Raw genomic sequence first — 49,247 nt, 5'->3', positions numbered from 1 at the left:
ATCTTGCCTGGCGCCGGCACCGCCAAGGGCGACGAACCGCCCTCCCGGATGGACGACCTGGGCGCGCTGATCGCCACCTTGCCCTCCACCCGGCAGCCCGCCCCGGCGGCACCGGCGCCCGCCGCCGCGCCTGGCACCGCGCCGACGCCCATCTCGAAAGCGGCCCCCGCGACCGCACCAGCCCCGGCCGCCAAGCCGGCTCCCGCCGCCCCCGCGGCCACCGGAACGTATTACCTGCAAGCAGGGGCCTTCCGCGGCGAGAACGACGCGGAATCCCTGAAGGCCCGGATCATCCTGCTGGGCTTGCCCGTCGCCGTGCAAAAGGCCGAAGTGAACGGCAAACCCATCAACCGGGTCAGGGTGGGGCCGTTTGCCCGCCTGGACGACATGAACCGCGCCCGCGGCAGGCTGGGCGAGAACAAGATCGAAACCGCGGTGGTGCGCCAATGATGCGCGCCCGCGCGGGCACAGGCATTGAACTTATCCGGCCCCGGCCCTGTCTGTAACTTTTTACTCAGGAACCTCTCATCCATGCTGTCCCCCAAGATTATCCGCATCCTGGCCGCGGCCGCATTGACCGCCACGGCGTTCTTCAGCCCGGCGAGCCATGCCCAAGGCGCGCAGCAATACGTGCCCATCAATCCGCCGCTGCCGTCGGACACCCCGGGCAAAGTGGAAGTGCTGGAATTCTTCGCCTATACCTGCCCGCACTGCGCGGCGATCGAACCGCTGGTCGAAGACTGGGTCAAGACCGCGCCTCCCGACGTGGTGCTCAAGCAGATTCCCATCGCGTTCAACGCCGGCATGAAGCCGCTGCAGCAGCTCTACTACACGCTGCTGGCGCTGGACCGCCCGGACCTGCACGCCAAGGTCTTCACGGCCATCCACGGCGAGCACAAGCGCCTGTTCGACAAGAAGGCCATGGGCGAATGGATCGCCACGCAAGGCGTGGACCGCGCCAAGTTCGACTCGGTGTTCGATTCGTTCAGCGTGCAGACGCAAGTGCAGCGCGCCACCCAACTGGCCGACGCTTACCGCATCGAAGGCACGCCGTCGTTCGCCGTCGGCGGCAAGTTCATGACCTCGCCGGTCATGGCGGGCAACAGCTACGAAGGCGCGCTGAAGGAAGTGGACCGCCTGATCCCGATGGCGCGCAACTGATACGCCCCCGGCAGGATCCGCAACGCCCCGAGCCCTGCCGGCCGGGGCGTTTTTGTTTTTGTTTTTTGCCGCCGGACCGCTTCCCCCCACGCTACACTTTCCACACAATAAATCGCCGCCACGGCGGCATCCAACGGGTGGAAGACAAATGAGACAGCAACTACTGCGCGGCCGCGCTGCAGCGGCGGCGGGCCTGTGCCTGGCGCTGGCCGCAACCCTGGCCCATGCCAATGACGCCGACGGCGTGAAGATCGGCGTCCTCACCGACATGGCGGGCGTTACCGCCGACGCCACCGGCAAGGGCTCCGTCGAAGCCGCCCGGCTGGCCATCGAGGAAATGGGCGGCACCGTGCTGGGCAAACCCATCTCCCTCGTGTCGGGCGACCACCAGCACCGGCCCGACATCGGCAGCAGCATGGTGCGCAAGTGGTACGACACCGACGGCGTGGACGTGGTCGTGGACGTGCCCAATTCGTCGGTGGCGCTGGCGGTGCAGGGCATCGCGCGCGAGAAGAAAAAGCTGGTGCTGTTCTCCAGCCCCGGCACCACCGCGCTGTCGCAGGCGCAGTGCTCGCCCTATGGCGTGCAATGGACCTACACCACCTACGCGCTGTCGCGCGGCACGGCGACCGCGGTGGTGAACGAAGGCAACAAGCGCTGGTTCATCCTGGCCTCGGACTACGCCTTCGGCAAGCAGTTGGCGGCGGACACCGAAGCGGTGGTAAAGGCCAACGGCGGCGAGGTGGTGGGCACCGTCTTCCACCCGCTGAACGCCTCGGACTTCGCGTCCTTCCTGCTGCAGGCGCAGGGCTCCAAGGCCCAGATCATCGCGATCGCCAACGCGGGCGGCGACACCATCTCGGCCATCAAGCAGGCGGCGGAATTCGGCATCGGCGGCGCGCAGCGGCTGGCGGCCATGCTGCTGCTGATCACCGACGTGCACAGCCTGGGCCTGCAGGCGGCGCAGAAAACCTACCTGACCGTGCCTTCCTACTGGGACATGAACGACGGCACCCGCGCCTTCGCCAAGAAGTTCGAGGCCCGCGTCGGCCGTCCGCCCACTTTCCTGCAGGCGGGCGTGTACGGCTCGGTGCGGCACTATCTCCGTTCGGTGCAGGCGGCCGGCACCGCGGACGCCGACGCCGTCATGGCGAAGATGAAGGCGCTGCCCATCGACGATCCCTTCAGCCTGAACGCCCGCATCCGCCAGGACGGCCTGGTGGTGCGCGACATGATGCTGGCGCAGGTCAAGACGCCGGAACAATCCAAGGGCCCCTGGGACTACTACAACATCGTGCGCCGCATTCCCGGCGACACGCTGGCGTGGCCGCTGTCGGAAAGCCAATGCCCGCTGGCCAGGCAATGAACCCGCCGCTGGCGCTGGCGGATTTCGGCAGCTTCTACGCGGGCGGCCGGCAGGTGCGCATCGCCGGCCTGCCGGCCCGCGACATCGCGTTCACGCAGACCGCCTCGCTGGCCTACGATCCCAACGGCCTGTACCACTTCGAACAGGCCTACGTGCAGTATTTCGTTCCGGCGGCGCTGGCGCATCCCCTGCCCATCGTGCTGCTGCACGGCGGCGGCATGACGGGCGCGATGTGGGAACAGACGCCCGACGGCCGGCCGGGCTGGCTGCAGCATTTCCTGCGGCAGGGCTTTGCGGTGTACGTGGTGGACAACGTCGAGCGCGGCCGCGCGGGCTGGGCGCCTTTCCGGGAGGTGTGGCCGGAAGCGCCCATCATCCGCAATGCCGAGGAAAGCTGGTCGCTGTTCCGGTTCGGGCGCGCCGAGGACTTTGCGGCGCGGCGGGCCTTCGACGGCCAGCGCTTTCCGGTCTCCGCGTTCGATGCCTTCATCCGCCACGCGGTGCCGCGTTGGCTGGGCAACAACGATGCGGCCCTGGAGGGATTCTGCGCGGTGCTCGACCGGGTCGGCCCTTGCCTGGTGATGGCGCACAGCCACGGCGGCGAGGTCGCCTACCGCGCCTTGCACGCCCGGCCGGAACTGGTGCGCGGCGTGATCGGCGTGGAGCCCTCGGGCTTTTCGCCGGAGGTGGCCGCCGCCAGCGTGGCCGGCAAGCCCTTCCTGTTCGTCTACGGCGACTATCTGGACGCCACGCCGCTATGGGAACGGCTGTGCGACGCCGGCCGGGCCTACGCCGGCGAACTGGAGCGCCAGGGCGCGCGCGTCACGACGTGGCGCCTGGCCGACATGGGCGTGGCCGGCAATTCCCACATGCCCATGATGGACGACAACAGCGACGACGTCGCGGCGCGCATCGGCGCCTGGATACGCGGCGCGGCGGCCTGACGGCGCCGCGCGCCGGCCGCTCAATCCTTGACGGCCGCGGCCTTCTCCAGGGCCTGCGTCAGGTCGGCGATGATGTCCTCGGGCGATTCCAGGCCGATGTGCAGGCGGATCAGCGCGTTGTCGCCTTCGCCCCAGTAGCGGTGCTTGGCCAGGTCCTTGCCCGACACCAATTGCACCAGGCTTTCGTAGCCGCCCCAAGAGAAACCGATGCCGAACAGCGTCAGCGAATCGACGAACTCGCGCGCCGCGGCGGGCGACAGGCGCAGCTCGACCGACAGCATGCCGTTGGAGCCCGTGCAGTCGCGCTGCCACAACGCGTGGCCCGGATCCTGGGGCCAGGCCGGATGGAACAGGCGCACGGTTTCGGGACGGCTCCTGAAGAACTCGCACACCTGCATGGCGTGGCGCGCGTGCTGCGCCATGCGGATCGGCATGGTGCGCACGCCGCGCAACGCCAGCCAGGCGTCGTCCGCGCTGATGGAATAGCCCATGGCGTACTGAGCGCGGTTCAGCTTGCGGGCGATCTGTTCGTCGTTGGTGACGACCGCCCCCAGCATCAGGTCGGAATGCCCGCCCACGTACTTGGTGCCGGCAATGACGGACACCTGCGCGCCCAGGGTCAGCGGCCGATAGATATAGCCCGACCCCCAGGTGTTGTCGGTGGCCAGCACCAGCCCGTGGCGCTGCGCGACCGCGGCCATGGCGCCCATGTCCAGCATCTCGAACAGCAGCGAGCCCGGCGATTCCACGTACAGCAGCTTGGTGTTGGGGCGCACCAGTTCTTCCAGGTCCTCGCCGGCCGCGAAATAGGTGATGTCGATGTTCATGCGCTTGAGGACGGCGTCGTCCAGCTCGCGCATCGGCCCGTACACGCAGTCCGAGATCAGGGCGTGGTCGCCGGCCGAGCACAGGGCCAGCATGACCATGGTCATCGCCGACAGGCCCGAGGACGCCAGATAGCAGTGCGTGCCGCCTTCGAGCTGGGTGAAGACCTGCTCCAGGGCGGCGTGCGTGTCCATGCCCATGCGCCCGTAGGTCGTGGCGCGCCCGCCGGCGGCCTTGCTGCGCTGCGCCTGTTCCAGCGCGGCGATATTCGCGAAGCGCACCGTGCTGGCCCGCATCGGGGGCAGCGGCACCGGCGCCGTGCCGGTCTCGGGGTTGAACGGAGCGGTACCGGCGTGCTGCAGAAGCGTATCGATGTGTTTGGTAGGCATCTTCGGGGGAACGGCTGGCAAGTGGAAAGGCGGGAAAGAGAAACGAATAGGATGAACCTTAGAGCATTTTTGCCTGGATTGTTGACGTTTGGCTTTGTGAGGCCGGGGTTCGTTCTTAAGCCGCCGGCGTCCGGACTGCGGGATTCCGATGCTCGCCCCAATGGGGCTGCGCTTCGGATCCCTCCGCCCGGCCCCCGGCTCACGGCATCTGCCCATCGCAGAAAAAAAGGCCCCCCCACGCCGCGCATTCGGCGGCTAAAGAACCCTCACATCCGCAAGCTCGAAGCCCTGTCTCTAGTCCGTGACCCAGCTAACGGTCTCGGCTTGCTCCGCGCGACGGGTTCTGTAGCTGTTGGCGGGATGCGAGGTATCGGCGTAGCCGAAGGAAATGCCGCAGACCACGCGGCGGCCGGCGGGGATGCCGAGCACCTCGCGCAGCACTTCCGGGTACATGGCCAGCGAGGCCTGCGCCACGGTCGCCACGCCATTGGCCTGGGCCGCCAGCATGAAATTGGCGACATAGCCGCCGCAATCGATCGCGCCGTACTCGCCCAGCGCCTCGTCGGTGGTAATGATGGCCACGTGAGGGGCGTCGAACAACTGGAAGTTGCGCATTTCCTGGCGGCGATAGGCCTCGCGGTCGCCGCGCGCCACGCCTACGGCGCCATAGAGCTGGAATCCGGACTCGCGCCGCCGGGCCAGGTATTCGCCCTGGTATTCGCGCGGAAACGGGAAATCGGGCGTGAAACCGGCCTGCTCCGCGCGGCGCAGCAACGCGCCGCGCAGGCGGTCCGTGGCCGCCCCCTCGGCGATCGCCACCTGCCAGGGCTGGCAGTTGCACCAGGAGGCCGTGCGCTGCGCCAGTTCCAGGATGCGTTCGACGGTGGCGCGGGGCACCGGATCGGGCAGGAACGCGCGGCAGCTATGCCGCGCAAGCAGCCAGGTTTCCAGCGCCGCATCGGGGCGCGTATCGGCTTGCGGCGGATCTTGCGGGCGGGGCTGGGCGGCGGTGTGGGGCATGGCCTGGTCTCTCCTGGTCGAGGCCCGCAGCGTCCCGAAGGGACGCATGAGGCGCTCATGATGTCGGTCTGCTTTGCCTTTATGATGCCATCTCCAGCTTTCCCGTGGCCGGCCGGCCCGTTCCAGGCGTACCCCATGCTGCCCTTCGACACCCTGATCGCATTCTTCGGCATTGCCGTCCTGCTGGCGCTGACGCCGGGGCCGGACAACCTGTTCGTGCTGATGCAATCGGCCATCTGGGGCCGCAAGGCGGGCATGTTCGTGGTGCTGGGGCTGTGCACGGGCCTGCTGGGGCATACCGCCGCCGTGGCCGTGGGGCTGGCCGCCGTGTTCGCGGCCTCGCCCATGGCCTTCACCGCGCTCAAGCTGGCGGGCGCCGCCTACCTGGCGTACCTGGCCTGGCAGATCCTGCGCGCGCCGGTCGGCGGCGATGCCGGCTCGCGTCCGGAGCCGATGAAGCCCGGCGCGCTGTACCGGCGCGGCATCGTGATGAACCTGACCAATCCGAAGGTGCTGCTGTTCTTCTTCGCCTTCCTGCCGCAGTTCACCTCGCCGGCGCGGGGGTCCGTGGGCGTGCAGACCATGCAATTGGGCGCGGTCTTCATGGTGTCCACGCTGCTGGTGTTCGGCGCCATCGCGTTCTTCTCGGGCGCGTTCGGCGAATTGCTGCAGCGTTCGGCGACCGCCAAGCGCTGGCTGAACCGGATCGCCGCGCTGGTGTTTGTGGGCCTGGCCCTGCGGCTGGCGACGGCGACGCGATGACGGGCGCGCGCCGCCTTGCCTGCCGCGGTCAGGCCGCCGAAAACCGCACGATGCCGTCCGCGCCTTGCGCGCGCTTGAGCTTGCCTTCGAAGTAGAGCGCGTGCAGGTGCGCAAGCGCTTCGCCCATGGCGAAGGTCAACTGGTGCAGGTCCAGCTTGCGCTTGAACAGCACCGGCACGATGTCCGAGGTGGATTGCGGCTGGACGGCACAGGCTTCCAGCACTTCCGCCAGGCGGTCGCGGTGGTGGTCGTGCTGCTGGGCGATGCGTTCGTGCAGGCCCTTGAAGGGCCGGCCGTGCGCGGGCAGCACCAGCGCGTCTTCCGGCAGGTCCGCGTAGCGGTCCAGCGAACGCAGATACAGGGGCAGGGGATTCGCGTCGGGCTCGTAGTCGAACACGCTGACGTTGGTGGAAATGCGCGGCAGCACCATGTCCCCGGAGATCAGCACGCCCAGGTCCGGCGAGAACAGCGAAGCGTGTTCGGGCGCATGCCCGTAGCCCACGATCACGCGCCAGTCGCGCCCGCCGATGCGGACCTGGTCACCGTGCAGGATGCGCGTGTAGCGCGACGGCATCGACGGCACCAGATTGGGGTAGTAGTTGGCCCGCTGGCGGATCTGTTCCTGCGCGTCCGGATCGGTCAGGCCGTGGCGGGCGAAATGATCGACCGCCGATTGGCCGCCCGGGCCCGCGCCCGCGTCGCCGCGGCGCGACGACCACAGCGAGGCCACCATGAAGTCGGTCATCGTCATCCACAGATCGGCGTTCCAGCGTTCGCACAGCCAGTGGGCCAGGCCGACGTGGTCGGGGTGCATGTGGGTGACCAGCACGCGCAGCACGGGCAGGCCTTCCAGCTCGTTCTCGAAGACCTGTTCCCACAGGGCCTTGACCTCGTCGCGCGAGATGCCGCAATCGACGATGGTCCAGCCGTCCCTGCCGTCGATGTTGTCGCGCAATAGCCAGAGATTGATATGATCCAGCGCGAACGGCAAGGGCATCCGTATCCATTTGACCCCTTCCGCCACCACGTGCGCGCGGCCGGCCTCGGGCTGGAAGTCGGCCCAGGGGTATTGCAGTTTCTGCTCGTTGGGATTCATTGCCTCTCGCTCCACGCTTGACGTTCCGGTCAAGTCATCATAATTTACGTTTACGTAAACTGCCACATCTCGCATGTCCCCGTCAACCTGGACCATCTCCGAACTCGCGCGCGAGTTCGACGTCACGCCCCGCACGATCCGCTTCTACGAAGACCAGGGGATCGTCAGCCCGGCGCGCGAGGGGCGCAACCGCATCTTCGGGCCGCGCGACCGCACGCGCCTGAAGCTGGCCCTGCGCGGCAAGCGCCTGGGCCTGCAACTGTCCGAAATCCTCACCCTGATCGACATGTACGACGGGCCGGGCGACACGGAAGTCCAACTGCGCCAGTACCTGAGCGTACTGCAACAGCATCGCTCCACCCTGGAACAGCAGCGCCGCGACATCGAGGACACCTTGCAGGAAATCTCGCTGCAGGAACGGCAATGCCGCGAACTGCTTGCCCAGAAGCCCTGAAAGCGCGGCCACGGCCTTCACAAGCGCGGCGCTCAGGCCGCCAGGTAGCGCTGCGCCAGTCGGACCCAGTACGAGGCGCCCGCCGGAATCAGGGAATCGTTGAAGTCGTAGCTGGCGTTGTGCAGCATGCAGGGGCCCAGGCCGTGGCCCGCCTTGCGGTGTTCGCCATCGCCATTGCCCAGGAACACGTAGCAGCCGGGCTTTTCCTGCAGCAGGAACGCGAAGTCCTCCGAGGCCATGGCCGGCTCGATCGTCAGCGCGCGGTCCTCGCCCGCCACCTCGCGCATCACCTCCATACAGAATTCCGTCTCGGCCACGGTGTTGACCAGCGCCGGATAGCGGCGCTCGAAGAGCACCTCGGCCTCGCAGCCGTGCGCCGCCGCGATGCTGCCGGCGATCTCGTTCATGCGGCGCTCGATCAGGTCCACCACCGCGGTGCTGTAGGCGCGCACCGAGCCGCCCATCCAGGCGGTGTTCGGAATGACGTTGATCACGCTGCCGCCGGCCTGCACCTGGGTGATGGACAGCACGGCGGCGTCCAGCGGGCGCTTGCTGCGCGTCAGGATGGTCTGCAGCGACTGGCCGATGGCGAACAGCGCCGGCACCGGGTCGTTGCAGTCCTGCGGCGCCGCGGCGTGGCCGCCCTTGCCCTTGACCGTGATCTTGAAACCGTTGGCAGCCGCCATCATCGGGCCGGCGCACACGCCGAACGAACCCGCGGGCAAGCCCGGCCAGTTGTGCATGCCGAACACGGCTTCGCACGGGAAGCGCGTGAACAGGCCGTCCTGGATCATCGCGCGGCCGCCCGCGCCGCCTTCCTCGGCCGGCTGGAAGCACAGATAGACGGTGCCGTCGAAGCCGCCCGCCGTCTGCAGGTGCCGGGCGGCGGCCAACAGCATGGCGGTGTGGCCGTCATGGCCGCAGCCGTGCATCTTGCCGTCGTGGCGCGAACGGTGTTCGAACTGGTTCTCTTCCTGCATGGGCAGCGCGTCCATGTCGGCGCGCAGCATGATGGCGCGGTCCGACGCGCCCCGCTTGATCACGCCGACCACCCCGGTCTTGGCGATGCCGGTGTGCGCTTCGATACCCCAGCCGCGCAGCGTGTCCGCCACCACCTTGGCCGTCCGGTGCTCTTCGTAGCAAAGCTCCGGATGCATGTGGATGTCGCGCCGCAGCGCCACAATTTCGTCGAGATTGGATAGTTCGAGCACGGCAACTCCGTCGCGATAACGCAGAATTTCAGGGACAGGGGTCGAATATTACTCACCGGCCCTCCCTGCGAAACCGGGTTTCCCCTAGGGATAACCCGACTCCACTTTACGTTTACGTAAACGTAATATTTGCAGTGCATCATTGCGCAGCAATGGCCGATCGGCGCATCATGGGCCCACGGGCGACGCATGGCGCCGAGCACGCACGCCGATAAGAATGTAAGTACCTACTATCACGGAGACATCGATGAATCTTCCCGGCCTGAACTTCGACCTGGGCGAAGACCTGGACATGCTGCGCGACGCGGTGCGCAATTTCGCGCAGGCCGAGATCGCGCCGCGCGCGGCCGAAGTCGACCGCAGCGACCAGTTCCCCATGGACCTCTGGCGCAAATTCGGCGAACTCGGCGTGCTGGGCATGACGGCCGACGAAGAATACGGCGGCGCCAACCTGGGCTATCTGGCCCATATGGTCGTGATGGAGGAAATCTCCCGCGCCAGCGCATCGGTCGGCCTGTCCTACGGCGCCCACTCCAACCTGTGCGTGAACCAGATCAACCGTAACGGCACGGCGGCCCAGAAGGCCAAATACCTGCCCAAGCTGATTTCCGGCGAGCACGTGGGCGCGCTGGCCATGAGCGAACCCGGCGCGGGCTCGGACGTGGTCAGCATGAAGCTGCGCGCCGACAAGAAGGGCGACCGCTACGTGCTCAATGGCACCAAGATGTGGATCACCAACGGCCCCGACGCCGACACCCTGGTGGTCTACGCCAAGACCGATCCCGAGGCGCACCAGCGCGGCATCACCGCCTTCCTGGTGGAAAAGGGCTTCAAGGGCTTCTCGGTGGCGCAGAAGCTGGACAAGCTGGGCATGCGCGGCAGCCACACCGGCGAACTGGTGTTCCAGGACTGCGAAATCCCCGAGGAAAACGTGCTGGGCCAGGTCAACGGCGGCGTCAAGGTGCTGATGAGCGGCCTGGACTATGAACGCGCCGTGCTGTCTGGCGGCCCGCTGGGCATCATGCAGGCCGTGATGGACGTGGTGGTGCCCTATATCCACGACCGCAAGCAGTTCGGCCAGGCCATTGGCGAATTCCAGTTGATCCAGGGCAAGGTCGCCGACCTGTACACCACGCTGCAGGCCAGCCGCGCCTTCTGCTACCAGGTAGGCAAGAACCTGGACAAGCTGGGCGCGGAACACGTGCGCCAGGTCCGCAAGGACTGCGCCGCGCTGATTCTGTACACGGCCGAGAAGGCCACCTGGATGGCGGGCGAAGGCGTGCAGATCCTGGGCGGCAACGGCTACATCAACGAGTACCCGGTGGGCCGCCTGTGGCGCGACGCCAAGCTGTACGAGATCGGCGCGGGCACCAGCGAGATCCGCCGCATGCTGATCGGCCGCGAACTGTTCAACGAAACCGCCTGACCCCGCCGCCATGATCCGCATGTCCGACGTCCAGCGCATCGAGCAGGCCCCCGCCCCGGGGCCCTCGCCGCTGGACGTCGCGCAGTTGGTCCTGGCGGGCTTCGACCGCCACTACGCGCTGTTCCGCTACAGCGCCCAGCGCGCCAAGGCGCTGTTCGAATCCGGCGACTGGCACGGCATCCAGCGCCTGTCGCGCGAGCGCATCGAGTACTACGACATGCGGGTGCGCGAATGCGCCTCGCAACTGGAAGGCGCGCTGCGCGGCCGGCCGGGCGGCGCCCCGGGCGCGAATGGCGCCAGCGGCGCCGACGCCCCCGCGCCGCTGGACGACGCGCAGACCGCGTTCTGGCAGTTGGTGAAGCAGGAATACGTGGGCCTGCTGGGCGACCATCGCCAGCCCGAGTGCGCCGAGACCTTCTTCAATTCGGTGTCGTGCCGCATCCTGCACCGCGACTACTTCCACAACGATTTCCTGTTCGTGCGCCCGGCCGTGGCCACCGACTACCTGGACAGCCACAAGCCGTCGTACCGGGTGTACTACCCGGTGGCCGAGGGCCTGCGGAAAAGCCTGATCCGCATGGTGGCCGACTTCGGGCTGGCGCTGCCCTTCGAAGACCTGCCGCGCGACACCCGGCTGCTCGCGCGCGCCGCGATCAAGCAACTGCGCGCGCAGCTTCCGCGCGATGTGGGCCGGCGCATCGCCAGCGATTGCCAGATCCACGCGCTGGGCTCGCTGTTCTTCCGCAACAAGGGCGCCTACATCGTCGGCCGCCTGATCAACCAGTCCACGGTGTATCCGTTCGCCGTGGCGCTCACGCGCAATCCGGCCGGCCAGGTCCGGCTGGACGCGCTGCTCCTGGGCGCGGACGACCTCAGCACCCTGTTCAGCTTCACCCGCGCCTACTTCCTGGTGGACATGGAAACGCCGGCGGCGGTGGTGAACTTCCTGTCCAGCCTGCTGCCGCGCAAGCCCAAGGCCGAGCTTTACACCATGATCGGCCTGCAAAAGCAAGGCAAGACGCTGTTCTACCGCGACTTCCTGCACCACCTGGCCCATTCGCGCGACGCCTTCGACATCGCGCCCGGCATCAAGGGCATGGTGATGTGCGTGTTCACGCTGCCGTCGTATCCCTACGTCTTCAAGCTGATCAAGGACCGCATCGACAAGGACGGCATGGACCACGCGACCGTGCGGCGCAAGTACCAGATGGTGAAACTGCACGACCGCGTGGGCCGCATGGCCGACACCTGGGAATACTCGCAGGTGGCGCTGCCGCGCAGCCGGTTCGCCCCCGCGCTGCTGGACGAATTGCGCCGGCTGGTTCCCAGCCTGATCGAGGAAACCGGGGACACGGTGGTCATCCGCCACGTCTACATCGAACGGCGGATGACGCCGCTGAACCTGTACCTGCAACAGGCTTCCGACGCGCTGCTGGATCCGGCCGTGCGCGAATACGGCGACGCCATCCGGCAACTGGCCGCGGCCAATATCTTCCCCGGGGACATGCTGTACAAGAACTTCGGCGTGACGCGTCTGGGCCGCGTCGTCTTCTATGACTACGACGAAATCCAGCGCATGACCGAAATGAACTTCCGGCGCATTCCGGCCGCCCCCAACGAAGAAGCGGAAATGGCGTCGGAACCCTGGTACGCCATCGGCCCGAACGACGTGTTCCCGGAAGAATTCGGCCGCTTCCTGCTGGGCGACCCGCGGGTGCGCGGCGCCTTCATGCGTCACCATGCGGACCTGCTGGAGCCGGAATGGTGGCAAGCCTGCCGGACGCACGTGGCGCAAGGCCGGATTGAAGAATTTTTCCCTTACGATACAGACAGACGCTTGCGTCCAGAACGCCCGCCGGGCGCCGACGCGGCCTCGTAACCCGTGCTGTCCCGACCTTCACAGGAGCTAGTCATGTCAGATCCCATCGTCATCGTTTCCGTCGCCCGCACGCCCATGGGCGGCATGCTGGGCGCGTTGTCCGGCCTGGCCGCGCACGAACTGGGTTCGGTCGCCATCAAGGCCGCCGTCGAACGCGCGGGCATCAAGCCCGAACTGGTCGAAGAAGTCATCATGGGCAACGTGCTGCAGGCCGGCCAGGGCCAGGCCCCGGCGCGCCAGGCCGCGCTCGGCGCGGGCCTGCCGCTGGGCGTCAGTTGCACCACCATCCACAAAGTGTGCGGCTCGGGCCTGAAGGCCGCCATGTTCGGCCACGACCTGCTGGCCGCGGGCAGCGCCAACGTCGTCGTCGCCGGCGGCCAGGAAAGCATGAGCAACGCGCCGTACCTGCTGCTCAAGGGCCGCCAGGGCTACCGCTACGGCCACAACACCGTGTACGACCACATGGCCCTGGACGGCCTGGAAGATGCCTACGACAAGGGCAAGGCCATGGGCGTCTTCGCCGAGGATTGCGCCGCCAAGTATTCCTTCACCCGCGAACAGCAGGACGCCTTCTCGCTGGAATCGCTGCGCCGCGCCCGCGCCGCCACGGAAGACGGCAGCTTCAAGTGGGAAATCGCCCCCGTCACCGTCGCCGGCCGCAAGGGCGACACCGTGATCGACACCGACGAAGCCCCCGCCAAGGCCATGCCGGAGAAGATCCCCACGCTCAAGCCCGCGTTCAAGAAGGACGGCACCGTCACCGCCGCCAACTCGTCGTCGATCTCCGACGGCGGCGCCGCGATGGTGCTGATGCGCGCCTCCACCGCCGAAAAGCTCGGCGTGAAGCCGCTGGCCCGCATCGTGGCCCACAGCCAGCACTCGCAGGAACCCAACTGGTTCACCACCGCCCCCGTGGGCGCGCTGAAGAACCTGTTCGCCAAGACCGGCTGGAAGGCCGAGGACGTGGACCTCTACGAAATCAACGAAGCGTTCGCGGTGGTCACCATGGCCGCCATGGCCGACTTCAAGCTGCCGCATGACAAGGTCAACATCCACGGCGGCGCCACCGCCCTGGGCCACCCCATCGGCGCGTCCGGCGCCCGCCTGATGGCCACGCTGGTCGGCGCGCTGCGCAAGACCGGCGGCAAGCGCGGCGTGGCCACGCTGTGCATCGGCGGCGGCGAAGCCGTGGCGATGGCCATCGAAATGATCTAAAGCATCACCGACGCGGGAGGGCCTTCGGGCCTGCCCGCGCCAGAAGGATTGCGCTGCGCCTTTCCTGCATGGCGTCGTGCGCGACGGGTCGGTCGCGCGCCGTTCGGGAAAGGCGCAACGGAATCCCTCTCCCATTTCCGACAAGAATGCCCGGCGCACCGGGCAGCGAGACAAACCGCTCGACGAGCGCCCACAAATTTCCAACAAGCAGGACGGGTGGAACCCCATGCCCATCATCGAATCCCGCATCAATACGCGGTCGCAGGACTACACCGACAATGCGCAGGCCATGCAGGCGCAACTGGACGATCTGAACCAGAAGCTGGCGCACACCGCGCTGGGCGGCAGCGAAGCCGCGCGCGCCAAGCACGTGGCGCGCGGCAAGCTCCTGCCGCGCGACCGCGTCGAGCACCTGATCGACCCGGGCACCCCTTTCCTGGAACTGTCGCCGATGGCGGCCCATGGCATGTATGGCGGCGAAGCGCCGGGCGCCGGCGTCATTACCGGCATCGGGCGCGTGGCGGGCACGGAATGCGTGATCGTCTGCAACGACGCCACCGTCAAGGGCGGCACCTACTATCCGATGACGGTCAAGAAGCACCTGCGCGCGCAGGAGATCGCCGCGCAGAACCACCTTCCCTGCGTCTACCTGGTGGATTCGGGCGGCGCCAACCTGCCGCAGCAGGACGAGGTCTTCCCCGACCGCGAACACTTCGGCCGCATCTTCTACAACCAGGCGCAGATGTCCTCGCAGGGCATCTCGCAGATCGCCGTGGTGATGGGCTCCTGCACCGCCGGCGGCGCCTACGTGCCGGCCATGAGCGACGAGTCCATCATCGTCAAGAACCAGGGCACCATCTTCCTGGGCGGCCCGCCGCTGGTGAAGGCCGCCACCGGCGAAGAAGTCAGCGCCGAAGACCTGGGCGGCGGCGACGTGCACACGCGCCTGTCCGGCGTGGCCGACCACCTGGCCGCCAACGACATGCACGCGCTGCAATTGGCGCGCAACGCGGTCGCGCGCCTGAACCGCAAGAAGCCCCAGCCGCTGGCCACCCTCCCGGTGCGCGAGCCGCGCTACGACCCGAGCGAACTGAACGGCATCATCCCCGCCGACACGCGCAAGCCCTACGACGTGCGCGAAGTCATCGCGCGCATCGTGGACGGCTCCGAATTCGACGAATTCAAGGCGCGCTTCGGCGCCACGCTGATCACGGGTTTCGCCCACATCCACGGCATGCCGGTGGGCATCGTCGCCAACAACGGCATCCTGTTCTCGGAGTCCGCGCAGAAGGGCGCGCACTTCATCGAACTCTGCGCGCAGCGCAAGATCCCGCTGGTCTTCCTGCAGAACATCACCGGCTTCATGGTCGGCCGCAAGTACGAAAACGAAGGCATCGCCCGCCACGGCGCCAAGATGGTGACGGCCGTGGCCACGGCCGCGGTGCCGAAGTTCACCGTGCTGATCGGCGGCTCGTTCGGCGCCGGCAACTACGGCATGTGCGGCCGCGCGTATTCCCCGCGCATGCTGTTCATGTGGCCGAACGCCCGCATCTCGGTCATGGGCGGCGAACAGGCGGCCAGCGTGCTGGCCACGGTCAAGCGCGACGGCATCGAGGGCCGCGGCGGCCAGTGGTCGGCGGACGAAGAGGCGGCCTTCAAGGCGCCCATCCGCGAACAGTACGAACACGAAGGGCATCCCTACTACGCCACCGCGCGCCTGTGGGACGACGGCATCATCGCGCCGTCCGATACGCGCCGCGTGCTGGGCCTGGCGCTGTCGGCCGCGCTGAACGCTCCCATCGAGGACACCAAGTTCGGTGTGTTCCGGATGTAGGGCGGCGTAGCCGCCCCCACCACAGCCCAAGAATAATCTCAGCCTGGATGACATCCATGTTCGACACTTTGCTGATTGCCAACCGCGGCGAAATCGCCTGCCGCGTGGCCGCCACCGCCCGCCGCATGGGCATACGCACCGTTGCGGTGTATTCCGACGCCGACGCCAACTCCCGCCACGTCGCCGCCTGCGACCAGGCCGTGTACATCGGCGGCTCCGAGCCGCGCGCCAGCTACCTGCGCGCCGACGCCATCCTGCAAGCCGCGCGCGACACCGGCGCGCAGGCCATCCACCCCGGCTACGGCTTCCTTTCCGAAAACGAAGACTTCGCGCAGGCCGCCGCCGACGCCGGCATCGCCTTCGTCGGCCCGCCGGCGTCCGCCATCGCCGCCATGGGCAGCAAATCCGCCGCCAAGGCGCTGATGGAAACGGCCGGCGTGCCGCTGGTGCCCGGCTACCACGGCGACAACCAGGACCCGCAATTCCTCAAGACCCAGGCCGACGCCATCGGTTATCCCGTGCTCATCAAGGCCAGCGCCGGCGGCGGCGGCAAGGGCATGCGCGTGGTGGAATCGTCGGGCGCCTTCCTCGACGCGCTCGCCTCCTGCCAGCGCGAAGCCGCGTCCAGCTTCGGCGACGACCGCGTACTGATCGAACGCTACCTGCAAAAGCCCCGCCACATCGAGATCCAGGTGTTCGCGGACACCCAGGGCAACTGCGTCTACCTGTTCGAGCGCGACTGCTCGGTACAGCGCCGCCACCAGAAGGTCATCGAAGAAGCTCCCGCTCCCGGCATGACCGAAGAGCGCCGCCGCGCCATGGGCGAAGCCGCCGTGGCCGCCGCGCGCGCCGTGGGCTATGTGGGTGCCGGCACGGTGGAATTCATCTCCGAACCCGACGGCCGCTTCTACTTCATGGAAATGAACACGCGCCTGCAGGTAGAGCATCCGGTCACCGAAATGATCACCGGGCACGACCTGGTGGAATGGCAGTTGCGCGTGGCCGCCGGCCAGCCGCTGCCGGCGCGCCAGGAAGACCTGCGCATCGACGGCCACGCCATCGAGGCCCGCATCTACGCCGAGAACCCCGAGAAGGGCTTCCTGCCGTCGATCGGCACGCTGGCCTACCTGGGCCTGCCCGCGCACACCGCCTTCGTCAACGGCGACATCCGCGTGGACGGCGGCGTTCGAATGGGCGACACCATCACGCCGTTCTACGACCCGATGATCGCCAAGCTCATCGTGCACGGCGCCGACCGCGACCAGGCGCGCGCGCGCATGCTGCAAGCCCTGGCGCAGACCCAGGCGGTGGGCGTGCAGACCAACGTCGCGTTCCTGTCGCGCCTGATGAAGGACAGCGCCTTCGCCGCGGCGGACCTCGACACCGGCCTCATCGAGCGCCAGCGCGCCACGCTGCTGCCCGAACCCGAACCCGCCGGCGCCGCCGTGCTGGCGCTGGCCAGCGCCGCGGTGCTGGTGCGCCAGGGCCTGGGCGCGCCGGGCAAGGGCAGCGCCGACCCCTGGGACGCCCGCGACGGCTGGCGCCTGGGCGGCCGCTACCACCGCGAACTGCACTGGGTGGACAACGGCACGGCCCGCAAGGCGACCATCGCGCGCGACGGCGCCGCCTGGACGCTGGACTGCGGCAACGGCCCCCAGGCCTTCCTGTGGCGCGCCCACGCCAGCGCCAATCCGAACCTCGCCTACGGCCTGCGCATCACGCTGGACGGCCATGAAAGCGCGGGCACCGTCGTGCTGCACGCCGACCGCGCCCACGTCTTCACCGACGCCGGCTCGCACGCGCTGGAACTCTACGATCCGCTGGCGCATTCGCAGGACACGCAGGGCGAACACGGCGGCGGGCTGACCGCGCCCATGCCGGGCAAGATCATCTCCATCTCGGTCCAGGCCGGCGACACCGTGGAAAAGGGCCAGCCCCTGCTGGTCATGGAAGCCATGAAGATGGAACACACTATCTCCGCGCCGGCCGACGGCAAGGTGGCGGAAGTGTTCTATGCGGTGGGCGACCAGGTGACGGAGGGCGCGGAACTGGTGGCGATCGGCGAATAGCCCATGCCATCGCCGACGGCATCGTCCGATGCCTGAACGGAACGGGGCGGCCCATGGGCCGCCCCGTTCCGTTCGTGCCCGGCGCGCTCCAATCAATTTATGCATTTATCGCAATCATTTATCGAAATAGATTGTCCTTGTTATAAATAGCGGGGCGCTCCTATGCTCTTCTCAACGTCATCCGACAGCAACGAGGAGAGATTCCCATGAGTGCGGTTATGCAAACCCAGGCATCGCCCGTGAGCATGGTGCCGGCCGGGATAGACCTGGTCGAGTACTACTACGAGCGGGGCTTCACCGACGGCTTGCCGGTAGTGCCGCCGACCCGGGAAAAGATCGACGAGATCGTGGCGCGGCTGGGCGGGGACGCCGGCTTCGTGGAAGCCCGCGTCGCCCCGCGCTGGGGCGAGCTGACCCGCGAGGTCCTGGCCATCAACATGGTGATGGCCGGCTGCAAGCCCGAATACGCGCCGGTGGTGCTGGCGGGCGTAAAGGCCATTACCGACCCGGCCTTCAACCTCAACGGCGTGCAGGCGACTACGCACGTGGCCTCGCCCCTGCTGGTGGTCAACGGGCCGATCGCCCGCGAAATCGGCATGAACGGCGGCGTCAACGCCTTCGGGTCCGGCAACCGGGCCAACGCCACCATCGGCCGGGCGCTGCGCCTGATCATGCTCAACGTGGGCGGCGGCTGGCCCGGAGACCTGGACAAGAGCACGCTGGGCCACCCCGGCAAGTACACCTACTGCGTCTGCGAGAACGAACTGCAAAGCCCGCTGGCGCCGTATCACGTGGAACACGGCTACAAGCCCGAGGACTCCACCGTCTTCGCGATGGCGGCCGAGGCGCCGCACAGCGTCACCAACCACATCTCCAACGACCCCGAGGGCATCCTCGACACGATGTGCTCGGCCATGAGCACGATCGCCTCCAACAGCGCGGTGCTGGGCGGCCACATCGCCGTGGTGCTGGGCCTGGAACACGCCCAGACCATCGGCAAGCACGGCTGGTCGCGCGCCGACGTGCGCAACTACCTGTACGTCAACCACGGCAACCGCTTCATCGACCTCGCCTATGGCCACCGTTACGGCAAGGTCTACAACCGCAATCTGCCCAAGTACTACAAGCGCGAAGACGACACCCGCATCCCCATCGTGCACAGCCCCGACCACATCCATCTATTCGTGATGGGCGGCGAGGCGGGCCGCTTCTCGGTACTGATCCCCGGCTGGGGCAGCATGAGCACGCCGGTGCTGCGCGCGATCGACGGCGCGAACGCCGAGAGTTCCGATTGCACCAGCGGCGCCTGCGCCATTTAGCCGGGCATAGCCTACGAAACCAGGAGAGAGACATGTTGATGAATGACGCGGAAAAAGTCGCGGTGTTCGATCCGCGCGGCGCGCTGCGCTTCGAGGATGCGCCGGTCTCGGCGCGCAAAAAGGGCCTGGCCGGCCTGCGCCTGGGCATTCTGGACAACTCCAAATGGAACGCCAACAAGCTGTTGCGCGGCGCCGTCGCCGCCTTGGGCGAAGAGATCGGATTCGCCGAGGTGAACTACTACGTCAAGCACAGCTTCTCCAAGGACGCCGCGCCTGAATTGATCGAGCGCATCGCGGCCGAGAACGACATCGTGCTGACGGCCATCGGCGATTGCGGCTCGTGCTGCTCGGCCTGCGTGCGCGACTCGATCGCGCTGGAACGCCTGGGCCTGCCCAGCGCGGTCATCATCACCACCGAATTCGCGCGCGAAACCGAACTGACGCGGCAGGCCATCGGCATGAAGACGCTGGAGCCCGTCGTGATCGCGCATCCGGTCAGCTCCATCACGGCCGATGAAATCGCGCAGCGCGTGGCGCAGATCAAAGAGCAGGCGCAACAGGTCTGGCTGGGCACCAAAGCGCCGATGGCGCTGCGCGTGGCGCTTCAATAGCGGCGGCGTTCCGTCGCGGCGCGCCTCTCGCGCCGCGGCGTAAACGGGGAGGGGAAAGATGGGCGCACTGTCGCACTTGCGGGTGCTGGACCTTTCGCGCGTGCTGGCCGGCCCCTGGGCCAGCCAGTTGCTGGCGGACCTGGGCGCGGAAGTCATCAAGATCGAGCGCCCGGGCCTCGGCGACGATACCCGCGGCTGGGGGCCGCCGTGGATCAGCGACCCCCAATGGGGCGAAGTGGCGCAATCGGCCTATTTCGCCGGCGCCAACCGCAACAAGAAATCCGTCGCCGTCGACATCGCCACGCCCGAAGGCCGGCGCCTGGTGGCGGCGTTGGCGGCACAGTGCGACGTCTTCATCGAGAACTTCAAGGTGGGCGGACTGCAAGCCTACGGCCTGGACTACGACACGCTGAAACGCCGGCATCCGGGCCTGGTGTACTGCTCCATTACCGGCTTCGGACAGAGCGGGCCCTACGCCGGCCGCCCAGGCTACGACTTCCTGGTCCAGGGCATGGGCGGCTTGATGAGCATCACCGGCCGCGAAGACGGCCAGCCCGGCGCCGGGCCGTTGAAGGTGGGCGTGGCGCTCACGGACATCCTGACGGGCCTGTATGCCACCGCGGGCATCCAGGCAGCGCTGGCGCATCGCGACCGCACGGGCGAGGGCCAGCACGTCGACGTGGCCCTGCTGGACGTGCAGGTCGCCGTGCTGGCCAACCAGGCCATGAACTTCCTGGCCAGCGGCCGCGAACCGGCGCGCCTGGGCAACGCCCACCCCAACATCGTGCCATACCAGGATTTCGCCACCCGCGACGGCCATGTCATCGTCACCGTGGGCAACGACACGCAGTTCCGCAAGTTCTGCGGCGCCCTCGGCCTGCCGGACGTGGCGGACGATCCGCGCTACGCCAACAACACCGCGCGGCTGGCTTCGCGCGACACGCTGATCCCGCTGATCCAGGCGCGGATGGCGCTGCATCCCAGCGCGCACTGGCTGCGCGAGCTGGAGGCGCTGGGGGTGCCTTGCGGCCCCATCAACGGCCTGGCCGAGGTGTTCGCCGATCCGCAGGTCCTGCAACGCGGCATGCGCGTGCCGATGCCGGACGCGCAAGCGGGCTGCGCCGACCTGGTCGGCAACCCGCTGCATCTTTCAGCGACACCCGTGGAATACCGCAGCGCTCCGCCGGTACTGGGCTCCCACACGGAACCGGTACTGCGCGAAGTGCTGGGACTGGCGCCGCAGGCGCTTGCCGAACTGCGGCGCAATGGCGCGATCGCAGTCGGACCCTGAGCTGTTCCCACACAAGAAGGCGACAAGGGAGACAAACCATGGAACCATCCGTTCACGCAAAGGCAGTCGTCAATCCATCCAGGCGCCGCCTGCTTATCGGCGCCGCCGGCGCGGCGCTGGGCACCCTCGGCGGCGGCGCCGGGGCGCTGGCCGCAACCGATTACCCGTCCAAGCCGCTGCGGGTCGTCATCCCCTATCCGCCCGGCGGCCCGACCGATATCGTCGGCCGCATCGTCTCGGCCACGCTCTCCGACAAGCTCGGCCAATCCGTCGTCATCGAGAACCGCCCGGGCGCCAGCGGCATGATAGGCGCCGACATGGTGGCCAAGGCCGCGCCGGACGGCTACACGCTGCTCATCAATGTGTCGGGGCAGTTGATCAATCCTTCGCTGTACACCAACATGTCGCACGATCCGCTGAAGGACTTCAGCGGCATCACCAACCTGGCCTCCACGCCCATCCAATTGATCGTCAGCGCCGATTCCCCGGTGCGCTCGGTGGCGGACCTGATCGCCCTGGTCCGCTCCCAGCCCGGCCGGCACAACTTCGCGTCGTCCAGCAACGGCACGCCCGGCCACCTGGCCGGCGAAGCGTTCAAGGCGGCGGCCAGACTCGACGTCACGCACGTGCCGTACAAAGGCAGCGCCCCCGCGCTGACGGATGTGGTCGGCGGGCAGGTCACCTACATGCTGGACTCCATGCCGTCGTCGATCTCCCTGGTGAAGGGCGGCAAGCTGCGCGCGCTGGCCGTCACCGCGCCGCAGCGCGTGGCCGCGCTGCCGGACGTGCCGACCTTCGCCGAACTCGGCTACCCCACGGTCAATCTCAGCACCTGGTACGGCATGTGGGTTCCGGCGAAAACGCCCCCGGACCTGATCGCGCGCCTTTACAACAGCGTCAGCGGAATACTGCGGCAGCCGGACGTGCGGGCCCGCCTGATCGAGGCGCAGGCCATGCCGATAGGCGATACGCCGGAACACTTCGACGCGTATTGCCGCAGCGAGGCCAAGCGTTATGCGGAACTGGTGAAGCTTGCCGGCATCCGGCTGCAATAGGCCCTAGCGGCGCCGCGAACGCGGCGCAGCAACTACCTGAACCCAATCGCTGCGCAATTGCGCCAGGAAGCCGTTGGCGCTTGGGGTCAGGCCGCGTTCCTTGAGAAACACCACGCCGATCGCCTGGCTCAGCGCCGGCCGGGTCAGCGGCCGCGCCACCAGGTCCGCGCTCAGCGCGGCCGGCACCGCGCCGCCGGGCACGATCGCGACGCCCACGCCCGCCCAGACAAACTGCATCACGGTAGCGAACTGGCTCACGGTCACCGTGTGGCGCAAGGGAACGCCGGCGATCGCCGCATGGCTGTCGATCAGGCGCCGGGTCTGGGCCTCCCGGGGCAACGATACCTGGGCATACGGCGCCAGCGCCTCCAGCGTCACGCCGGCCTGCGCGGACAGCGGATGATTGCGCGGCATCACCACATGAAAGGCCTCGCGGCCCAGCGACACCACCGAGAACTCGTTCGGCACGTCGTCGATATAGGTGATCCCCATATCCGCCACGCCGCTGCGCACGTCGTCCATGACCGTGCCGTGCACGCCTTCGCGCACCTGCAATTCGATGCCGGGGCGCGACTTGCGATACCGGGCGACAATGCGGGGCAATTGCGTGTAGGCCACCGACATCACCGCCGACACAATGCTGCGGCCGCGCAGTTCGTCGGAGATTTCGCGCATGTTCTCCACGGAAATGCGCAGATCGGCCAGCACCCGCTGCGCCAGCGACACGAACTCCTGGCCCGCCGCCGTGGTCTCGACCCGCCGCGTGGAACGATGGAACAGCTCCACGCCCAGCGCTTTTTCCACGCGCTGCACCGTGCGCGTCAACGCCGGCTGGGAAATGTTCATGGTCAGGGCGGCGGCCACGAAGCTGCCGCACTCGGCAACCGTGCAGATCGCCTGCAACTCGCGGGAACTCAGGTCGGGAAGCGCGGCCATGGCTGATTCGCCCGTCGAAGGCGGCGATGCGGAAAATGGAAGTATAGATACCAAGCCGCCATTTCGTGCATAAATGAGCCGGGACTCGCGGGCCCTCTTAGTTTCCCGTCAGCGAATTGTCCCTAGAATGCCGGTTCCGGCGCCCGCCGCGCGCCCGCCATCCAACCCCTCCATGCCCGTCCCCGACTCCCCCAGTCCGCTTTCCCGCCCCGCCTTCCTGCATTTCCTCTGCGCCCGAGTGGGCGCGTCCCTGGCGTTCCAGATCGTGTCCGTCGCGGTGGGCTGGCAGGTCTATGAGCTGTCCGGCAGCGCGCTGGACCTGGGCCTGATCGGACTGGCGCAGTTCCTGCCCATGGCCGTGCTGACGCTGGTGGTCGGCCACGTGGCCGACCGCTACGACCGCCGCAAGATCGTGGCCATCTGCATGGCCATCGAGGCCCTGGCCACGCTGACCCTGGCGGTGGCCGCGCTGCATGGCCTGGGCGGCCGGCCGCTGATCTACGCCACGCTCATCGTCATGAGCTCCGCCCGCGCCTTCGAGGCGCCCACCCTCACGACGCTGATCCCCGCCATCGTGCCGCGCGAATGGCTGCCGCGCGCCACCGCGCTGTCGTCCTCGGGCGGACAGATGGCGCAGATCGCCGGGCCCGCGCTGGGCGGCGTCGGCTACGGCCTGGGCGCGGGCTGGATTTACTGCGTGGCCGCCGCGCTGTACCTGACGGCCTTCGCCTCCATCGCCAGCATGCGCATCGACCGCGCGCCGCCGCGCAAGGAACCGACCACCTGGCGCACGCTGTTCGCGGGCATCACCTTCATCTTCCAGCGCCGCCTGCTGCTGGGCACCCTGTCGCTGGACTTGTTCGCGGTGCTGCTGGGCGGCGCGACCGCGCTGCTGCCCATCTTCGCCAAGGACATCCTCAACGCCGGCCCCTGGGCGCTGGGCGCGCTGCGCGCCGCGCCGGCCTGCGGGGCCGTGCTCATGTCCCTGACGCTGGCCCGGCTGAGCCTGGGCGAGCACGTCGGGCGGCTGCTGTTCGGCGCGCTGATGCTGTTCGGCCTGGCGACCACGGTGTTCGGCCTGTCGACCTCGATCCCGCTGTCGGTGGCCGCCCTGGTGGTGCTGGGCGCGGCCGACTCCATCAGCGTGGTGGTGCGGTCCTCGCTGGTGCAGTTGAACACTCCCGACCATATGCTGGGCCGCGTCAGCGCGGTGAACACGCTCTTCGTCAGCGCGTCCAACCAGCTCGGCGAATTCGAGTCCGGCATGCTGGCCGCCCTGGTCGGCGCCGTGCCGGCCGTGGTGATCGGCGGCGCCGGCACCATGGCGGTGGCGGGGCTGTGGATGTGGTGGTTCCCGGAGCTGCGCAAGCTCAAGAGCCTGCACGCCCCCTGATCCGGCGCCTCAGCGTTCCAGCCCCGCCTTTTTCGCCTGGCTGGCGATCGCGATCATGACGCCGATACGGCGCAGCGGATCGGGCGGCAGCCAGTTCGGCCGCTCGAACGCTTCCAGGTCGTCGAGCATCGGGCTGCGCTTGCCGGCCATCAGTTCGCCCAGCAGTTTGCCGTGGATGGTGCCCTTGATGACGCCCGCGCCGTTGCATCCGACCGCGGCGTAGAGGCCCGGCCGGATCTGGCCGACGAAGGACGCCCCGTTGCCCGTCAGGGCCGTGGACCCGCTCCAGACGTATTCGAAGTCATGCGACGCCAGGTCGGGATAACGGCGCTGGAACGAATCGCGCAGCAATTGCGCCATGCGTTCCAGTGGCTGTTCGGCCTCGTACGAATAGGCGCTGCGGACCATGAAGCGGCCCCCGCGGATGCGGCGCAGCGTGGTGCCCAGGCGGTTGGCGGGAATGACGCCCCACTGGTCGCGCTGGCCCAGCAGGGCCTGCTGCGCCGGGCTCAGGACGGGCGTGACGCCGGCGTAGGTGAAGATGGTGACGAGCCGGCTTCGCAGGAAACCCAGCTTGCGCGCGAACGCGTTGTTCGCCAGCACCACGTTGTCGGCGGTGAACTGGCCGCCGCGCGTGCGCACCGTGTACGGCCCGGCGCCGTCGACTCCCAGCACCGGATTGTTCTCCATGAGCCAGACGTTCTCGGGCAGGGTGTCGGCCAGCCCCCGGATCAGCGCGGCCGGCTGCACGAAGACGTTGTTCATCGAGTGGTACCCGAACTGGTAGTAGCGGGTGCCAAGCTGTTCATGCAAGGCGTCCCGGTCCAGCTCCGTATACGCGACGCCCCAGTCGCGGTACTGCGCCAGCGACGTGCCCAGGTTCCGGCGGCCCAGCTCCGTGGCGGCGGCGTGGTACTTGCCGGCGACGTCCCAGCCGCAATCGAACCCGCCCCGTTGCGCCAGTTCGGCCAGCCAGTCCAGCCCGGACTGGTACATGGCGATCTGCTTGCGGGCGACCTGCAGCGGACTGTGGTGGCCGCTCATGCGGGTGTTGTGCGGCAGGTTGATCAGGAAACCGGAGTTGCGGCCCGCGGAGCCTTCACCGGCCGCGGTCGCGTCCAGCACCAGGATGCGCTCCTGCGGCTGCAGTTCCGCCAGCCGGCGCGCGGCCGCCAGGCCGGTGTAGCCGGCGCCGATGACCACGTGCCTGTAGCGGGTGTGCGGCGGCGCGGCGGCGCGCGGCGCGCGTGCGGGCAGCATGGCGTTCCAGCCCGAGCCGCTCTGGTAAAGAGGATAAGTCTGCGGTTGCCCTGATGGGAGAGACATGATGGCTTCAGTGTTGCTGTTGGCGGATCATTGGTCGGCGCGCGCCTGCAGGCTGCGCATGACTTCGTTCTGCACGATGCCCCAGATCTGCGACTTGAGCTCGATGTAGCGCGGCGAAAGCTGCGCGTCGGCGTTGCGCGGATAGGGCAGGTCGTTGGGAATGTCGCAGGCCACGCGGCCCGGCCGCGCGCTCATGATGACCATGCGGTTGGACAGCAGCAGCGCCTCGTCGATGGAGTGCGTGATGAAAATGATGGTCTTGCCGCTGCGCTCGTAGATGCGCGTAAGCTCTTCCTGCAGCACCTGCCGGGTCATCGCGTCCAGCGCCGCGAAGGGCTCGTCGAGGAGGATGACGTCGGGATCGTTGGCCAGCACGCGGGCGATGGACACGCGCTGCCGCATGCCGCCGGACAGGGCCTTGGGATAGGCGTCCTCGAAGCCTTTCAGGCCCACCATCTCGATGAACTTCTGCGCCGTCGCGCGCCTGTCGGCCGAAGGCACGCCCTTGAGCTTCAAGCCGAAGGCCACGTTCTCGGCCACGGTCAGCCAGGGGAACAGGGCGTACTGCTGGAACACCATGCCGCAATGCGGATCCACGTCGCGCACTTCGCGGCCGTTGACCACGATCCGCCCGGCGCTGGGTTTCTCGAAACCGGTAATGAGGTTGAGCAGCGTGGACTTGCCGCAGCCGGAAGCGCCCAGCACCACCAGGAATTCGCCGCGCTTGACCTGCAAGTCCAGGCCCTGCAGCGCATGAAAGGCGCCGAACGACTTGGAAATGCCTTCAATGGAGATCATCGTATCGTTCTCCGCGTGGTTTATCGCGACCATGCCAGCACCCTGTTTTCAATGATTCGGAAGATCACGTCGGTCACCAGCACGGTGACGCTGATGAGCGCCATGCCCAGCACCACGGTGTCGGTCTGGAAGAACTCCTTGCCGTTCATGATGAGAAAGCCCAGGCCCTCTTTGGCGGCGACCAGTTCGGCGGAAATGACGCAGGTCCAGGACAGACCCAGGATCACCTTGAAGCCGCTGAAGATCTGCGGCAGGCTGGCCGGCAGGATGACCATGCGCATGACTTGCGGGCCGGTGGCGCCGAGGTTGCGGGCCGCGCGGATGAGCAGCGGATCGATGTTGCGCGTGGCTTCTATCACGTACAGCAGCGCCGGCGCGAAGGTGCCCATGAACACGATGCTGTACTTCTGGGTCTCGGTGATGCCGAACCACAGCAGCGACAGCGGAATCCAGCTCATCGACGGCAGCGGCCGCACGAAGGACAGGATGGGATCGAAGGCCGCCCGGGCGCGCAGCGAAGTGCCCAGGAAAATGCCCAGCGGAATCGCCAGCGCGGTGGCGGCGGCGAAACCCACCATGACCCGGCGCGCGGACGCGAGGATGTGGTCCATCAACGCGCCTTGCTCCCACATGCCGGCCATGCGGGCGAAGACGGACGAGGGCGGCGGCAGGAACAGCGCATCCACCCATTGCAGGCGGCAGACGCCTTCCCAGAACAGCAGCAGCGCGATCACGGACACGCTGCTGATCAACAGCAGGTCCGGACGGCGCTGACGGTTTGATGCATTCATCGTTCAATTCCTGGCAGAAAGAAGGGCGGGCGGCGCGCGCCCGCCGGCATATCGGCTTGCGGCGGGAGGCCCCGGCTACAGATAGGCCGAATCGACCCATTCGCGCACCGGCGGCGTCTTGTCGATCTGCCCGTAGCGCACCATCATTTCCGCCAGTTGCTGCAGGCCGTCGATGTACTTGCTGCCGGGAGCCAGCAGCGCCCCCTGTTCCGACGCGCCGTACCAGTCGGCGCCCTTGACCATTTCCAGTTGGTCGGCGGCCGACAGCTTGGTCAGTTCCGTCAGCGCGGCCACCGTGCTCTCCGGTTGAGCGCGCAGTTGTTCGTTGGCGCGGAAGTACGCCTTCAGGAAGCGCTTGACCGTCTCGGGATGCTTGTCCAGGAAGGCCCGGCGCGCGACCAGCACGTCCGGTCCCGGCGTGACGCCGTAGTCCTTGTAGAGCGAGAACTGCGTATCGTCGGCCAGCAGGCGGGCGCCCGGCATGCTGCGGATGGCGTTGAACTGCGGCGTCCATGCGGCCGCCGCGTCGATCTGGCCCGCCTGGAAGGCCGCCGGCATTTCCGGCGCGGGGACGTTCAGCACGGCGACTTCCTTGCCGGCCTTCAGGCCCGCCTGGTCCAGCAGGTTGAGCACCAGCAGGTGCGCGCTGGACGCGAAGGTGACGCCGATCTTCTTGCCCTTCAGGTCCTGCAGGTTCTGGACGCCGTCGCGCACGATCAGCCCTTCGACGCGGCCGAAGTTCTCGGGCACGCCGATGATGGCGAAATGGCGCGAACCGCGCGACATGACCGCCAGCGCGGCCGGGGCGGCGGTGACCGCCATGTCGATGTTGCCCGAGAGCAGGGCGCTGACGCGCGCCGAGGTGGTGCCGAACGATTCCCAGCCCACGTCCAGCCCCTCGTTCTTGAAGTAGCCGGCCTGGATCGCCAGCCAGGCCGGGTAGTGGCCCAGCCACGCCGAACCGCCGTAGCGCACGGCCTGCGCGCCCGCGGCCCACGTCTTTCCGGCCATCGGCAGCGCCAGCGCCGCGGCGCCCATGGCCGCGCCCTTGATGAATCTGCGTCTCGTCTCCTGCATGTCCTTCTCCTTTTTGTCGTCGGGCCGTCCCAGAACGCCCCTAGGGGGCAGCAAACGCACACCGTGTGCGCAGCGTGGGGGCCGTCGTTATCGTCGGGCTATCCTGCGGCGCAAAGCCGCCTGCGCGCGGCGCCTTGTTTTCGCAAGGCGCGTTGCCCAGGCGTTTTGTGCCGGGTCAACAAAGCCGCATCTGCCGCCCGAGCCAGGGCAAATGCGCATTCACTTGCGGGTAGATCTCCGTCTCCAGGGCCTTGCGGCTGATCTGCCAGAACATGTCCGCCATGTCCTCGAATTCGTCCTGCCGCGACACCTGGTGCAGCGTGCGCGCCAGGCCCGGCCCCGGCAGCGGCAGCACGGCCACCTGGTCCAGCCAGGAGCGCCCTTGCAGCAGGCACAGCGGCGTCATCAGCCCCCAGCCCAGATTGGCCGCGATCATCGCCATGACCACGTCGCTGGTGTCGATCTCCAGGAACGGCGGCGCGGTCACGCTGCAGCGGCGCAGGTGGCGTTCGATCATGGCGCCGAAATGCGAACGGCCGCTGAAACGGATGAACGGCGCGGCCTGGGCCACCTGGCGCAGGTCCATGCGCGCGAATTCGTCGGCGCGCGCGGCCGGCACCACCAGCGCGAAGGGTTCGGTCAGAATCGCGCGCCGCGCCAGCCCGTCCACGTCGTCCAGCGCATCGGTGGTGACGATGATGTCCACCTGGCGGTTCAGCAGCGCCTGCGCGTGTCCGTAGGCCAGGCCGGACCACATCAGCACCTGGCTCGCGCTCTGCGTCAGCCGCTTGACGATGGCCGGGCCGGTGGTCGCCGCGAAGGAATCGATCATGCCGATCCGGATGGCGGGCCGGTTCATCAGGTCCGCCTCGCGCACCTGCGAGATCAGCCGGTCCACGTCGTCCACGATCTGCCGCGACTGCCGGTGCAGCGTCACCCCCGCCGGCGTCAGCCGGTACGGCCTGCGCGACCGGTCCAGCACGCGCATGCCCAGCGTGCTTTCGATCTGCGAGATCGTCTGCGACACGGCCGACTGCGTCACGTTCAAGGCCTGGGCCGCCGCCGACAGGCTGTCGGCCGACGCCACCGCGGCAAAAATGCGCAGCATGCGTATGTCTAGGCTGGAATCGTTCTTTAGTGCGCCCATGGTGTCTCCTATCAAGGATGCTAAGAATGCCGGAACCCATGGTCAAAAAATACGGCCAACTTAAGCAAATCTAATAGTCTGCATTAGCGCGGATGAAACGGAGGCCCGTTCAACAGGGTCTCCATTCCCCTCGCCGGTAGCTTCCAGGATTGTTGATACAATAGGAATCATTATCATTTCATTCAACCCATGACGACGCGCCTGCTCCGCTGGCCGCGCGACAAACGTGGATCCAGGGGCACCATGGGGGAGCGTTTCTTCGGCGTGATCGCCGAGGCGTACAAAGCGTGGAACACGGAACTGGTCGGCTTCCTGAACCGCCAGCTCAAGCGCTCGCCGGACACCGCCCAGGACCTGGCGCAGGAGACCTTCGCCAAATGGCTGGCGGCCAGCAACGGCGCCGAACCGCCGGAAAAGCCCCGCGCCTACCTGTACGAGATCGCGCGCAACCTGCTGCGCGACCACTGGCGCCGCGAAGGCGTGCGCGGCGAGCACCTGGCGGCCAGCCTGGACGACCAGGACTTCGCGCCGCAGGCCGGCAGCCTGGCCGCCGACGCGGGAACGCAGCCCGAGGCGCGCGCCGACGTGAACCAGCGCCTGCGCCTGCTGCAGGCCGCCATCGACGCCATGCCCCCGCGCCAGCGCGAGGCCTTCCTGCTTTATCGGTATGATGAGCTGCGTTGCGAGGAGATCGCCGGCCGCATGGGCATTTCGGTGCGTGCGGTGGAAAAGCACCTGCAACTGGCGTTGGCGCATTGCAAGCGCCATGTCCACGGCGAAGCATCATGACCCGATCCCGTCCCCTATCCGCCGTCGAAGAGGCCGCGAGCGCATGGTTCATGCGCCGCCGGGACCGCGCGTCCGATGCCGGCGCCGAACAGGCGTTCCAGGCGTGGCTGGCGCAATCGCCGCTGCATGGACAGGAGTACGAACGCCTGGTCCAGGTCTGGGAAGACATGGCGTCCCTGCCGCGCCCGGCGACGGCGCGCGCCCAGGCGCCCGCGCCCCGGCCGGCGTTCCTGCGCTGGGGCGGAGCGCTGGCCGCCTTGCTGCTGGTGGCCGGCGCGGCCTACCAGTACCTGCCCGTCAGCTATGAATCGGTCGCCAACGCGTCCACCCAGACCCGCAGCCTGGACCTGCCCGACGGCACGCGGATCCACGCCAACGTCGGCACGCGCGTCAGCGTGCGCTACACGCTGGCCGAGCGGCGCATCGACGTGGCCGGCGGCGAGGTCTATATCGACGCCGCGTCCGACCGCCGCCCCCTCGTCGTGACCGCCGGCGGCGCCGAACTGCGCGACATCGGCACCGAATTCAACGTGCTGCTGCTGCCCGACACACTACAGGTCGGCGTGCGCAGCGGGCAGGTGATGCTGGACGCCAGCGGCGCGGACGGCCCCAAGGAACACACGCTGCGGGCCGGCGACACCGTGCTGCTGTCGCGCGCCGGCTGCCGGCTGCTGGGCCGCCAGCAGGTGCCGCCCGGCGAGATCGGCGCCTGGCAGGACGGCGTGGCGGTGGTGCACGACGCCACCTTGCAGCAACTGGCCGGCTACCTGGCCCTGTACCGCGACGCGCCGGTGCGCTTCGCCGACGCACGCGCCCGCGGCCTGCGCCTGTCCGGCACGCTGGACCTGCGCCACCCCGAGGCCTTCCTGGACACGCTGCCCGGCCTGCTGCCCGTGACCTTGACCCGCCGGCCCGACGGCTCGGCGGTGATCGCCAGCCGGTAAACGGCGTCCCCCCTCGCTTGCTAATAATTTTTCTTTCGGGACGTACGGGTTCCGGCGTCTGGCGCGTCTTCCCCTATCAAGATCCACTTCCAGACTGGGGAAAGTCCATGGCGCAACGCCATTTCCGCCGTCGGCTGAACGCCGGCCGTTACACGCTGCTGTGCGCGCTGTCGATGAACGCCGCGCTGGCGGTCCAGGCGCTCGCGCCGTCCGTGGCCCACGCCCAGGGCGCGGCCGCGCAGGCCTTCGACCTGCCCGCCGGAAACCTGGCCGACGCGCTGGTGGCGCTGGGCCGCCAGGCGCAAGTGCAAGTGCTGTTCAGCCCCGACACGGTCGCCGGACGGCAGGCGCCCGCCGTCTCCGGCAAGATGAGCGCCCAGGCCGCCCTGGACCGCCTGCTGGCCAAGAGCGGGCTGGTCGCCGTGCCCAGCGCCACCGGCTTCGTGGTCCGGCCGACGGCAGGTTCCTCGGCCTCCGACGCCACGACCCTCGCGCCGGTCACGGTCACCGGCCGCGACCTCGCCACCACCGAAGGCACGGGTTCCTACACCACCCCCGCCGTCACCCTGGGCAAGAACGCGCAAAGCCTGCGCGAAATCCCGCAATCCATCTCCGTCGTGACGCGCCAGCAGCTCGACGACCAGAACCTCGTGAACCTGGACGACGCCATGCGCACCGTCACTGGCATCACGGTGGAAGCGGGCAGCATCGGCGGCAACCACGGCAACTTCTATTCGCGCGGCTACGCGCTGGACACGATCCAGGTGGACGGCGTGAACACGCCGGCCAGCACCGGCAACGACCTGAGCTCGGGCTTCGGCCTGGCCATCTACGACCGCATCGAAGTGCTGCGCGGCCCCTCGGGCCTGTTCCAGGGCGCGGGCGACCCCGGCGGCACCGTGAACCTGGTGCGCAAGCGCGCGCAGAAGGACTTCGCCTTCAGCGGCCAGGTCATGGCCGGGTCCTGGGACCGCTACTACACCGAGGCCGACATCACCGGCCCGCTGGACAGCGACGGCCGGCTGCGAGGCCGCCTGGTCGCGTCCTACGACGACCGCCGCTCCTTCGTCGACGGCGTCTACACCGAAAAGCCGCTGTTCTACGGCACCCTGAGCTTCGACCTCACGCCCGACACCGTGCTGACCGCTGGCGCCACCTACCAGCAATACAAGGGCCGCCCGTTCTTCGGCCTGCCCGGCTACACCGACGGCGAACTGCTGGACGTGCGCCGCTCCACCAACCTGGACCCTGGCTGGAACCACATCACCGAAGAAATCACCGAATACTTCGCCGACGTGGAACACCGCCTGTCCAACGGCGGCCGCATCAAGGTCAGCGGCATCTACCGCGAACAGGACGAACCCAGCCGCGAATTCGGCTGGTCCGACTGCGCCGTCGACCCGGCCACGGGCGACACTTGCCTGGTCTCGTGGAAATACCGCAGCCACTGGAAGACCTACGGCCTGGACGCCTTCGTCGCCACGCCATTCCAGGCCTTCGGCCGCGAACACGAACTGATCCTGGGCGCCGACTACCGCGACATCCACAAGAACTTCCGCTACGGCGGCGGCGACAACGCCGACATCAACCTGTACCACCCCGACAACGACGTCCCCAAGCCGGACTACGAATTCACCAACGGCAACGACAGCAAGACGCAGCAGTACGGTGTGTATGCGCGCGCCAACCTGCGCGTGACCGACGCCGCCACCATCATCGCCGGCAGCCGCCTGACCTGGTGGGAAAACCGCACCGAGAACCGCAACGCCTACTTCAACCAGTTCACCAACACCAAGAGCGACATCAACGGCAAGTTCACGCCCTACCTGGGCCTGGTGGTGAACCTGAATGAGCAGTTGTCCGCCTACGCCAGCTACACCAGCATCTTCACGCCGCAGACCACCACCGACGCCAACGGCCAACTACTGGACCCGCGCACCGGCAAGCAGGTCGAGATCGGCCTGAAGGGCGAATTCCTGGACAAGCGCCTGAACGGCCACGCCGCGCTCTTCCGAATGGAAGACGAAAACCGCGCCATGACCGACCCGGACAATCCGCTGTTCTCGATGGCCGCCGGCAAGATGCGCAGCCAGGGCTTCGAGGCCGAAATCAGCGGCAGCCCGGCGCCGGGCTGGGACGTCACCGCCGGCTACGCCTACACCGCCACCAAGACCCTGAAGGGCACGGAAGAACAGAAGTCGCAGCAATACGCCTTCATCACGCCGCGCCACACCTTCAACCTGTGGACCAAGTACACCTTCGCAACCGGAACGCTGGAAGGCCTGTCGCTGGGCGCGGGGCTACGCAGCGTCAGCAGCATGTACCGCCTGAACGGCCCGGTGAAATTCGAGCAGCGCCCGTACACCACCGTGTCCGCGCAGGCCGGCTACCGCTTCAACAAGCACCTGGACGCGACCCTGACCGTGAACAACCTGTTCGACAAGGTCTACTACCAGCGCGTGTGGGCGGCCTATGGGTCGAACTACTATGGCGAACCGAGGAGCGTGATGCTGAATCTGCGGGCGACGTATTGACGCCATGCCCAGGCCCTCCCGGGCCGCGTCCAGCAACGGGCCCGGGTCGGAAAAATGTCGGACGCCATTTCTCCGATGGCCCGCCGTGGTGGGCCGGCTCCCCGACGCGCGGTACATCACGCCGCCATCTTGGCCTGCATCAACTGCGCCAGTCCGCGCCTGCTCCGGCATGGCGTGGGTCTGGCTGCCTATGGGATCGCTTAGGGTGAAATTGCAGCCTGACACTATGGACGCGGAACCAATCCATAGCGGGCCATCACCGCAACCAGGGCCGCCTTGTCGGGCGGCCCGCCGGCGCTCGCCGTCGCCTGCACGTCCAGGAAGTACTGGGCACCGATGTCGGGCGACTGCACGATGAGGGCCCGCGCCTGTCCGTCGAACGGGTTCGAGAACTGGTGGACGCTTCCCTTCGGGCTGTACATCCACTCCCCGGCGCCAAGGTCGCGGGTATCGGCATCCACGGCGTACCGCAGCGTGCCTTCCAGGACGTAGACGCATTCGTCGTTATTGGCGTGGCTATGCGGTGGCGGAACGTTGGAGTTCGGCGGAACCGTGAGCTCGAACATACCCACGCTACCGGTGTTGGAGCCGTCCACGAGGTAGCGGATGGACAACTGGCCAATCTGGATGATTGAGGGGTCGGTCATGTCAGTCCTCCACCGACGTAGACAGACCATCATGCTCCTTTCTCCCTCCCAGGGGAAGGGCCTCTCTTGGCCGAGCCTTTATGATCTAAGGTGCAGCGGCGTGGCGACCGCGGTCGCGCGCCGTTTTTTGGCCTTGATCGCAAAGGAGGTTCCCTAGTGGTTAGATCCGCGACGACAGCATCGAATTCTTTCCTTCCCCGTACCCATGTCGCCGGTTACTGGCGGCGCCGACGGGAGAGACCCTGGCTGGCGACACTGCTGCTGGCATCGATGCTGTGTTGCATGATGTTCGCCTGGCAGGCCCGGGCCGTGGGCCTGCTGCCCCAGCCGGCCAAGGAGGCGGCGGCGTCCCAGGCGCTGACCCCGGCGGCGCTGGCCGACCTGCTGGAGAATCCCGATGCGCGCAAGGCGCTGGTGGACGAGCTGCGGGCGCAGGCCTCCGGCGCGAAACCCGGCGCGTCCCAGGCCGCGAATGCCGCCAAGGCGTCCGCGCAGCCGGCCGAGCCCGGTCTGCGGGAGCGAGTGGCCGACAATGTGCAGCGCTTTCTGACCGGCCTGGCCAGCGATATGGGGCAGGGCGCGGACGACATGCGCGCGCTGGCCTCGGGACGCAGCCTGCGGATGGACGGCGACACCGCCAGCAACGCCTTGCTGCCCCTGGCGCTGGCTGCCATCGCCACGATTATTGCCTTCATCCTGCTGCGCGCGATCGCCGTCCGTATCTACGCACGCATCGATCGCTGGGTCGCGGCACAGGGCCGCGCGCCCGAAGCGACGCCCAGGCGCGGCGCGCCGACCTCCCTGCGCGCGCTGTACCGGCGCATGGGCGCCATCGTGGGAGCGCTGGCCATCGACGTCGGCGTCGTGGTGCTTGCCGCCCTGGCGGGCGCCGCCGCGGCCCTCTGGCGCACGCCCGGGCGCGGCACGCTGGACACCCTGGCCCTTGTGTTCCTGCAGGCGTTCGTGGCGGTGGAGATCGTCAAGGTGCTGATCCGCACGGTGTTCGCCGTGCGGCATCCCAGCCTGCGCCTGCTGCCCATGTCCGACGAACTGGCGCGGTACTGGAACACCTGGCTGGTGCGCATCGCCATGGCGGCGGGCTACGGCACGCTGCTGGTCGACCCTGTGATCACGGCCACACTCTCGCCCGCCCTGGGCCGGCTGGCCAACCTGGTCATCATGCTGGCGGTGTACGTGTACGCCGTGCGCGTCATCTGGCAGAACCGCCAGTCGGTGCGAGAGCGCCTGGACCGCCGCGCCGCCGGCGCGACAACCTTCATGGGCTCTCGGCTGCGCGTGCTGTCGCGCGTGTGGCACGTGCTGGGCATCGTCTACTTCACGATCCTGCTGGTAGTCAGCCAGGTCGACCCGACCAACGCCTTGCCCTTCATGGCCCGCGCCACCGCGCAGACGCTGCTGGTTCTTGCCGTGGGCAGCTTGCTGATCCTGCTGCTGAACACGGTGCTGTCCAAGCCGATCAAGCTGCCCGAAGACCTGCGGCGGCGCCTGCCGCTGCTGGAGGCGCGAGTCAACGCCTACGTGCCGGCCATTCTGAAGCTGGTGGGCCTGATCATCCGCATCGTCCTGCTGCTGCTGGTGCTCGATGCGTGGCATGCCTTCGACCTGTCGCGCTGGCTGGCCTCGGACGCCGGGGCCGCCGCCATCAAGATGGTGGTGAACATCGGCATCGTGCTGCTGATCGCGGCGCTGGCCTGGACCGTGACCGCAAGCATCATCGAGCACCGTCTCAGCCAGAGCGAGGGGCGGGGCATGCCCAGCGCGCGCGAACGAACCCTGCTGGCGCTGTTTCGCAACGCCGCGCTGATCGTCATTGTGACCATGACGGTCATGGTGCTGCTGTCGCAGATCGGCATCGACGTGGGGCCGCTGATCGCCGGCGCCGGCGTGGTCGGTCTGGCCATCGGTTTCGGCTCGCAGAAGCTGGTGCAGGACATCATTACCGGCATCTTCATCCAGCTCGAAAACGGCATGAACGAAAACGACGTGGTGCAGGTCGCGGGCGTGTTCGGCACGGTCGAGAAGATGACGATACGCTCGGTGGGCATCCGCACGCTGGACGGCGGCTATCACCTGGTGCCGTTTTCGTCGGTCGACGTGGTGGCCAACCACATGCGCGATTTCTCCTACCACCTTGGGGAATACACCATCGCACACCGCGAGAGCGTGGACGACGCGATCGCGCACCTGCGCGCCGCCTTCGCCGAGCTGATGACCGATTCGGTGCTGGGGCCTGAGATCCTGGAAGAGATGACGGTCGCGGGCGTTACCGCGGTCAACGAGAAGGGCGTGACCATCCGCATCCTGATCAAGACCACGCCGGGCATGCAGTGGGCCGTGCAGCGCGGCTACAACCGCCTGTTGAAGAAGCACTTCGACGCCGCCGGCATCGAGCTGCCGTACCCGCACACCGTCGTGTACTTCGGCCAGGACAAGCGGGGGTATGCGCCGCCGGCCAATGTGTTCGTGCAGCCCGAGCGCCCCAACGAGGGCGGCAATGCCCGCGCGGCGGGGCACACGCGCCGCCGCCTGAAGCCGGAAGCGCCGGGCGAGGATTCGGCCGAGGTGCTGGGCAACGAGCTCGAAGCGCGCGAAGACCCCGACGCGACGCGCACGTAGGGGCTTGGCAGAGGCCTGGGAGGGCCTGAAGTCAGACTACGATTTCGGCACTTATGTGCTGAGAAATTGTGGTCTGACTTTCTTTCGCGGCGGGTTCCATAGTCACCAGGAACGTACCCGCGAACACACTGATCTCTAGAAATTCGGCCAAACTGATCCGGTCGCTTGCCGAATAACGCAGGTACGATTGGGAGCGTATTGCCCGGCGCAGGCCGCGACGCTGACGCTACCGTCCCAACGAAAGGCATCGAACTGCCATGTCGGCAGTCATGCCCACACCGCTATCGTTCGTTTCTCTTTGCCTGGCCCACGAGTCGTAAATGAAGCTGCTGAAGCAGCGTTTTGAGGAAATAATGAATTTTTGGGTCCCTGTCGTCTTCGGTACGTTCAAGCTCCTCGTGTTGGGCACGGGCATGTTTCTCGCCATCAAGTCTCACTACGATGGAGAAAAAAAGGAGAAGAAGGAGAAAGAGAAGGAAGAGGAGATGAAAGCCCAGTAAGGGGTCAGACTACAATTTCGGCAATGATGGGCTGGGAAATTGTAGTCTGACTCTTTTCCACCCTGCGCGCATCAGCGGCTGCGCTCGATCACGCGTCTATTTCCCTGCCGGCTGCACGTCAACGTGCCGCGATACTTGTCGCACAGGTCATCCAGCAACGCCGTCACACACGCGCCGCTGACCGGTTGCGCAATGACGACCGTGTCCACGTCACCTTTCAATTGAATATCGGCGTTTGAGTTGCGGCGCAGGCCTTCCGCGATGGAGCCCAGTGTTCGGGGCGCCCCGGAAAAGGCCTCCCCTCCGGCAGGGAATCGCTGATTGAGCTGCGTATATGCCAGCCACCACAGCACCAGCGACATCAATATGAGGAAAAAGCCGACGGGCGCTCTCAAGCGATATTTATCAATCCACAGAATTATCGGCGGATCGTCCGGCCCGGCGCCTCGACGGAGCAACAAGTACACCCCTAGCGCCAGGAACCCCAGCCCCAGCACGACAAGCAGGACCAGCATGGTCAAATCCAACCCGGGTAATTCGCGCACGCAGCTTAGATCCATGGTTGCTCACCGTTTCGCAGGGGTAAAGAACAAGACCAGCAATTGCGACTGCTGACGAAAATCCATCAGCACGAAACCTTGCCCGATCTCGAACTGGCTGTTGGGACTCCACTTGATTGTCTGAGGCGCCTGCTTGCCGCGAAATACCTCGGAAATAACCAGGCTGTACTTTCTTGAGAATTCCCCGATTTCCGCGTCCATCTGCTTGACCGGCAAATCGGCATGAACGACGGCCTCGCGGAACAGACTGGCCCGACTCAGAACGGGCAAGGCGGTTTCAATGAATTTGCTGTCGCTTAAGGAAGCCGGATCGCCGGATTGCGCAAACGCCACGTAGCGCGCAAAAATCTCGGACGCAATTCGCAACTGCGCATCAAATGCCTCCTGGCCAAGCAGCGCATTGACGACCGCACGATTAGCCCCGACACCCGAGAACCCGAATTCGCATTCGCGCCCGCTGCTGTGTCTTTGTACGGTGCACATGCCATCAATGCTGTACGCCAGGTATTGCTTCGATGCGAATGGGCATTCGCAGCGTCTCAGGGGCGCCGGCTCAGGCGCGGCGACGCCAGTCTGGCCGCTGGCCTGGGCGTGAACGACGCCGCTTGCCATCGCCACCACGGCGCCCATGGCCGCCAGGATCTTCAACGGAAATCGACGGTTCAGCATGCATGTACCTCGTCTTTCCAGCAATGGGTGCGAACGAGCGTCCGCCGCCACATTTGATATCGGGATGACGTGATCCGAGCGGGATTAATCCATAAAAAGGCGTCACACCGCCCGGGATGGTATCCACATCGCCCATCCGTCCCCGCGCGCAGGGACAGCGCCGCCGCACGCCTCCTTGCCCTGCGACGGCATGGCGCTTGCTGCACGACGGCAGCGGCGCGTGGGGTTCCGGCGCGCCGCGTATGCATACGCCGGAGCCCGATGATCAAGGAGCAACCATGGCAACCCTCAAGGAACGAAATGTGGCGATTCTGGCCGTCGATGGCTTCGAACAGGTAGAGATGACCGGCCCGCGTGACAGCCTTCAGGCAGCAGGCGCGCGCACGGTGCTGATTTCCGCCAAGACTGATCCGATCCTGGGCATGCACCACGACAAACCCGGCGATCGCTTCCCCGTGGACATGACTTTTTTACAAGCCGCGTCGGAACCGGAGGTGTTCGACGCGCTATTGCTGCCGGGCGGCGTGGTGAATGCCGACGAAATCCGCATGCAGCCCAAGGCTCAGGAATTCGTGCGCGCGATGTTCAAGGCGGACAAGCCCGTGGCGGTCATCTGCCATGGCGCCTGGCTGCTGATTTCTTCAGGCGTCGTGCAAAACCGCACGCTGACCAGTTGGCCGTCGCTGCGCGACGACCTGGTGAACGCAGGCGCGCAGTGGGTCGATGAGGAAGTCGTGGTCGACGGATCGCTGGTGTCCAGCCGCAAGCCTGACGACATCCCCGCCTTCAGCCGCGCATTCATTGAATTGCTGCAGTCGACGACGCGTTAAGCGCCCGGCTCATCAGGCGGCGGGCCGGCGGCGATGCCGGCGCCTTGCGGGGTGGGCGGCGCGGGCGGGGGGCATGAGGTCTGGCGAGGGCAGAACCCAGAGGGTTCAAGTGTAGAGGACCCACAGAGAGTAGACTGGCTCCTTCCCTTTGCCTCTTCGAGTCCCTATCCATGATTGTTAAAGCCTTGCGTGTCGGCCTGGGCCAATTGATCGTCGCGGGCGACGCGCTTACGCGCCCGCGTCCTCAAAAGCGTACGCCGCAAGGCCAGGCCGCCGTGAACAGCGAGGCGGCCTCGCTTGCGCTCTACCAATTTCACGCCTGCCCGTTTTGCGTCAAGACGCGACGTGCCATGCATCGGCTGAACGTGCCCGTGGCGCTGTATGACGCCAAGCGTGATCCGCAAGCGCGCGAAGCGTTATTGGCAGGTGGCGGCAAGGTCAAGGTGCCTTGCCTGCGTATCGAAGAGGCGGGCGGCACGCGCTGGATGTACGAGTCCAGCGACATCATCGCCTACCTGGAACAGCGCTTCGCCAACGTTGCCTGACGGCAGTACGCGCAGATGACGCGCCTTGCCCTCCGAATGACCCTGACGCTGTGCGCGGCAGGCGCGCTGGCCAGTTGCGATTCTTCGCTGCCTCCGCCGCCGCCCGGGTCGACACTTACCGCCGAAACCATCGCCACGCGCGAAACGCCGCCGGAACGCCAGTTCAAAGGCGTGCTGGCCGGCAAGCCCATTCACTTGCTCGTCAATAACTGCAAGGTCTACAAGGTGGACGCGGCCGAAGGCGAGAATGTGAGCTGGACGCTGGTATTGGAGGGGGATTTCTATCCGCTGCCCACGTCGTGCATCAGCCAATCGCTTACCGAAGGCAAAGGCTTCATCACGGCCTTCATCGGACGCCAGGCGTTTGGCGCAGGCGGGTGCTGCACGGGCACACCTGAATATCGCTCGAAAGACGGGCTGAACTGGAAGCCGCGCTGACCGGACACCGCCTGCCGCCATCGACTGGCGGCGTTAACGATCAGTCAGCGGGGAATTGTAGTCTGACTCTTTTTTCGCATTCCAGTTGGCGGCGAATTCCTTCGCGTCCATATCGTTTCCTGCCGGGTCCTACTTCCTGTCCACGGCCCGGATCACGTTCGGCTCGGCCTCGGACGCCGGCGTGTAGTACAGCGTGGGCGCCCGATACGTAAGGTCGCGCAGCGCCGCATCCAGCTTGGGCAAATTGAAACTGGCTGCCCCCGGCGCCTGCCGGAAATCGTCCAGGCTGGCGGGCAACCGCGTCAACGTCAACGAGTCCATCGTGCAGGTGGGGCCGAGGGACGTGTCTTCGCACGAATCCGGCGTCATGACAGGCTGATCGACGGGCAACACGAAACCATCCGTCAGCACGGCCTCGCCCGCTACGAGCGTGATCGCCGCGATCGGCGCGAAAAGCAGTTCGGCTTCGATGCCGGGCGCAGGCGCGGCATCGGCCTGGCCCGCATTGAACGCGATCTCGCCGTTGATCCGCCAGCGCACCTCGCGCGCCGCTTCGTCGCAACCGCCACCCACCCGCAACAGCACCTCGCAACCCTTGCCCAAGCCGTCTTCGTCTTCTTTCCCGGATGGCGATTTTGGCGTGGCCATCTTGAACTCGCGATCCACCGCGTAATCCAGCGTCGCGATGCCGATCTTCTTCAGCCTCTCCATGGCGCTCTGGGGCGGCACCGTTACGGGCAGCTCGGTGCGGGGCTGATGATAGGTGATGCGGTTGAGCCGGTATTCGCCCGGCCACACCGGAATCACCTGATACAGCAGCTTGCCGCGCACCGTCTGGAACTGCAGTCCGGGGTCCGTCGGATCCAGCTTGTGGTCCCCCGCGCCAGCGCTGATCGCGTAGCCCTCTTCCGTCTTGTGGTTCCAGTGCACGAACGTGCTGCGCTGACGCACAAAGCGGTCGCGCGTCGCATCATCCTCGAAGTCGCGTTGGGGCCCGGCGTCCAGGTTCAGGGTTGGAATCACCAGCAGCGCCATTCCCTCCTGCCGCGCGTTGCCCAGCAATTCATCCACATTCACGCGATGGCGCTCCACCAACGCGGCGGTGCGCGCGGCGAAATCCGGCTCGGCGGGCTGGGCAAGCGCCAACGCCGGGGCGAAAAGGGCAAGCAGGCTGACGCGGGCAAGCGGGGGGAAAAACGGCATCGTTCTGGGTTCCTGTGTCCGAGGCGGGAAGGAACGGGACATTGCAAGCGGCAGAGCCAGGCAATACCCCGGCGGGGATAGGCCAGGCCATGATATCGCGTCGGCCCCGCCCCCCCGCCCGCGCAAGCATCAGAACCGCCCGCGCAGCGTCAGCATCATGTTGCGCGGCGCGCCGTAGTTGTTGCGGTTCTCGACATAGCCCGGGTACTCGTAATACACCTTGTCGAACAGATTGTTCACGTTCAACGCCGCCGTCCAGTTCGACGTCAGGTCATACGCGACCCGGGCATTCCACACGCTGTACGACGGCCGGCGCACCTTCGAGATGCTGTTGGTCAGCGCGCTCTGCCAATTCACGCCCGCCCCCACGCTCAGGCGGTTCAACTGGCCGGGCAAGCGGTATTCGCTCCACAGGCGCAACAGGTGCCGCGGGGTTTCCTCGCTGAAAGTCTGGCCTTCGCGGTCTGGGTCGCTCAGGTACTTGTTGCTGTTGAAGGTATAGCCCGCCGCCACTTGCAGGCCCCGCATCAGCTCGCCGCTCATCTCCGTCTCGAAGCCCTGGCTGCGCACCTTGCCCGCGGCGCGTGAGCAATACCCGCCGTTGCACACCGGCCCCGCCTCGTAGTCCTGCACCGCGCGGTTCTTCTGGTCGATGCGGTACAGGGCGAACGACGTGTTCAGCTTGCCGTCCATCAGCTCGCCCTTCACGCCCACTTCGTAGTTCGCGCCGACGATGGGCTTCAAGATGCTGCCGTCCAGCGTGGTGGCCGTTTGCGGCTCGAAGATATCCGCATAGCTGGCGTAGGCCGACCACTGCGGCGTCAGCGCGTAGACCAGCCCCACCATGGGCGTGAACTCCGCGCTGGCCTTGGCGGTACTAACATCGTCCCACGTCGCGGCCTGCGTGGTGTAGCGGCTTTCAAACCAACTGAAGCGCCCGCCCGACACCAAAGTCAGGTCTTCCGTCAGGCTGCTGCGCAACTGCGCATAGATGCCTTTCTGCACATGCGGCTCATAGCGCGACGTGCGCTGAGAATCCGGAAAGCTGTCTGGCTTGGGCACGTGCGGATCGGGGTGGAACACGTCCAACGGCAGATAGTTGGAGGCATACTCGATGCGGTCCTTCGACGTCAGCCGCGACATGCTCACGCCCACCGTCAGGTCCTGCGCCATGCCCAGCACCGTGAAGCGGCCGTTCACATTCGCATCAAAACCGATGTGCTCCGCCGACTTGTCGTAATTCCACGCGTTGCGCATCGGCCCCATCAAGGTCACCGGGTCCACCGCGCCCGTCGCGTCCAGCGCCGAGGTCAGGCTCGTCTCCTTCACGTAGGTGGCCGCCACGTTCACGCGCCAATCGCTGTTGAAACGATGCGTCAGGTCCGCAAACACCTGCGTCTCGTCCCGGTCCCACTGGTTCCAGTCCGCGCCCAGAAACGTCGACCGCTTCAGCCCCAGCGAACTGCCATCGCTATAACGCGGCAGCCCGCCGAAGAACGGCGTAGACCGCAGGCGCGACACCAACACGCCAGCGCCCACCGTCGTGCTGGGTGACAGGTCGTAATCCAGCGCGAGGTATAGATTGGTGTTGCGCTCCTTCACCACATCAATGAACGAACCCTTGGAATCCAGATCCAGCACCGCCCGCGCCCGCAGGCTGCCATCCGCGTTCAAGGCCCCGCCCGCATCCAGCATGCCGCCCACGTGATCCCACGAGCCCGCGCGCGCCTCCATCAACACCTGCGTCTCGGCGGTAGGGCGCTTGCGCACCAGGTTCACCGAACCGCCCGGCTGCCCCGCGCCTTCGAACAGGCCCTGCGCGCCGCGGAACACCTCCACCCGGTCCAGATACGCCGTGCTGCCGGTAAAGCTATTGCCCACCGCATAGAAACTGCGCGACAGCGGCACGCCGTCGTACTGGATATTCGTGATTTTGAACCCGCGAGAATAAAAATTGCGGCCGCCGTCGGCCACCTCGCTGATCGTCACGCCCGTGGTGTTCTCCAGCACCTCGCTGATCGTCGACAGGTTCTGGTCGTCCAAGCGCTTGCGCGTCACCACCGTGACCGACTGCGGAATGTCCTTCAGCGCCTGCTCGGTCTTGCCGATGGTCGCCATGCTGGACCCGTAGGACTGCGTGCCTTCCGTCTGCGCATGATAGGCGCCCGTCACCAGCACCGGCGCCAGCGTGCTGGTGGCGGACGGCGGCTCGGCCTCCACACGGATGCCGCCGTCCACATTCACCGCGCGATAGCCCGTGCCCGCCAACAGCGCGCGCAAGCCCTCTGCCACGCCGTACTGGCCATTCAGGCCCGCGCTGCGCGCCCCGCTCAACTGCGACGAGGAATACCCCACAGAAATCCCCGCCTGCCGCGCAAGCGCGGCCAGCGCGTCATTCAACGGCCCCGGCGCAATCGCGTACACGCGGGCAGATTCGGACTGCGCCGCCGTGGCCGGCGCGGCCTGGGCGTAAGCGGGCGGCGGCGCCGTCATGGCAGCCAAGGCCGCCGCCAACGGCAGCAGCACGGTAAAGAAGGGTTGGGGGCAAGCGCGCAAGCAAGCCCGCGCGCCGGACGACGGCGTCGCGGCCCGGAGACGATGGGTCTTCACGAAAGGGATACTCCAATGAGGGTCGGTCGGTGCTGGGCCGTGCGCACGGCTACAACCGGTATGACGAACGAATTCGCTCATCCCCTCAGATTTTTTTGTTGCCGGGCCGCCCCAAGACAAAAAGCGCCCCCTCGGGGGGCAGCAAGCCGCAGGCGCAGCGTGGGGGCATTTTTTGTTTGTTCAGCCCCGCGCCCGTTCCGGCGCCCGTGCGCGGGCCCGAACCCGCGTCACCCGCCCGCCCCACCACAAGCGCCCCGCCTGCGGCTCCACCGGCAGAATCTGGCGCAGCAGCGCCAGCACCTTGCGCGTATCGTCCAACTGGAACACCCCCGACACCGGCAACCGCGCCACCGCCGGGTCACACTCAATCGCCCCGTGATAACGCGACAGCTCCTGCAAGAAGGCGTCCAGCGGCATATCGCGCACCGACAAAGCCCCCTCGACCCAGGCCCCACCATCCATCACGCGCACATCCACCGGCGCAAGCGCCCGCACGCCTTGCGGCGTCATCCGCGCAGACTCCCCGGCCCGCAACGTCGCGCCCGCCTCGCCCGCGCCATCGCGCGGCAGCAACGCCACCGCGCCTTCATCCACCGCCACCTCGCTGCCGTCGTCCCACTGCCGCACCCGATACCGCGTACCCAGCGCCTGCGCCCGCCCGTCGCGCGTCTCCACGAACAGCGGCCGCGACAACGGGTCTTGCCCCGAAATCACATACACCTCGCCCGCCAGCAAACGAATGCGCCGCGCCGGCCCGCCGTAATCGATATCGACCGCCGTCTCCGTATTCAGCACCAGCGTCCCGCCATCCGGCAGCGCGACGCGACGCCGCTCGCCCCGCGACGTGGACACATCGGCCAGCGCCTGCCGAACCGCCGGCACCTCCCCCGCCCGCCACGCCACCCAACCGCCCGCCGCCAACGCACCCAGCGACATCAAGGCCTTGCGGCGCGACCGCCGCGCCTGCGCCGCCTCCGTCTGCCGCAGAATCCGCGCCGCCGCCTCGCCCGGCATCTCCGCCGCCGGCCGCTGCAAACGCGCGCCCAACGCCTGCAAACGCTCCCACACCAACGCATGTGCCGGCTGCGCCCGCAGCCAGGCATCGAACGCCTGCCACGCCGACGCGTCCGCCGTGTTGTATTGCAGCTTGATGCGCCAACGGATGGCCTCGTCCAACACCGCCCGATCCGCCGCGCCCTCCGCACCGTCCTCCGCACGGGCGCCTGGCGCCCCTGGCGACACGCCCGCCCGATCAAACCCCATAGACCAGCCGATAGCAGTGCTGCAACGCCTGCGCCAGATAACGCTCCACCGTCGCCACCGACTTCCCCACCTGCCGCGCAATCTGCGGGCACGTATGCCCCTCCATCTGCGCCAACAGAAACACCTCGCGCACCTCCGGCTTCAACCGGCCCAGCATCTGCGCCACCTGCTCCAGCGACTCCAGAATCAACAGCCGCGATTCTTCCGAGGGCCAATGGCTCTGCGGATAGGTCTGCAACACCGCCAGATAACTGCGCTCGATCTCCAGCCGCCGCCAGTGGTCCACCAGCAACCGGTTGGCGATGGTGCGCAGGTAGGCCCGCGGCTCGCGCAGCGCGGTGTCAGACGGGGAGGGGGAGTTTGCCGACAGCAGGCGCACAAACGTGTCCTGCGCCAGATCCGCCGCGCGATGCGCATCGCCCAGCTTCAGCCGCAGCCAGCCGTGCAGCCAGGAATGATGATCGCGGTACAGCGTCGCGATACCGGCGTCGGGACTGGCGCTGGGGGTGGCGGGCATGGGGATATTTTGGGAATGGGAATTGTTTCTATTATATCCAGACGAATACCGGCCTAAGCCCGGTGTTCGTCCCCCATGCCCGCCGGTGTGGGCGGGTCTTGCGTTGGTCGGGCGCCTACTGCAACGAAGCCGGCGCGTCGTGCAACACGCCGCAAGGGTCCGCATCCCCGCCGCAAGCCCGCGCCTGCTCCAGCATGGCGTCTGTCAAGGTCCCCAGGTGGTCGCATAAGCCTTCCACCCCGCCCATCAATGCCGCCACCGTCCATGCATCTAGCGGCTGCCCGCCGGTCGCGTCAGGCTCGGACGCGCTGTTGCCCACCATGCGGGCCATGGCCGCGATGGCGTAGCGGGCTCGGTCGATTTGGTAGAGAGGGGAAAGGGGGACCAGGCCGCGCTCGGGGTCAGAGTCGACGGACCAGGGGTTTTGGGTGAGAGGGTGGGATTGCATGACAGGCTCCAAAGACAAGTTAGGCCTGCTCCCCACTTCCAAATGGGGTGGGCGGGCACAAGGCAAGGTTGGAAGACCGGCGTCTTTGGAAACCGGCGTGCGCGAACGCACCCTCGCCAAGGCCCGCCCATAGGGACGTGCAAAGGCGTTCGGACGTGAAAATGCCGCCGAAGCGGCGGCTGTCCGCCAAAGACATTACCGGCTTCCAAACCGGGCTACCGTTGTGGGGTAGTGAGGGGAGTATACGGCGATGGCGGAGCCTTAGCGGCTAAGGGAGACAATTTGACGACAGTGATGCCGAATTCTCGTTAAGGCTAGATCTGCTATCGACCGAGGCTGTGTGAAATCGCGATTTACTTGCGATTTCGAGGATCCTTCACCCCTTGCCAATCTCACGAAAATCGATCCCGTAGCGATCTGAGGGATCGAGATTGCAGGCGTCTTTGACCAGCCCACGTTTTCACACAGCCTCGACCCAAAGCCGCCGGCCGCATGACAATAAATCTATCTAGCCCGCAAGAAAAGGCATGGATTTCTATCCGGCGAATGACGTGAGAGGCATTTAACCATTTTCTATATGTTGCTGGGATTATTGAAAGGGATAATGCTAGCCAATCCGTCATCAACATTAAGACCGTAGGAAACAGCTATTTCTGCCAAAGAGAGACCACACTTCTGTCGTAATTTAAAAAGCGCTCGCTCAAGCATAGATACTTGAACAGGTTGATCAAGCAGGATAAGCTGATGGGCTTCAAGCTTGCCACTGAATTCTTGACACGCCTTTCTCAATTGCCTTAGTTGTTTTGCTAAATTGGAATCGCTCGGCAAATTTTGTAGGGCTTTAGTCAATTCAGATCTGATATTGATAACGCTCTGAGCGCAATGGCTAACACCCTCCATAGCGATAGGATTGAAAAGAACTCGCTTGTCCTCAAGGAGAGTGACGATTTTCTGCGCTTCGTCGGCTTCTATTGTTGGAGCATTCCACTGAATCCCGAATATGGGGCAACCAAGGCCAGTAATATTTTTATAGATTCGTTCAAATTTCAAGATTCATTCCTTGGGTAGACGCATAACACCTAAAAAGTCATGCTGAGAAACAGACTCGATTCGAGTAGGCTGCTAAATAGCATCACTCGGCAGATTACGATGGATGCGATTCCTCCTGTCAGACATAGCATTACGGCGCATTCGTGGCGATCCATCCAAACTCGCGTAACGCGAACCCAAGGCTCTGCACCGCGAGGTCTGCGTCGTCCTCGTCGGGTGTGCGGCTCTGACGGCGAACGCGCTCATTGTCTTTGCCACGCGCGTGCAAGCGGGCGATCAGGCCGGCAATGGTCTTGATGCAATAGTTATCCTCAGACACCTTTTTTGTCAGCTCGCCTAGATCCTCGGTAAACACCGAGTGCGGCTTCCCGTTTTCCTGTACCAGCCAACGGGCGAGGCAGACTACCAGGGCATTGCGGCATTGATCGACCACCGAAACGGGGGATTCCCGATGCGCGGCGTCTGCTGCTCGGTCAAGGGCGCGCGTGACATCGGCATGGAAATCCACATTGATTTTCCCCAGGTCGACATCTGGCAGCGCGCCTAAGTAGCTGCGCGATTTCAACGTCACCAGCACCGCACCACCGACCGAAAATTCCGTCTGGACGACTCGCCATAACGACCAGGATTCAGCCGTTCCGAGCGCCAATGTCGTGCCGATACCGGATCTGGGCAATCTAATCAATTCCCGGCACGGCTCGTAGGGATATACCGTCCGACGGAATCTAAACTCATCCACTCTATCCGCCTTCGGAACCGACGTAAGTTCCTGGGGCGGGTGGTCAATAATCTGGTCCGCGGGCCAAGGTTTTTGCGTCTCTGGCTGATACAGGTTGCCGCGCCTCAATCTGGACGTGGGATCGAACGACAATTCCTGGAAGATCCAGTGCTTATTACTCAACACCCCACTGGAGGGAAGGTCGTTCGCTTGGAATTCTCCCGTCACAGGCGTCGCCTGCGTGACAGTGGAACCAAAAGGCATTGTGCGATTCGCTGAGTCTTTACCCATATAAATGTGCATGGTTTGCACATCAATTGCGAATTTCATTCCAGGTATCTCCGAGGGCGATTGAATGGCGGTTGTCCATCCATTCCTGACCGTTTTCACGTACGAGCAGAACTAAATCTGTTACTTGCGAATGATAGATAGTGTACCGATGAACTTGCCAGCCTCCCATATCCCGAATCGACCCTGGTCATGGGCTATGCCGTTGAATGGCTGGCAGTTTTCGCCGCATCCAGGCGCTATCTACGCTATCCAGGGTGAGGACGTGGGCGTTCCCAGCTCGCTACACGTGGAGATTTCCTTGGTCGCCGGTTCTAGGATTCGGATTTCTAGCACGGTATGAGCCTTGGCTGTGTAGGCGGATCGCCAGACCGGCATCACGGCTTGGTGGCTCATATGCGAGGCGATTGATCTGCCGATTCTGGTAATGTAGTCCGCGGGGTTTTTCTGTGCGTCCCTGCGAAGACCGGGCCGCGCTACTCCAATGGGGGGATAGGAGTCAGACTACAATTTTTCTCCCTAGGAACTGAGAAATTGTGGTCTGACACCCTTGTATCTTGGTCCCCGTGGTGATTAGCTATCACCACAGCGGATTCGAGCAGCTTGTTCTGACACCCAAAGCTTGGACTTTGCTCGAAAGATTAAGCCTCGAATCCGCACCT

Annotated in this window: 44 protein-coding genes; 24 read left to right on the top strand and 20 right to left on the bottom strand. The window is 66.4% G+C overall.

The annotated features are described in order from the left end of the window. The 4 genes from AVE30378_RS27495 to AVE30378_RS27480 all read left to right on the top strand — a co-directional run. On the top strand, positions 1–450 hold a 450-nt coding region (locus AVE30378_RS27495; protein ID WP_208742448.1), incomplete at its 5' end, for an SPOR domain-containing protein. 81 nt (positions 451–531) lie between these two features. Continuing rightward, positions 532–1,161, top strand: coding sequence for a thiol:disulfide interchange protein DsbA/DsbL (locus tag AVE30378_RS27490; protein ID WP_129245594.1), 630 nt, complete (start codon positions 532–534; stop codon positions 1,159–1,161). A 148-nt stretch (positions 1,162–1,309) separates the two neighbouring features. Then, positions 1,310–2,527, top strand: coding sequence for an ABC transporter substrate-binding protein (locus AVE30378_RS27485; RefSeq protein ID WP_129245592.1), 1,218 nt, complete (start codon positions 1,310–1,312; stop codon positions 2,525–2,527). Further along, positions 2,506–3,471 carry an alpha/beta hydrolase gene (locus AVE30378_RS27480; RefSeq protein WP_129245590.1) on the top strand — a complete coding sequence of 322 codons (966 nt, stop codon included), beginning with the start codon at positions 2,506–2,508 and terminating at the stop codon, positions 3,469–3,471. The genes AVE30378_RS27485 and AVE30378_RS27480 overlap by 22 nt, the downstream gene beginning before the upstream one ends. 20 nt (positions 3,472–3,491) lie before the next feature. On the opposite strand, the gene metC is transcribed toward AVE30378_RS27480, so the two are convergent. Continuing rightward, positions 3,492–4,685, bottom strand: a complete 1,194-nt coding sequence (gene metC, locus AVE30378_RS27475) for a cystathionine beta-lyase (protein WP_129245588.1) — start codon at positions 4,683–4,685, stop codon at positions 3,492–3,494. Positions 4,686–4,979: 294 nt separating this feature from the next. Beyond that, entirely contained in the window at positions 4,980–5,705 is a 726-nt protein-coding gene (locus AVE30378_RS27470) for a nitroreductase (protein ID WP_129245586.1), read from the bottom strand. 135 nt (positions 5,706–5,840) lie between these two features. Between AVE30378_RS27470 and AVE30378_RS27465 the strand changes: the two genes are divergently transcribed. Next, on the top strand, positions 5,841–6,467 hold the full coding sequence (locus tag AVE30378_RS27465) for a LysE family translocator (protein WP_129245584.1): 627 nt from the start codon (positions 5,841–5,843) through the stop codon (positions 6,465–6,467). 28 nt (positions 6,468–6,495) lie between these two features. Here the strand turns inward: AVE30378_RS27465 and AVE30378_RS27460 are convergent, their stop codons facing one another. Then, entirely contained in the window at positions 6,496–7,563 is a 1,068-nt protein-coding gene (locus AVE30378_RS27460) for an MBL fold metallo-hydrolase (RefSeq protein ID WP_129245582.1), read from the bottom strand. 73 nt (positions 7,564–7,636) lie between these two features. Here AVE30378_RS27460 and AVE30378_RS27455 point away from each other — a divergent pair, with 73 nt between their 5' ends. Next, on the top strand, positions 7,637–8,017 hold the full coding sequence (locus AVE30378_RS27455; protein WP_129245580.1) for a MerR family transcriptional regulator: 381 nt from the start codon (positions 7,637–7,639) through the stop codon (positions 8,015–8,017). Between the two features lie 32 nt (positions 8,018–8,049). On the opposite strand, the gene AVE30378_RS27450 is transcribed toward AVE30378_RS27455, so the two are convergent. Beyond that, on the bottom strand, positions 8,050–9,228 hold the full coding sequence (locus AVE30378_RS27450) for a M20 aminoacylase family protein (protein ID WP_129245578.1): 1,179 nt from the start codon (positions 9,226–9,228) through the stop codon (positions 8,050–8,052). A 247-nt stretch (positions 9,229–9,475) separates the two neighbouring features. On the opposite strand from AVE30378_RS27450, the gene AVE30378_RS27445 reads away from it, so the two are divergent. The 9 genes from AVE30378_RS27445 (at position 9,476) to AVE30378_RS27405 (ending at position 21,927) form a co-directional block, all read left to right on the top strand. After that, positions 9,476–10,654: an isovaleryl-CoA dehydrogenase gene (locus AVE30378_RS27445; RefSeq protein WP_129245576.1), complete on the top strand. Its 1,179-nt coding sequence runs from the start codon at positions 9,476–9,478 to the stop codon at positions 10,652–10,654. Positions 10,655–10,664: 10 nt separating this feature from the next. Beyond that, positions 10,665–12,533 carry a bifunctional isocitrate dehydrogenase kinase/phosphatase gene (gene aceK / locus AVE30378_RS27440; protein WP_129245574.1) on the top strand — a complete coding sequence of 623 codons (1,869 nt, stop codon included), beginning with the start codon at positions 10,665–10,667 and terminating at the stop codon, positions 12,531–12,533. A gap of 33 nt (positions 12,534–12,566) precedes the next feature. After that, complete coding sequence (locus tag AVE30378_RS27435; protein ID WP_129245572.1) at positions 12,567–13,748, top strand: acetyl-CoA C-acetyltransferase; 1,182 nt, start codon at positions 12,567–12,569, stop codon at positions 13,746–13,748. A gap of 226 nt (positions 13,749–13,974) precedes the next feature. Then, positions 13,975–15,582, top strand: coding sequence for a carboxyl transferase domain-containing protein (locus AVE30378_RS27430; protein ID WP_129245570.1), 1,608 nt, complete (start codon positions 13,975–13,977; stop codon positions 15,580–15,582). 56 nt (positions 15,583–15,638) lie between these two features. Beyond that, entirely contained in the window at positions 15,639–17,651 is a 2,013-nt protein-coding gene (locus AVE30378_RS27425; protein WP_129245568.1) for an acetyl/propionyl/methylcrotonyl-CoA carboxylase subunit alpha, read from the top strand. A gap of 206 nt (positions 17,652–17,857) precedes the next feature. Then, positions 17,858–18,970 carry a hypothetical protein gene (locus tag AVE30378_RS27420; RefSeq protein WP_129245566.1) on the top strand — a complete coding sequence of 371 codons (1,113 nt, stop codon included), beginning with the start codon at positions 17,858–17,860 and terminating at the stop codon, positions 18,968–18,970. Positions 18,971–19,002: 32 nt separating this feature from the next. Then, entirely contained in the window at positions 19,003–19,581 is a 579-nt protein-coding gene (locus AVE30378_RS27415; protein ID WP_129245564.1) for a UGSC family (seleno)protein, read from the top strand. Between the two features lie 58 nt (positions 19,582–19,639). Further along, positions 19,640–20,872, top strand: coding sequence for a CaiB/BaiF CoA transferase family protein (locus AVE30378_RS27410; RefSeq protein WP_129245562.1), 1,233 nt, complete (start codon positions 19,640–19,642; stop codon positions 20,870–20,872). Between the two features lie 38 nt (positions 20,873–20,910). Beyond that, on the top strand, positions 20,911–21,927 hold the full coding sequence (locus tag AVE30378_RS27405; protein WP_129245560.1) for a Bug family tripartite tricarboxylate transporter substrate binding protein: 1,017 nt from the start codon (positions 20,911–20,913) through the stop codon (positions 21,925–21,927). Between the two features lie 3 nt (positions 21,928–21,930). Here AVE30378_RS27405 and AVE30378_RS27400 read toward each other — a convergent pair whose 3' ends face one another. Continuing rightward, entirely contained in the window at positions 21,931–22,863 is a 933-nt protein-coding gene (locus AVE30378_RS27400; protein ID WP_129245559.1) for a LysR family transcriptional regulator, read from the bottom strand. Between the two features lie 172 nt (positions 22,864–23,035). Here AVE30378_RS27400 and AVE30378_RS27395 point away from each other — a divergent pair, with 172 nt between their 5' ends. Next, a complete protein-coding gene (locus tag AVE30378_RS27395; protein ID WP_129245557.1) occupies positions 23,036–24,256 on the top strand; it encodes an MFS transporter in 1,221 nt (406 codons plus the stop codon). 9 nt (positions 24,257–24,265) lie between these two features. Here AVE30378_RS27395 and AVE30378_RS27390 read toward each other — a convergent pair whose 3' ends face one another. From AVE30378_RS27390 to AVE30378_RS27370, 5 genes are all read right to left on the bottom strand, one after another. Then, positions 24,266–25,582 carry an NAD(P)/FAD-dependent oxidoreductase gene (locus tag AVE30378_RS27390; RefSeq protein ID WP_129245555.1) on the bottom strand — a complete coding sequence of 439 codons (1,317 nt, stop codon included), beginning with the start codon at positions 25,580–25,582 and terminating at the stop codon, positions 24,266–24,268. A 27-nt stretch (positions 25,583–25,609) separates the two neighbouring features. Beyond that, positions 25,610–26,380, bottom strand: a complete 771-nt coding sequence (locus AVE30378_RS27385) for an ABC transporter ATP-binding protein (RefSeq protein ID WP_425265798.1) — start codon at positions 26,378–26,380, stop codon at positions 25,610–25,612. Positions 26,381–26,400: 20 nt separating this feature from the next. Further along, positions 26,401–27,171, bottom strand: coding sequence for an ABC transporter permease (locus tag AVE30378_RS27380; RefSeq protein WP_129245550.1), 771 nt, complete (start codon positions 27,169–27,171; stop codon positions 26,401–26,403). A 75-nt stretch (positions 27,172–27,246) separates the two neighbouring features. After that, the gene (locus AVE30378_RS27375) at positions 27,247–28,248 is read right to left on the bottom strand and encodes an ABC transporter substrate-binding protein (protein ID WP_129245548.1); all 1,002 of its coding nucleotides are present in this window, start codon (positions 28,246–28,248) and stop codon (positions 27,247–27,249) included. A 175-nt stretch (positions 28,249–28,423) separates the two neighbouring features. Further along, positions 28,424–29,395, bottom strand: coding sequence for a LysR family transcriptional regulator (locus AVE30378_RS27370; RefSeq protein ID WP_129245546.1), 972 nt, complete (start codon positions 29,393–29,395; stop codon positions 28,424–28,426). A gap of 243 nt (positions 29,396–29,638) precedes the next feature. On the opposite strand from AVE30378_RS27370, the gene AVE30378_RS27365 reads away from it, so the two are divergent. From AVE30378_RS27365 to AVE30378_RS27355, 3 genes are all read left to right on the top strand, one after another. After that, positions 29,639–30,184 carry an RNA polymerase sigma factor gene (locus AVE30378_RS27365; protein ID WP_129245544.1) on the top strand — a complete coding sequence of 182 codons (546 nt, stop codon included), beginning with the start codon at positions 29,639–29,641 and terminating at the stop codon, positions 30,182–30,184. Next, complete coding sequence (locus AVE30378_RS27360) at positions 30,181–31,128, top strand: FecR family protein (protein WP_129245542.1); 948 nt, start codon at positions 30,181–30,183, stop codon at positions 31,126–31,128. The genes AVE30378_RS27365 and AVE30378_RS27360 overlap by 4 nt, the downstream gene beginning before the upstream one ends. Positions 31,129–31,235: 107 nt before the next feature. After that, entirely contained in the window at positions 31,236–33,662 is a 2,427-nt protein-coding gene (locus tag AVE30378_RS27355) for a TonB-dependent siderophore receptor (protein WP_165360319.1), read from the top strand. 224 nt (positions 33,663–33,886) lie between these two features. Here the strand turns inward: AVE30378_RS27355 and AVE30378_RS27350 are convergent, their stop codons facing one another. After that, entirely contained in the window at positions 33,887–34,309 is a 423-nt protein-coding gene (locus tag AVE30378_RS27350) for a cupin domain-containing protein (RefSeq protein ID WP_129245540.1), read from the bottom strand. 282 nt (positions 34,310–34,591) lie between these two features. Here AVE30378_RS27350 and AVE30378_RS27345 point away from each other — a divergent pair, with 282 nt between their 5' ends. Both AVE30378_RS27345 and AVE30378_RS27340 read left to right on the top strand, forming a co-directional pair. Continuing rightward, the gene (locus tag AVE30378_RS27345) at positions 34,592–36,946 is read left to right on the top strand and encodes a mechanosensitive ion channel domain-containing protein (RefSeq protein WP_244235166.1); all 2,355 of its coding nucleotides are present in this window, start codon (positions 34,592–34,594) and stop codon (positions 36,944–36,946) included. A gap of 320 nt (positions 36,947–37,266) precedes the next feature. Then, entirely contained in the window at positions 37,267–37,446 is a 180-nt protein-coding gene (locus AVE30378_RS27340) for a hypothetical protein (protein WP_062681491.1), read from the top strand. Between the two features lie 71 nt (positions 37,447–37,517). On the opposite strand, the gene AVE30378_RS27335 is transcribed toward AVE30378_RS27340, so the two are convergent. Both AVE30378_RS27335 and AVE30378_RS27330 read right to left on the bottom strand, forming a co-directional pair. Next, positions 37,518–37,961 (bottom strand): hypothetical protein, encoded by a 444-nt coding sequence (locus AVE30378_RS27335; protein ID WP_244235165.1) that lies wholly within the window; start codon positions 37,959–37,961, stop codon positions 37,518–37,520. Between the two features lie 51 nt (positions 37,962–38,012). Next, positions 38,013–38,675: a hypothetical protein gene (locus AVE30378_RS27330; protein ID WP_129245536.1), complete on the bottom strand. Its 663-nt coding sequence runs from the start codon at positions 38,673–38,675 to the stop codon at positions 38,013–38,015. Between the two features lie 278 nt (positions 38,676–38,953). Between AVE30378_RS27330 and AVE30378_RS27325 the strand changes: the two genes are divergently transcribed. The 3 genes from AVE30378_RS27325 (at position 38,954) to AVE30378_RS27315 (ending at position 40,488) form a co-directional block, all read left to right on the top strand. Further along, positions 38,954–39,505 (top strand): type 1 glutamine amidotransferase domain-containing protein, encoded by a 552-nt coding sequence (locus AVE30378_RS27325; RefSeq protein ID WP_088148307.1) that lies wholly within the window; start codon positions 38,954–38,956, stop codon positions 39,503–39,505. 170 nt (positions 39,506–39,675) lie between these two features. After that, on the top strand, positions 39,676–40,050 hold the full coding sequence (locus AVE30378_RS27320; RefSeq protein ID WP_129245534.1) for a glutaredoxin family protein: 375 nt from the start codon (positions 39,676–39,678) through the stop codon (positions 40,048–40,050). 36 nt (positions 40,051–40,086) lie between these two features. Beyond that, on the top strand, positions 40,087–40,488 hold the full coding sequence (locus AVE30378_RS27315; protein ID WP_425265797.1) for a hypothetical protein: 402 nt from the start codon (positions 40,087–40,089) through the stop codon (positions 40,486–40,488). A 129-nt stretch (positions 40,489–40,617) separates the two neighbouring features. Here AVE30378_RS27315 and AVE30378_RS27310 read toward each other — a convergent pair whose 3' ends face one another. From AVE30378_RS27310 to AVE30378_RS27280, 7 genes are all read right to left on the bottom strand, one after another. After that, positions 40,618–41,691 carry a hypothetical protein gene (locus tag AVE30378_RS27310; protein WP_129245531.1) on the bottom strand — a complete coding sequence of 358 codons (1,074 nt, stop codon included), beginning with the start codon at positions 41,689–41,691 and terminating at the stop codon, positions 40,618–40,620. A gap of 129 nt (positions 41,692–41,820) precedes the next feature. Further along, complete coding sequence (locus AVE30378_RS27305; protein WP_244235164.1) at positions 41,821–44,301, bottom strand: TonB-dependent siderophore receptor; 2,481 nt, start codon at positions 44,299–44,301, stop codon at positions 41,821–41,823. Between the two features lie 180 nt (positions 44,302–44,481). Further along, on the bottom strand, positions 44,482–45,480 hold the full coding sequence (locus AVE30378_RS27300) for a FecR domain-containing protein (protein ID WP_244235163.1): 999 nt from the start codon (positions 45,478–45,480) through the stop codon (positions 44,482–44,484). Positions 45,481–45,553: 73 nt separating this feature from the next. Further along, on the bottom strand, positions 45,554–46,081 hold the full coding sequence (locus AVE30378_RS27295; RefSeq protein WP_129245527.1) for a sigma-70 family RNA polymerase sigma factor: 528 nt from the start codon (positions 46,079–46,081) through the stop codon (positions 45,554–45,556). Between the two features lie 115 nt (positions 46,082–46,196). Next, positions 46,197–46,529, bottom strand: a complete 333-nt coding sequence (locus tag AVE30378_RS27290; RefSeq protein WP_129245525.1) for a hypothetical protein — start codon at positions 46,527–46,529, stop codon at positions 46,197–46,199. A 573-nt stretch (positions 46,530–47,102) separates the two neighbouring features. Beyond that, positions 47,103–47,579: a DUF6650 family protein gene (locus tag AVE30378_RS27285; RefSeq protein ID WP_129245523.1), complete on the bottom strand. Its 477-nt coding sequence runs from the start codon at positions 47,577–47,579 to the stop codon at positions 47,103–47,105. A 130-nt stretch (positions 47,580–47,709) separates the two neighbouring features. After that, the gene (locus AVE30378_RS27280; protein WP_129245521.1) at positions 47,710–48,627 is read right to left on the bottom strand and encodes a hypothetical protein; all 918 of its coding nucleotides are present in this window, start codon (positions 48,625–48,627) and stop codon (positions 47,710–47,712) included. Positions 48,628–49,247: the final 620 nt, after the last annotated feature.

The organism is Achromobacter veterisilvae (assembly GCF_900496975.1).
Classification (GTDB): Bacteria; Pseudomonadota; Gammaproteobacteria; order Burkholderiales; family Burkholderiaceae_B; genus Achromobacter; species Achromobacter veterisilvae.
Note: the sequence above shows the minus strand (reverse complement) of the source record. Positions and strands in the feature narration are given on the sequence as shown.

Coding starts and splice junctions, on each gene's coding strand:
- AVE30378_RS27490 (WP_129245594.1), top strand. CDS start 532: ATGCTGTCCCCCAAGATTATCCGCATCCTGGCCGCGGCCGCATTGACC.
- AVE30378_RS27485 (WP_129245592.1), top strand. CDS start 1,310: ATGAGACAGCAACTACTGCGCGGCCGCGCTGCAGCGGCGGCGGGCCTG.
- AVE30378_RS27480 (WP_129245590.1), top strand. CDS start 2,506: ATGCCCGCTGGCCAGGCAATGAACCCGCCGCTGGCGCTGGCGGATTTC.
- metC (WP_129245588.1), bottom strand. CDS start 4,685: ATGCCTACCAAACACATCGATACGCTTCTGCAGCACGCCGGTACCGCT.
- AVE30378_RS27470 (WP_129245586.1), bottom strand. CDS start 5,705: ATGCCCCACACCGCCGCCCAGCCCCGCCCGCAAGATCCGCCGCAAGCC.
- AVE30378_RS27465 (WP_129245584.1), top strand. CDS start 5,841: ATGCTGCCCTTCGACACCCTGATCGCATTCTTCGGCATTGCCGTCCTG.
- AVE30378_RS27460 (WP_129245582.1), bottom strand. CDS start 7,563: ATGAATCCCAACGAGCAGAAACTGCAATACCCCTGGGCCGACTTCCAG.
- AVE30378_RS27455 (WP_129245580.1), top strand. CDS start 7,637: ATGTCCCCGTCAACCTGGACCATCTCCGAACTCGCGCGCGAGTTCGAC.
- AVE30378_RS27445 (WP_129245576.1), top strand. CDS start 9,476: ATGAATCTTCCCGGCCTGAACTTCGACCTGGGCGAAGACCTGGACATG.
- aceK (WP_129245574.1), top strand. CDS start 10,665: ATGATCCGCATGTCCGACGTCCAGCGCATCGAGCAGGCCCCCGCCCCG.
- AVE30378_RS27435 (WP_129245572.1), top strand. CDS start 12,567: ATGTCAGATCCCATCGTCATCGTTTCCGTCGCCCGCACGCCCATGGGC.
- AVE30378_RS27430 (WP_129245570.1), top strand. CDS start 13,975: ATGCCCATCATCGAATCCCGCATCAATACGCGGTCGCAGGACTACACC.
- AVE30378_RS27425 (WP_129245568.1), top strand. CDS start 15,639: ATGTTCGACACTTTGCTGATTGCCAACCGCGGCGAAATCGCCTGCCGC.
- AVE30378_RS27420 (WP_129245566.1), top strand. CDS start 17,858: ATGAGTGCGGTTATGCAAACCCAGGCATCGCCCGTGAGCATGGTGCCG.
- AVE30378_RS27415 (WP_129245564.1), top strand. CDS start 19,003: ATGTTGATGAATGACGCGGAAAAAGTCGCGGTGTTCGATCCGCGCGGC.
- AVE30378_RS27410 (WP_129245562.1), top strand. CDS start 19,640: ATGGGCGCACTGTCGCACTTGCGGGTGCTGGACCTTTCGCGCGTGCTG.
- AVE30378_RS27405 (WP_129245560.1), top strand. CDS start 20,911: ATGGAACCATCCGTTCACGCAAAGGCAGTCGTCAATCCATCCAGGCGC.
- AVE30378_RS27400 (WP_129245559.1), bottom strand. CDS start 22,863: ATGGCCGCGCTTCCCGACCTGAGTTCCCGCGAGTTGCAGGCGATCTGC.
- AVE30378_RS27395 (WP_129245557.1), top strand. CDS start 23,036: ATGCCCGTCCCCGACTCCCCCAGTCCGCTTTCCCGCCCCGCCTTCCTG.
- AVE30378_RS27390 (WP_129245555.1), bottom strand. CDS start 25,582: ATGTCTCTCCCATCAGGGCAACCGCAGACTTATCCTCTTTACCAGAGC.
- AVE30378_RS27385 (WP_425265798.1), bottom strand. CDS start 26,380: ATGATCTCCATTGAAGGCATTTCCAAGTCGTTCGGCGCCTTTCATGCG.
- AVE30378_RS27380 (WP_129245550.1), bottom strand. CDS start 27,171: ATGAATGCATCAAACCGTCAGCGCCGTCCGGACCTGCTGTTGATCAGC.
- AVE30378_RS27375 (WP_129245548.1), bottom strand. CDS start 28,248: ATGCAGGAGACGAGACGCAGATTCATCAAGGGCGCGGCCATGGGCGCC.
- AVE30378_RS27370 (WP_129245546.1), bottom strand. CDS start 29,395: ATGGGCGCACTAAAGAACGATTCCAGCCTAGACATACGCATGCTGCGC.
- AVE30378_RS27365 (WP_129245544.1), top strand. CDS start 29,639: ATGGGGGAGCGTTTCTTCGGCGTGATCGCCGAGGCGTACAAAGCGTGG.
- AVE30378_RS27360 (WP_129245542.1), top strand. CDS start 30,181: ATGACCCGATCCCGTCCCCTATCCGCCGTCGAAGAGGCCGCGAGCGCA.
- AVE30378_RS27355 (WP_165360319.1), top strand. CDS start 31,236: ATGGCGCAACGCCATTTCCGCCGTCGGCTGAACGCCGGCCGTTACACG.
- AVE30378_RS27350 (WP_129245540.1), bottom strand. CDS start 34,309: ATGACCGACCCCTCAATCATCCAGATTGGCCAGTTGTCCATCCGCTAC.
- AVE30378_RS27345 (WP_244235166.1), top strand. CDS start 34,592: ATGATGTTCGCCTGGCAGGCCCGGGCCGTGGGCCTGCTGCCCCAGCCG.
- AVE30378_RS27340 (WP_062681491.1), top strand. CDS start 37,267: ATGAAGCTGCTGAAGCAGCGTTTTGAGGAAATAATGAATTTTTGGGTC.
- AVE30378_RS27335 (WP_244235165.1), bottom strand. CDS start 37,961: ATGCTGGTCCTGCTTGTCGTGCTGGGGCTGGGGTTCCTGGCGCTAGGG.
- AVE30378_RS27330 (WP_129245536.1), bottom strand. CDS start 38,675: ATGCTGAACCGTCGATTTCCGTTGAAGATCCTGGCGGCCATGGGCGCC.
- AVE30378_RS27325 (WP_088148307.1), top strand. CDS start 38,954: ATGGCAACCCTCAAGGAACGAAATGTGGCGATTCTGGCCGTCGATGGC.
- AVE30378_RS27320 (WP_129245534.1), top strand. CDS start 39,676: ATGATTGTTAAAGCCTTGCGTGTCGGCCTGGGCCAATTGATCGTCGCG.
- AVE30378_RS27315 (WP_425265797.1), top strand. CDS start 40,087: ATGACCCTGACGCTGTGCGCGGCAGGCGCGCTGGCCAGTTGCGATTCT.
- AVE30378_RS27310 (WP_129245531.1), bottom strand. CDS start 41,691: ATGCCGTTTTTCCCCCCGCTTGCCCGCGTCAGCCTGCTTGCCCTTTTC.
- AVE30378_RS27295 (WP_129245527.1), bottom strand. CDS start 46,081: ATGCCCGCCACCCCCAGCGCCAGTCCCGACGCCGGTATCGCGACGCTG.
- AVE30378_RS27290 (WP_129245525.1), bottom strand. CDS start 46,529: ATGCAATCCCACCCTCTCACCCAAAACCCCTGGTCCGTCGACTCTGAC.
- AVE30378_RS27280 (WP_129245521.1), bottom strand. CDS start 48,627: ATGAAATTCGCAATTGATGTGCAAACCATGCACATTTATATGGGTAAA.